Genomic DNA, 57,671 nt, shown 5'->3' with positions numbered 1-57,671 from the left:
AGCATAACGATCACGTAAACGGCCGACCAGATCCCTACTCCGACGGTGGTGTATAAATTGGTCAGATCATAACTTCCGCCGCCGCCGGAAACACCTTTCCGGACGTACGTCACATACCCCATAACGATGGCGGGAATGAGCAGGAGAACAATTTTCAGGATTGCACTGTTTTTCATAAATCTTGCATGTAGCAGGTTGATTTTTACGGTTTATTTCTTTTTGATCTCCCCGTTCGTATATACCAGGTAATCTTCACCGTCTGCCTTCTGCAATGTCACCACGCCATTTACGAAACGGTCTGTAAAAGTGAACACTGCAGGGTGTACCCATTCGCGTTTCCAGTTCATGATCCCCCAGCGCTGCGGTTCCTTCATCACCGCTACCATCCCTTCACCGACCGATCTCACATCGCCATATTCCAGCGGTATTACCACCTTACCCTGCAGGTCGATCATCCCGAATTTCTCCCCGTCCAGCGAAACACGCAACAAACTGTCTTCCACCAGCGTTCCGATATGCCGGTAGATGACAGGCACCACTTCCACCCCGTCTTCATTCACCAATCCATATTTATCGCCCTTTACCACATTGTTCACCCCGTTTGAGAATCCCAGGTCTATGCCATCGTACCGGATGGGCACCACGATCTCCCCTTCCCGGTTGATAAGCCCGATCACGGAGGCGCCGCTGGCGCTGTCGGTCCGGCTGACGGATGCATACTTCCCTTCGAATCCGGACGGCTCATATCGCTTGTCGTCGGCGATCCAGATGTTATTGACGGAATCCAGCCGGCCGGCGAGCTTTTCCCGTTTTGGATTCGCCGGCCCGGTTGATGAAGATTGTTGCTGTTGTTGTGCAGGCTGCTGTTTCGATTGACATCCGATCAGGAAAAACGCCATGAGCGTGCATATGTAAATGATGATTTGCATTGTTGAATTTTGGGGTAAACTTAGGATTTATCTTCCCATTACCACACATCGTTTTATATCCGTTACCGTTTTCCGGAAATCGGGCTGCTGCGGACTTACATCCGTGCGGGCAAAAAAAGCCCGGCTGAGGGGCCGGGCTTCAATGAGGTGAGATGCCAGTTGAATTATTCGCCGAACACCTTGGGCCTGCGTTGCTCCAGCAGCATGAAATCCGCCAGCACCATGGCTGTTACGGCTTCCAGCACCACCGGCACGCGCAGCGCGATGCAGAGATCGTGCCGACCCTTCACCGAGAATGTTTCTACTTCTCCCGTCGTGATGTTGAGCGTTTGCTGCTCTTTCGGGGTGGAAGACGTAGGTTTCACCGCGATGCGGAACACCAGCTGGTTACCGTTGGTGATCCCGCCCACTACGCCGCCGGCGTGGTTTGTAGCTGTTTTGCCTTCCATATCGATGATGGGATCGTTATGTTCGAGGCCTTTCATCTTCGCCGCGGCGAATCCTGCGCCGAATTCGATGCCCTTCACCGCCGGGATGGCGAACACGGCATGCGCCAGGCTGGATTCGATGGAATCGAAAAACGGTTCCCCCAGCCCGATCGGCAACCCGTCTACCCTGCACTCCACGATACCGCCCACCGAATCTTTGGCTTTGATGGCTTCCTCCAAACCCTGTTCAGGATCGGCGATGCCGCCTACTTCGGTGATCTCGGCTTTCACGGAGATGCTGTCTCCCAATATCTTCTTCGCGATCACGCCCGCCGCCACGAGGTTGAGCGTGAGCCGGCCGCTGAAGTGCCCGCCGCCACGGTAATCCTCGAATCCGCCGAATTTCTTCGCCGCTACGAAATCTGCGTGGCCGGGCCGCGGAAACTCGCGCAGCTTGGCGTAGTCCGCGCTCCGGGTATTATTGTTTTCGAAAAGGATCGTGATGGGCGCACCGGTAGTACGGTCGTTGAACACGCCCGATTTCAGGAACGGCAAATCGTCTTCCTTCCGGGGCGTGGTGCCGCGCGCACCGCCTTTGCGGCGCTCCAGGTCGGCCAGAAAATCGTCCTGGCGCAGGGAGATGCCCGCAGGAACGCCGTCGATGTTAACGCCAACGCTTTCCCCGTGCGATTCTCCGAATACATTCACCCTGAATAATCTGCCGAAGCTGTTCATGTTGTCAGTGTTTTACGGTTTCCCCTTCTGTTACTACGGTCACACCCAGCTGTTGCAGGTGATCGTAGAATTCGGGGTAAGATTTATTGATGGCTTCCGCGTTGTCGATCACAACGGGCCCGTCGGCCGTAAGCGCCGCAACGGCGCAGGCCATGGCGATCCGGTGGTCGTTGTGCGAGCTCACCCGCGCTCCCTTGATGCCGGTCCCGCCATGCACGTGCATGAGGTCGCCGTCGAGGTCGATACGGATGCCCATTTTGCCGAACTCCTGCTGCAACGTAAGCCCGCGGTCGCTTTCCTTATGCGCCAGGCGGCTCACGCCTTTGATCACGGTAGTTCCCTGGCAATTGGCGGCCAGGGCCACCAGCGGCGGGAAGAGGTCCGGACAATCGGTCGCATCAATTTCAAAAGGTTTCAATCCGTCTTTGCCGACGATGATGGTGAACATGCCCGGCAGGATGTCTGCGCCCGCTTTCTCGAGGGCTTCCATGATCGCCTTGTCCGACTGGGCAGACTGTGTATTGAGATGATGCACTTCCGCCTTGCCGGCCACGGCCGCGGCCACGAGGAGGAACGCCGCACCGCTCCAGTCGCCTTCCACGGTGTATTCGCCGGCGCGGTAGGTTTGTTTGCTTTCGAAATGGAATTTCTCGAAGTTCTCGTTTCTCACCTTCACCCCGAAATGCGCCATCAGCTGGAGCGTCAGGGCGATGTAGGGCTTGCTTTTCAGGTTATCTACGGTGATGGTGGCTTTTTCGGCCACGCTGCCGAAGGCCATGAGGAGGCCGGTGAGGAACTGCGAGGAAAGGGAACCGTCTATGGTAATGTTTTTCGCTTGCAGCGGCCCGAGGATTTCGAGGGGCAGTTTGCCTTCGTTGCTTTTGATCTGGACGCCCAGTTGCGGGAGCACTTCCTCGAAGAAGTGCATGGGCCGCGTAGTGAGGCTGCCATGGCCGCTGATGGTGATATTGCGGTCGGCGAGGGCTGCGATGGGTGTGAACATCCGGATGCCGAGGCCCGATTCTCCGCAGTTGATCTCGTCGTAGAAGGGTGCCACGCCACGGCTGGTGATGTGGATCTCTTCGTTTACGCGTTTCACCATGGCACCGAGGTTTTCGGCCACTTCCAGGGCGGCGAGGCAATCGTTGCTGAGGCCCGGGTTGCGGATCACCGTTTTCCCGTTGGCCAGGAGCGCCGCCGCCACCGCGCGCTGCATGGCGCTTTTGGACGGGTTGGCAGTTACGTTGCCGCTGATGTTACCGGGTTGTATCGTTGCTATCATGGCTATATTTCTTGTAAGATCTGTTTCAGCTCGTCGAGCAGGATCGGCTTGGTAATAGCCTCGCCGATCCTGTTCAGGAGCACGAAATGAATATGGTCTTTTTCACGCTTCTTGTCCAGCCTGAAAATATTGAACACCGCTTCCTTGTCGGAAGTCATGGTCACCGGCAGCCGGTAATCATTGATCAAACGGATAAGGCGGTTGGTTTGTTCGGGCGGCAGCTGGTTGAATTTTTCGGAGATCTTAGCGGCTGCTACCATCCCGATGGCCACTGCTTTTCCGTGTGCGATGCTCTCGATCTTTTCTACGGCATGGCCAAGCGTATGCCCGAAGTTCAGCCAGCGGCGTACACCGCTCTCGAACTCGTCTTCCAATACGAATTTTGTCTTGATCTCTACAGACCGCTGTACGAGGAATTGCAATACTTCCACGTCCTGCGCCAATGCCTTGTCTTTATTGACTTCCAGGTAGGTAAACAGTTCTTCGTCGTAGATGCATGCATATTTGATGATCTCCGCGAAACCGTTGCACCACTCCCCTTCCGGCATCGTGGATGGCAGCGAATAGTCGAACAGGATGAAAGACGGCTGGCGGATAGTGCCCAGCATGTTTTTATGCATACCGTGGCTCACGCCGTTTTTTCCGCCGATGGATGCGTCTACCTGCGCGAGCAGTGTAGTGGGAACGAAAGCGAACGGAATGCCGCGCATGTAAATGCTCGCCGCAAACCCGGTGACGTCTGTCAACATCCCGCCACCAATGCCGATCAGCATCGTTTTGCGGTCTGCCTCCAGTTCAATCAGCCCGTCAATGATCTGCCCCATCACCTCCATGTTCTTGTGCTCTTCCCCGTCGGGCACCACCAGCTTCTTCCAGCCGGTAAAAAGATGCCCGTAATGTTGGTCCACATTTTCGTCTACCAGCAATACCGACCGCGATTTGTCGGCGTATTCGCCCAGGTTGGCGAGACTTCCGCCGAGGTAATAATCGCAGCTCGATTGCTGGAAACGGTGAGATTGTTTAATCATATTCGTAGAGGAAAATATTGGCTTAGTCGTTCATCACTTTGTTCTGACGGTTGATGGATTCCAGGTGAACTGCATCGAAATACTTCAGGATGAATTCTTTGCTGAGGCCCAGTTTCTCACCTGCACGGATGGCGCGGTCGAGGATTTCGTTCCAGCGGTTGGTCTGAAGGATCGTGATGTTGTTTTCCTTTTTGTATTGACCGATTTTCTCGGCGATTTTCATGCGGTTGCCCAGCAGCAGCAGGATTTCGTCGTCGATGCCGTTGATCTGGTTGCGGAGTTTTTCCAGCGCGGTATTGAATTCCTTGTTTTCGGAACGCTCGTGCTTCCAGGTGATATTGTCGAGCATTTCGCCGAATTTCTCGGGGGTGATCTGCTGTTTCGCATCGCTCCAGGCGTTATCGGGGTCCACGTGCGTTTCGAGCATGAGACCGTCGTAATCCAGGTCGATGGCTTCCTGCGCCACGGCCTGCAGGATGTCGCGGCGGCCGCTGATGTGGCTCGGGTCGCAGATCATCGGCAATTCGGGATGGCGGCGCTTCAGTTCGATCGCCAGGTGCCACATGGGCGCGTTGCGGTATTCGGTATTGCCGTAGCTGGAGAAGCCGCGGTGAATGAGGCCCACTTTCTTGATACCGGCCTTCTGGATACGCTCAACGGCGCCGATCCAGAGCTCCAGGTCGGGGTTGATGGGGTTTTTGATGAGCACGGGAACGTCGACGCCTTTCAGTGCATCGGCAACATCCTGTACGGAGAACGGGTTCACCGTAGTACGGGCGCCGATCCAGAGGATGTCTACCCCGAAATGCAGCGCATCTTCCACCTGCTTGGCGGTCGCTACTTCCACGGTCAAAGGCATGCCGGTCAGTTCACGGGCTTTTTGCAGCCAGGGAAGGCCTTTTGTGCCAATACCTTCGAAAGAACCGGGGCGGGTACGGGGCTTCCAGATGCCGGCGCGCAGCACGTCCACCTTGCCGGTTTTGGCCAGCGCCAGCGCGGTCGCGAGCACCTGTTCTTCCGTTTCGGCCGAGCAGGGGCCGGAGATGATCAGCGGCTTCTTGTCAGACGCCGGATCTGCGAATTTCGTTTTTGCTAAGATCTGTTCCATTTTGTTATCGTGATGTGTTAGTTGATGAAAAGGGTGATTACTTCAGGATTTTTCTGATTTTATTGCTCTTCTGGATGAGCTTGTAGAACGTTTCATAGTCTTCCGACTGCAACAATTCCTTCATCTGCTCCAGCTGGCGGATATGCTCGTCGAGCACGTCCAGCACATTATTGCGGTTATGCTTGAAAATGGGCACCCACATATCGGGCGAGCTTTTGGCCAGGCGCACGGTGGATTCGAAACCACCGCTCGCCAGCTCGAAAATCCGGCCCTGCTCTTTCTCTTTCTTCAACACCGTCAGCGCCAGCGCAAACGAGGTGATGTGGGAGATGTGCGACACATAGGCCGTATGCAGGTCGTGCTCCTCGCCGTTCATATACACGGTGCGCATGTTGAGCTTGTCTACCATCGCTTCCACCATTTCCACGGCGTCTTCGTCGCTGTTCTTTACGTCGCACAGCACCATGGTCTTACCGGTGAAAAGCCCCTTCACGGCGGCTTCCGGCCCGGAATACTCGGTGCCGGCCATCGGGTGGGCGGCAACGAAGCGCCCCCTGTTGGGATGACCGGCAACGAGTTGCAATAATTTATGTTTGGTAGAACCTACGTCCATGATCACCTGTCCGTCCTTCACCTTGTCCAGAATCCCGGTTACTGCGCCCAGCGTGGCATCCACGGGTATCGCCAGCACCACGAGGTTACTGCGGTCCATCGCGTCTTCGAGCGTGGAGCCCTCGTCGATGATCCCCAGTTCCTGCGCCTTGGCCAGGTTGCCCGTGTTATTATCCACCCCGATGATCCAGTTGGCCACGCCCCGCTCCTTCAGGCTCAGGGCCAGCGAACCGCCGATGAGGCCTACACCTACTACAGCTGCTATCATACGAGGGCTTTTTTACGGTCAACGATTTGTTGCTTCACCCGGTCGATCGCTTCGGAGAACACCTGCTCGTCCCGGCAAAGGCTCACACGGACGTAGCCCTTCCCGTTCTCCCCGAAAATCCCGCCGGGCGTGATAAAGACGTGCGCCTGCTGCAGCACTTCGTCACTCACCGCAAAGCCGTCTGCGTATCCTGCCGGGATCTGCGCCCATACGAACATGCCCACCTGGTTGCGGTCGTACGTACAACCGATGAGGTCCAGCAGTTCGAAGACTTTCTTCCGGCGGCCGCTGTAAATGGCGTTCAGTCCGTCGTACCAATCCTTCCCCAGCTCCAAAGCAGCCACTGCGGCCATTTGTACGGGCTGAAACATGCCGGAGTCCATGTTCGACTTGAACCGGAGCACATCGTTGAGGAAAGCCGCCTTGCCCACGAGCATGCCTACGCGCCAGCCGGCCATATTGCCGGATTTGCTGAGGCTGTTCAGTTCCAGGGCTACTTCCCTTGCGCCGGGCGTAGCCAGCAGGCTGGCGGGCGCATCGTTGAGGATGAAGCTGTACGGATTGTCGTGGCACAGCAGGATGTTATGTTTGGTGGCGAAAGCCACGAGTTTTTCGAATGTATCCGCTTTGGCCTGCGAGCCGGTCGGCATATGGGGATAGTTCACCCACATGAGTTTCACCTTGCTGAGGTCGCGCTGCTCCAGTGCCCCGAAGTCGGGCTGCCAGTCGTTATCCGCGCTGAGCGTGTAGGTTACCGGCGTGGCGCCGGACAACTGTACGGCCGAGCGGTATGTAGGGTAGCCGGGATCGGGGATGAGCGCTTCGTCGCCTTCCTGGAGGAACGTCATGCAGATGTGCATAATGCCTTCTTTGGAGCCGATGAGGGGCAGCACTTCCGAATCCGCGTCGAGCGTAACGCCGTAGAAGCGGTTGTACCAACCTGCCATGGCCTGCCGCAGGGCCGGGATGCCTTTGTAGCCCTGGTACGCATGGGTATCGGGTTTGGCCGCGTATGCGTTGAGGGCGGCGGTCACGGAGGGGTGCGGCGGGAGGTCGGGACTGCCGATACCGAGGTTGATCACGCGGGCGCCGGCTTTGTTCATGTCGTCGATCTCCCGGAGTTTCCGTGAAAAGTAGTATTCCTCGGTGTGCTGCAATCTTTTGGCTACGGATGGTTGCATGGGTGTTAGATTATTGTTGGTATCAGGTATGCGTATTGCCTTTTTTGTAAATCCCCAGAACGGTCAGCTGCTCCGTGAGCGGCTCGATTTTGTTGAGCGCCTGCTGGAAGTGCTCCGGAGAATCGAATTCCATGTCTGCGTGGAAGTAATAATGCCATTCCTTCGCAGGGATGGGAAAACTCTGGATCTTGCTCAGGTTGATGCCTTCCTCTGCGATCATGGTGAGCACGCGGGCGAGGCTTCCCCGTTCGTTGGACGTCTGGAAATATACGGAAGATTTATTTGCATCGGCCGGCGTCTTCACCCCGTTCCGGGAAATGGCCAGGAAGCGGGTGTAGTTGTTTTTAGCCGTGTGGATGTTGCGCCCGATCACTTCCAGCCCGAAGATATCGGCTGCGAGCTGGCCTGCGATGGCCCCGGTGGTCTTCAGTTTTTTCTGGCTCACATGTTTGGCGCTGAGGGCGGTATCTTCCGTTTCCACCAGTTTGATGTGGGGATATTGGGCGAGGAAGTCCATGCATTGCAGCAGCGCCATAGGGTGCGAATGTACTTCACGGATATCGTCGATCGTTTGCCCGGGCAGTACCATGAGGTTTTGATTGATCTGGAGGTACAGCTCGCCAATGATATGGAGCCCGGAATTCTTGAGCAGGGAGTAATTGGGCAGGATGCTGCCGGCGATGGAGTTTTCGATGGCCATGATGCCGGCGTCTACGCCGGCCTCCCCTTTCTTCACCTTGCGGACGAGCTCCGAAAACGAAGCGCAGGCCTCAATGGTGGACTGTTTGCCGAAGTAATTCCGGGCGGCTATCTGGTGGAAACATCCTTCAAATCCCTGGATCGCGATGCGCATATATGTTGTTTAAGATACTGTTGAGCAATAAAAAGGGCCCCGCTTTGTGGCGGGACCCTTCCATTCATTCTACCGGTTTTGACCGTTATCACAAGAGAGTCCCGCTTTCTTTTGCATAAAAGAAAAAGTAAAAATAGCAGGCATAAAATCGATTCTGTGACATATCTGGCTTTTACCGGTTTGCATAATTTTAAAAGAAAAGGCCCCCTTTTGCAGGAGGCCCGTTATATTTTTTATCTGTTTGGATCAGCAAAAACGAACCTCCTAATTCTGGTACCAGAAAAAGTAAAAGCCGTAAAAGTATCCAAAAGTATGCTGTTGCATCAGATAGTGTATTTGCGTTGTTTGATAGAACAAAAGTAAGGCACGATTTCATTTTTTCAAACAGCGGAGTAAAAAAATCAATTTCGTCTAACAAACATCAATATCAATTGAAAAACATTCAATAAATCACGAAAAATGCCAATCAGTTGCCTGGTAAAACGGTGGATTGAATGCTATAGCAAATAATTTCGGGGGATGAGGCGAACGGTGGAGGAGGGGCAAAAAAAGCCCCGGCGGTATGCCGGGGCCGGATGAATATCCTTTAATGCTTGCCTATAATTAGTGAGCTTTAGCAGTAGAGTCGATAGCTTTTGCGGTAGAGTCAACAACAGCAGCAGCGGAATCAACAACAGCAGCAGCAGAGTCTACAGTGCTCTGAGCTTCCTGAACCAGGCTGTCAACTTTAGTGGAATCACCTTCAGTGGCGGTACCAGCGTTGTTGCAAGCTACAGCGAACAGACCCAGGGCGAGAGCGAGGAAACCGAATTTTTTCATTTTGATACGTTTTAAGGTTTATTTGAAATGAGATTTAACCTTTATACCCCGTTTCGGAGAAAGGTAACCCGCAATCTGAAAAAAAATTTATTTTGCCTACTTTGGGTTACTAAACCGGCCCAAACCGTATTAATCAGTGAATAATCTTTTGCACATAGAAAAGGATCAGGAATTACTGCACAGATTAGCCGTCAACGATGATAAAGCTCTGGAAATCATTTATTTGGAGCATTACCCAATGGTTGAAAGGATGATTTTGCAGCATTATGGATCGGCGGACGATGCCAAAGACATCTTCCAGGAAGCGATGATCGTATTATATGAAAAGGCAAAAGAAGGGAATTTCGTACTCTCCTCCCGGTTGAAGACATTTATATATGCCGTTTGCCGGAGGATGTGGCTCAAAAAGCTTCAGAGCGGCCCCAACAGCGCTCCCCTCCCGGACGACGTCGAGGAGTCGGCAGACGCGGCCGAGGCCCTGGAGGCCCATCTCGAAAAGGACGCCCAGTTCCGCCAGATGGAAACAGCCATGGGAAAGATCGGGGAGCCCTGCAAAACCATCCTGGAGGAATATTACATCCGCCACCGGAGCATGCAGGAAATCGCGGAACAATTCGGGTATACGAACGCCGAAAATGCCAAGAACCAGAAGTACAAATGCCTCATGCGCCTGAAGAAACTATTTTTTGCGAACTAATATATTAAAAGAGCACGATCACCGTGATGAACGAATTACATAAAATACAGGAAATAGAACGCTACCTGGACGGTGAAATGACCGCCCCGGAAAAAGAAGCGTTCGAATCCCTCCTGCGCCGGAACCCCGACCTCCAACGGGAAGTTTCCGGGCATGAGGCGTTCCTTTCCCAGCTCAGGGGCCATGGCCAGCGCCAGGACTTCCGCGCCCGGATGAACGCCATCCACCCCCGCGCCGCCGCTCCCGCCCATCAGGTCCAGCCTGCACCTGCCACCATCGTATCGATGACCAGCCGCCGCCGCACCTGGTACTCCGTTGCCGCCGCCGCATCGATCGCGCTGGTCACCTCCCTCGCTACCATGGCCATCATGCAGCGGTCCGCCAAAAACTCCTACACCGCCAAATATGAAGACGTCCGCCGTGTGCTGAACAACATCCAGCGCTCGCAAAACGCCCTCATCCGCGATATCAACAATAAAAACACCGGTCCTGCCAACCCCGGCACCTACGGCGGCACCTGCTTCGCCATCAGCCGGAACGGCTATATGGTTACCAATTATCATGTGATCGCCGGGGCGGATTCGATTTACCTGCAGAATAATAAAGGAGAAGCCTTCAAGGCCGTGAGCGTGTTCGAAGACGTGTCTTCCGACCTGGCGGTGCTCCGCGTGGCAGACAGCACTTTCCGCACGGCTCCCCTCCCCTATACGCTCAAAAATGCCCCCTCCCGCCTCGGGCAGGAAGTGTTTTCCATGGGCTATCCCAGAGACGAGATCGTTTTCGGCATGGGTTACCTCAGCGCACAAACCGGTTTTAACGGCGACACCCTGGCCTACCAGGTTTCCATCCCCGTCAACCCCGGCAACAGCGGCGCGCCCCTGCTCGATACGAACGGAGAGCTCATCGGCATCATCACCGGCCGCCAGTCTACCTCCGAAGGCATCGCCTTCGCGGTGAAATCCGGCCACCTCAAACGCCTCCTCGAAGAATTACCGAAAGAAAAATTCAACCGCAAAGACCTCAAACAGAAAAACCAGCTGACCGGCCTGCCCCGAGTGGACCAGGCGCGTAAACTGGAAGAATTCGTTTATATGGTGAAAGTTTACAACTGAGCGATTGAAAAATGAAAAATAGAAGGACCGGCCGCAAGGGAACAACCCGAGCAGCCGGTCCTTCGCTTATTTATTGATTTACGGGTTTTTACGGAGATCCGCGTTTTTTGCCCCGGCTACCTTTGCGCTACTAAATTCAATAGTGCATCATGGAAAGGATTCTTTGTTTCCCCCTCATTTTCTCCGCGATGATATTTTCGCAATGCTCCAAGCCCCAACCCGAAAATCCCGGCGATCCTCCCGGTAACGGCCATGGAAACGGCGGTGGCGGCGGCCGGCAAAACGGTGCCCCCATGCCCAAAGGCACGCCCAACGGCAAGGTATACAGTAAAAAAATCGGAATGGCGGGTGGAACGATCGAATACCCCGGCGCCAGGCTTACGATCAACATCCCGGCGGGCGCTGTGGACCAGGAAACCGAATTTTTCATCCAACCCATCACCAACACTGCTCCCGGCGGCAAAGGCATTGCATATCGCCTTCAACCTGAAGGAGTTACGTTCAGGAAGCCGGCTACTTTAAAGTTCCGGTATACGGCAGACGACCTCCAGGCCACATTTGCCGCCGCGCTCGGCATCGCCACGCAGAAAGCGGACGGTGCCTGGTACGGTTTGGGGGCCATTCAAAACGAAGCCGCCAAAACCCTCGAGGTGAAAACCACTCACTTTTCGGACTGGAGCTTCTTCGAAGCTATTTCGCTGGAGCCCGGCATGTCTGCGGCCGATCCCGGGCAGCAGGTGCCGTTGGTGGTGAAGTGCGTGCTCCCGGGAGACGATGACCTGCTGGTGCCGTTGACCAAAGAAGGCCAGGAAACCGCATTGCTCGATCCCAAAACCCATCTCGACGCGAAGTTCATCGAAAAATGGACACTCCTGGGCACAGGGCAGCTCGCATCCACCGGCAATTCCGCCAAATACACCGCCCCCGCTAAAATCCCGGCTACGAACCCGGTGGTTGTTTCCGTCAACGTCAAATCCAACGGAAGGGCCGTGGGGATACTCATCGCAAGGGTTTTTGTGGCGCCGGAAGGCATTTCCGTATCCATCGCCGGCGGGGATTATACGACCTATGGCAATTCCGGCGGACGGGTTACCACGGGCGAAAGTTTCGCGACGGCGCAGCAGGGCGGCGTAACGGCCAGCGTGAAATGGCAGGGGAAAACGACCGGCCAATTTAGCTGGGATGCCACCAACATCTTATTCCTGCTGAATATCGGCACCACCAAAACATATGCGCAGGTATACAATTCAGGCGGAAAGGCGGTGCCCAGTCCCGGCAAACTGCATGTCGTCGAAACCGGCAATTTCGGATGGATGCTCGGCAGCTTTGAATTGGAAAAATCGGGGTACTACATCTTCAGCACCCCGCCAACCATGGGAACTACGAAAATCAACGGTTACTTCCGGGTCAAACGTTTGAACATCGGTACGGAATAAAATAAAAACGGCTGACCAGGTGACGGTCAGCCGTTTTTCTATTGTAAGGAATGCCTTAGTCGTTTTCCTTGATACGGACCGCCGGGTTTTGGCGCCATTGTTTGGCGCGGACGGAGATCCACATGATCAGGTCTTCCTGGTTGATGGTGCGCAGCATTTCGTAGCTCGGGGTGTAAGCCTGGGTGAACCGCATGAGCGAATCGCCTTTCAAGCCGGTAACGGTGCTCACGAAGCTTTTGGAATAGCGGTAATCCATGAACTGCTGGCGCTCGTTCTCTTCGTAGAGTTTCTTGAATTTACGCAGGTCTTTCTGTTCGCGGGAGCCGCGGGTGAAGGGACTGAACACCAGTCCAAAGCCGCCCTGGCTACGTTTGTCGGTGTTTACAAGCGTTTGTTCCTTGGCTTCGAGGAAGGGCTTGAACTCTTCGTACCGTGCCAGGGAATCGAGCTGATAAGCGTTCCATTTGCCGGATATTTCTACCTGGGGCAGGAACCTTTCCCGTGCATTGAGGCGGATATTGGCCACCTGGGTGCCGGCGAGGTTGATCACCTTCACACTGTCAGGCACATAACCGATAAAAGAAACCACGATCTCATCACCCTGCCGGGCCGAAATCCGGTAATACCCTCCCTGATCGGAAAAAACGCGTGCACCGGTATTTTTGTTCCGGACCGTGGCGGGATATAAGACGAGCTTGCCGTCGAAACTGGTGACCTGCCCGCGGAGGGTAACGGGTGTTTCGGTCTGCGCCATTGCCACCCCGCCCATCAGGGTCAGGAGCAAGGTTACCAGGTACAATCTAATGGGTTTCATATTATTCTAACATTTGCGTCCGGAAAATAGTTAAGACACGAAAGTAGTTAAAAAAGCAATTCCCGGAGGAATCACTTCCCCGGGAATTACCGTTTTACATTCGTCTTATTACAGGGACCGGATCAGCGAGATCACTTCGTCCCTGGATATACCGAGTCTTATTTGTATCTGGCGGATGAGGCGGTCATCTTTCCCCTGCTCATAGGTAAGATCCGTCTCCGTCAAATCGGCGAAAAGTTGTTTCAGCTTCGATCTGATCTCATTCCACCGGTCCTTGATCATCAGGATGTCCATGACATGACAATTTATGGGTGAATAAAGAGGGGTTACCCCATAAATCCAAAGTCTGTGCCAAAACAACCGTCAGAACCCGGTTACCTGCAAGCCCGTCCGGAAAATTGCGCTGTGGCCGGGCTCGACCGTCACCAGTCCGATGCCGTTATTGAAAGCATTGGGGGCGCCGGTCAGGTTTTCGATCGCGATGCTGTTCCGGTGCGGCGGTGTATATACCTGCAACACGGGATAGCTCCTTTCCGGGAAAAAAGCAATTCGGATCCTTTTCCCGGGATCGGTGAGGGTACACACCGGCTGGGCGGCTTCGAAATCCACCAAAAATGAATTATCGAGCGCTACGCCGTTCATGCTCTTGCCGCCATTGAACTCCGTAAAGGGCAATGTTTTACCCGTGGGAATGAGTTTTTCGTCGAACTCCACGATGGCGGCGCTGCTGAACTGCAACTCCAGCCTGTCTACCGGCGTGCCCGTCGAGAAGTACGGATGCCAGCCGTCCATCATGGGGATGCGCGCGTTGTGGAGATTGAAAACCGCGGTGGTGATCTGCAAATGCTGATCGGCCAGCAGGCGGTACTGTACCTCGCAGCGGTAAGGGAACGGGTATCCCGGATCGTCGCCGGCGTAATGATGTTCCAGCGAGATTTCGGCGAAGCTGTCGGCCGCTTCTTCCTTGATGAGGGAGAAAGGCTGATCGTAGAGCAGCCCGTGGATAGGGGATTTCCTGATCGTATAATCCGTCCCGCTCCAGCTGTACGTTGCATCCTTGATCCGGCAGGCGAACGGGCTCAGTTTCACGCTTTTGAAACTGTTCGTTACGCCCGCGTTCAGATCGTCCGAACTGCTGTAACTATCAATCACATTGATGTTTGTGCCTCCCTGCGGAATGATGAATGCGTGCAGGAGGGCGCCATATCCGGGTATGATCTGCACTTCCGCGCCCGCATCGTCTTGCAGCGCGATGATGGAAAAGCCGTTCTCTTCTTTATGCGTGATACTGAATGCCATGCTTTGATTTTGCCCTAAATATACTGATTGATCATGTTTTCCAGCCATTCCTGCCGGCCGCTGGTCTGTTTCGGCTCACCATTGGCCACGGCGAACGCACGGAGATCTTCGAGGGATAGCTTGCCCTGTTCGAATTCCAGGCCTTTGCCGGCGTCGAAAGAAGCGTAACGGTCTTTGCGGAACTGGCGATAGGGCGATTCGCGGAGCATGCGGTCGGCCACGAAAGCCGCGCGGGCGAAAGCGTCCATGCCGCCGATATGGGCGTGGAAAATATCTTCGAGGTCGGTGGAGTTGCGGCGCGCCTTTGCGTCGAAGTTCACACCGCCGCCGGCGAGCCCGCCGGCTTCGAGGATCACGAGCATGGTTTCCACGAGCTCATTGAGGTTCATGGGGAACTGGTCGGTATCCCAACCGTTCTGGTAATCGCCGCGGTTGGCGTCTATGCTGCCCAGCATGCCCGCGTCTGCCGCCACCTGCAGCTCGTGCTGGAAGGTATGGCCGGCCAGGGTGGCGTGGTTCACTTCAATGTTGAGCTTGAAATCCTTGTCGAGGCCATATTGGCGGAGGAACCCGATCACCGTGGCGCTGTCGTAGTCGTATTGGTGCTTGGTAGGCTCGCAAGGTTTGGGCTCGATGAAGAACGTACCCTTGAAACCCTGTTTCCGCGCATAATCGCGGGCCATCGAGAGGAAGCGGCCGAGATGATCAAGCTCGCGTTTCATATCGGTGTTCAACAGCGTCATGTAGCCTTCGCGGCCGCCCCAGAACACATAGTTCTCGCCGCCCAGGGCGATCGTTGCGTCGAGGGAATTTTTCACCTGCGTACCGGCGTAAGCCACCACGGAAAAGTCGGGGTTGGTGGATGCGCCGTTCATGTAGCGCGGGTTGCTGAACACGTTGGCGGTGCCCCAGAGGAGCTTTACGCCGGAGGCTTTCTGTTTTTCCTTCGCGTAGTCCACGATCGCCTGCATCCTTTTTTCGTATTCGGCGATGGAAGCGCCTTCGTCGATCAGGTCGATGTCGTGGAAGCAGTAATACGGCACGCCGAGCTTGGTGATGAACTCGAAAGCGGCGTCCATTTTATCTTTTGCCGACTGGATCGGGTCGGAAGCGGTCAGCCAGGGGAAGTCTTTGGTACCTGGGCCGAAGGGATCTCCGCCGGTTCCGCAGAAGGTGTGCCAGTAGCTCACGGCGAACTTGAAGAGCTCTTTCAGCGTTTTGCCGTTAATGGTCGCGTTTTCGTTGTACCATTTATAAGCGAAAGGATTGTCGGATTGGGGGCCTTCGAATTTAACGGCGCCCACTGTCGGGAAATACGTTTTGTTACCTGTTATGATCTGCATTTGAAATGATTTATCGGTTCGACAATATTTGCTGGAGTTTGATTTTCCAATCGGCGTAGGCGTTTTGGTAAGCGGTTTGATTTTCGCCGGGCGAAATGGTGGCGAGGCAATCCATTCCCCGGAAAGCTTCCCCGAAGGACGCGAACACGCCCGCTCCTACCCCGGCTCCGCGCGCTGCGCCCTGAGCGCCGTCGGTATTATATAATTCTATTTCGGCGCCGGTGGCGTTGGCGAAGGCTTCCCGGAAAAGGGGACTGAGGAACATGTTCGCTTTCCCGGCGCGGACGCGGTTGATGCGCAGGCCCATGTCGCGCATGATGTCCATCCCGTACGCCAATGCGAATACGATGCCTTCCTGGCCGGCGCGGAGGAGGTGCCCCTGGCTGTGGATCCCGAAATCGAGCCCATGCACGCTGGCACCGGGGAGCCTGTTTTCGAGGATCCTTTCCGCACCGTTCCCGAAGGGAAAAATGCGAAGCCCTTCCGCCCCGGGAGGCGCTTTTTCCGCCAGCTCGTTCATCCTGTCATAGGGAATTCCGCCGGAAACCTGCCGTAGCCAGCTGTTGAGGATACCCGTCCCGTTGAGGCACATCAATACCCCGTTGCGGACTTCCTTCTCCGAATTATTGACATGCATGAAGGTATTGACACGGCTTTGCGCGTCGAACGAAGGCTGGTCGTGCACGGCGTACACCACCCCCGAGGTCCCCGCTGTAGTGGCGGCTTCTCCGGGCTGGAGCACATTGAGGGAAAATGCGTTGTTGGGCTGATCGCCGGCGCGGTAGGTCACGGGCGTGCCTTCCTTCAGGCCGAGCAATTCCGCCGCCGCCCCCGACACGCGGCCCTGTTCGCCGAACGTGGGCACCACGGGCGCGAGGAGCGATGCATCGATGCCGTATAGTTCCAGCAGCCGGCCGGAAACTTTCCTTTCCTTGAAATCCCAGAAAATACCTTCCGAAAGTCCGGAGTTGGTAGTGGCGGGAACACCGGTGAGGCGCATGGCGATGAAATCTCCGGGTAACATAATGTGCCGGATCTTCTCGTACAGCGCCGGCTCGTTTTGCTGTACCCAGCGGAGCTTGGAGGCCGTAAAGTTGCCCGGCGAATTGAGGAGATGCGGCAGCGTGTAGTCGTGACCGAGTTGCTGCGCGGCTTCTTCGCCGGTTTGAACGGCGCGGCTATCGCACCAGATTATCGATGGACGTAAAACTTCCAGCTTTTCATCCACACACACCAGCCCGTGCATCTGGTAAGCGATGCCGATCCCTTTGACGGCCGAGGCGTCGAAAGGGAATTGTTGTTGCAGGCGGCGGGTGGCTTTGCGGACTTCCTCCCACCACATTTCCGGGTCCTGCTCCGCGAATCCCGGTTTGGGAACGCGGATGCGCAGCTCTTCGTCGGAGCCGGTGGCGGAAGCAAGGCAGCGCCCGCTCTCAACGTCGAGCAGGGCTGCCTTGATGGAAGAAGATCCGATATCGTAACCTAATAAAAATGACATGATCGTAGACGTGGGAAAAAGATGCTATCAAAAAAAATTACCAGAATATTGTGTAAAGCGCCGTCAGGATACCGCAAATGATGATGGCGCCCACGGCGAAGCCTGGAGCCAGTTTAAACATGCCTGTATCGATCTGGAGCGCTTTCGGATTGTCTTTGCTTTTCGGGTCCATGAGGCTGATGATCACCATCAGCGCCACGATGATCACAAACACCCAGCCCATGCGGTTGATGAACGGCAGGTCGGGGAAGATGAGCATGAGGGCGACCGACAGCGGGATGGCCAGCGCGGCGCCAACCAGTGCGGCGGCCGAGGTGGTGCGTTTCCAGAAGAAGCCCATGATAAAAATGGCGAACACCCCCGGAGAAATGAAGCCGGTGTATTCCTGGATGAACTGGAACGCCTGGTCGAGGTTCCCCAGCGCAGGCGCTACCAGTGCGGCGATGATGCAGGAAACTACGATGGCGATGCGGCCGATGTTCACCTGTTCGGCGTCTGTGGCTTCTTTCTTGAAGTGTTTCTTATAAATATCCAGCGTGAAGATGGTGGCGATGCTGTTGGCCTTTCCGGCGAGGGAGGCCACGATGGCGGCGGTGAGCGCGGCGAACGACAAGCCTTTCAATCCGGCGGGGAGCAGGTTGAGGAGGATGGGATACGCGCGGTCGGGTTTCACCTGTTTCACACCATCTACCACGCCCTGCATTTCTTCGGCGAACATGCCGTTTTTCCACAGTACGTAGGTGGCGATGCCGGGCAGTACAACGATGATGGGCATGAGCAGCTTGAGGAAACCGGCGAAGAGGAGGCCGTTGCGGGCGGTTTTGAGATCGGCGCCCAGTGCGCGTTGCGTGATGTATTGGTTGCAGCCCCAGTAATTGAGGTTCACGATCCACATCCCGCCGATGAGCACGGCCAGGCCGGGCAATTCTTTATAATTGGCGTTGCTTTTGTCGAAGATCATGTGGAAATGTTCGGGGGCCTTTTGCCGGAGGAGCCCCAGTCCGTCCCACATCCCATTCATCGTATTGGCAGCCGCTCCGGTGGAACCGCCGAAATGGTGGGACACGAGGTTCAGCGCCAGGTAAGTAGTGGCCAGGCCGCCGAGGATGAGGAAGAAAACCTGGATCACGTCCGTGAACCCGATCACTTTCATCCCGCCCAGGGTAATGATGATGGCAAATACCGCGAGGCCGATCATACAGGCCGTGAAACTGAATCCCGAGATCGTGGAAACCGCCAGCGCACCCAGGTAGAGGATGGAGGTGAGGTTCACGAAAACGTACAGCAGCAGCCAGAAAACCGCCATGATGGTGGCCACCGTTCCGTTGTAACGCTGACTCAGGAACTGCGGCATGGTGTAAATCTTGTTCTTCAGATAGATGGGCAAAAAGAAGATCGCGACCACGAGCAAGGTGGCGGCCGCCATCCATTCATAGGTGGAAATGGCCAGGCCCATCTTGAAGCCGGAACCGCTCATGCCGATAAACTGCTCCGCAGAGATGTTGGACGCGATGAGCGATGCGCCGATGGCCCACCAGGTGAGGGAACCTTCGGCGAGGAAAAAGTCTTTCGTGTCGGCGCTGGCCTTTCTCTTCCTGTTGTAAATGTAATAACCGTATCCGGCTACGATCACGAAGTAAATCGCGAACACGATGTAGTCAGATGTTACAAGTTGATGGTTCATATAAGTATCAGTATAACGTGAAGTGGATTAGTGTGTCAAGATAGCAACAAATTTTTAATTGTTAAATCTACAGTTAAAAAAATGGGTAAAAAAAAGCCGGGCGTAATTGCGCCCGGCTTAAACAGTTCATTATCAGAAGATTACTTCCTTATTGCAGCCACTTGGGATGTTGCGCGATATGCTCATTGGCGAAAACTTCCGCTTGCGGAATGGGCAGCCAATATTCCCGGTCGTCTTGCGTCAGGTCTACGGCTCCCTGTGCCAGGGCAACATCTTTCGGCCCGCGGTTGATCTGGCGGTTATTTCTCCGCGCGTCCACATAACGGGCCGATTCAAATGCGAGCTCCTTGAAACGCTCCAGGAGCACGGCGTCGAGCAGTGCGGCCGCGGTGGGGAAAGTTTCGTTCGTATAACCGGTGATGCGCGCCGCGCGCAGCGCATTGAGATCTGCCGCCCCGGCCGCAACGTCGGGGGTAGCTTTGCGCGCGTTCGCTTCTGCGCGGATCAGGTACATTTCAGCGGTACGGAACAACTTGGCGTCTGCCAGGTTTACCAGGGCCGCTTGCCCGCCCACGAATTTTATGGCCGTCCAGCGGGGAACGTCTGTTGTTCCCAGGTTTTTGAAATAGTTCGCGAAGCGGATATCGTTTACCGGATCGAACGACTCCATCAATTTAAATGAAGGCGCCCAGATGATGCGGCCGGTATTGTCGCGGTAGTTGACGCCGAGGCGTTCTTCGCCGTTATCACGTTTCAGTTTCCAGATCACTTCGGCGGTGGAAAGGTCTGTCCAGATATTGGGGAACGCAGCTGCGGAAGCCAGGGGTCGGGCTGTGATCACTTCGGTGGCGAAGGTGATGGCCGCATCGAAATTCTTTTGCAGCAGGGAAGCGCGGGCCTGGATAGCCGTTACTACCAGCGGATCGATGCGTTGGCGGTTGGTTACGGTGTAGTTGGCCGGGAAAAGGCCTTTTGCGGCAACCAGGTCTGCGTTGATCTGTTGGTAGACTTTTGATACCACGTCGCGGGGAGGTTTGCTCAGTTTGGACTCGGTCATGACCGGTACGCCGGGCGAAGCCGGTTCATAATCCACGCTATAATAGCTCAGCAATTCCAGGTGGCTGAAGGCACGGATGGCGAGCAGCTCGGCCTTCAGCCGGTTGCGGGTGATCAGGTCTTCGCCTGTGGCGGGCACCTGATCGATGACGGCGAGCACGCGGTTGGCGCGGTCGATCACATCGTAATATGCGCCCCATGCTGCGGCGGGCTCGGCAGAAGTGCCCGGGTCATACTGCCAGCGCCAGGGGATCACGCCGCGGCCGGTATTGTTCTCACGCGGCATGGTAGCCTCATCTGTGAGCAATGTGGTGATGTATTGCGTGGCGCCGTAGTTAATGCCGGCATAAACGCCCAATACGCCGATGTTCAGGGCCGTTACATTGTTGAACGCGCCTTGCTGCGAAATGCGGTCCTGGGGTTTGATCCCGAGATCTCCCAGGCAGCCCGTGCCCAGTATGGCGGCAGCGAGCAAAATATATACGAGTTGAAATGTTCTTTTCATGATGTATGTGCTTGAGATCAGAAATTCAGTCGGAGACCGGCTGTGAACGTACGTGCGGCCGGATATTCAAACAGGCTGATGTTGTTATTGTCTTCCGGGTCGAAGCCTTTCCAGCTGGTGATGGTCAGGATATTCTGTGCCTGAACGTACACCTGTACCTTGCTGAACACCCTGGTGCGCTCCAGCAGGCTGGCGGGCAGATCGTAAGACATGTTCAGGTTACGGAATCGCAGGTAGGAGGCGTCCTGGATATCTTTGGAGTTGAAGCGGCGCGGATCGGACGTGGAGGGAATATCCGTGATATCGCCCGGCTTCCGCCAGCGGCGCAGCCAGTCCGTTCCCTGGTTGGAAGTAGCGAACGAGGGATTGACGTTGAAGAAGTCTTCGTTGTTGAAGCGTTTGAAGCCTTGCGCGAAGGAGAACAGTGCTTCCACGGTGAGCCCTTTCCAACGGGCACCCAGGTGGAAGCCTCCGGTGAACGGCGGGTTGAAGGTGCCGAACTCGGCCACGCTCATCGTGGAAGAATTGTACTGGGCGTTCGGCACGATCTTGCCTTCTCGGTCGTAATACTGGCTGCGGCCGGTCTCCGGATCCACACCAGCCCATTTTACGATGTAGTGCGAGCCCAGCGGCAGGCCAACACGGATGATGGAAGTACCCTGCTCAAATTCATTCACCGCACCCAGGTTGGTCACTTCATTCTTGTTGTAGTTGAAGTTGGCGCCTGCATACAGCGTGAAGTTGCGTGTGCGCAGGATATCGCCGCTCAGGTCTACATCGATACCGCGGTTGCGTACGCTGCCGGCGTTGATGCGGCGAACGGTAAAACCGGTGGTACGCGAAAGCTGTTCGTCCACGAACAGGTTGTCGGTTACCCTGTTGTACCAGTCGAACGAGAGGTTGACCCGTTTTCTGAACGCGCTTACATCAAAGCCGATGTTGAGCTGTTTGGAATATTCCCAGTCGTATTCCGGGTTGCCGATGGTAGCGGGCACTACGCCGGCGGCGCCTGCATAGCGGGTGGGCGAATAGGTGGCCATATAGCCGAAAGCGCCGGTACTGTTGAATGCGAACGGCGTCGCGGAAACGCCGTAGCTGGCGCGCAGGCGGAGCACATCCAGTTTTTCGGTTGCGTCGAACATGAAGTCTTCTTTCAGCACGTTCCAGCCGCCACCTACCGACCAGAAATTATGCCAGCGGTTCTTTTCCGGAACGGTGGAAGAACCGTCGCGGCGGAAGGCCAGGTTCAGCGTATACCTGTCATCATAACTGTAACGCCCCATGAAGATGAAAGATGCGAGGGCCGTTCCGAACTTGCCGCCGCCCAGCACCGGAATGAAACCGTTGGTCGTGTTACCAGGCGTGATACCGGCGGGCGTTTCGGGGAAGAGGCCGTTAATGCCGTAGCCGGTCATGGTGGAGTTGGAAGATTTGGTACGGATGAACTCATAGATCAGCGACGCTTCATAGTCGTGCTTGTCTTTGTTTTCGTGGAAGGTCAGCCCGTAGTTGCCGGTGAACTGCCAGTATTTATCGAAGCCCTGTTGATAGGAGCCCTGGCGGCCGGTTGCCTGGCTACCGGTGTAGGAATTGGGGTTGATGTAGCGAGACAGGTCGTGCTGGCGGTAATCCACCCCCATGGTGGTACGGGCATACAGATTCTTCAGCAGGTCGTACCGCAGGTTCATGTTCAGCGTTCCCTTGAGCTTGTTGGTCTGGTTCGTGGTATTGAGGGTACGCTCCAGGGCGTCTGACCCTTCCCGTAAATCGTATACGCCGCCAAACTGGGACGCATTCCCGGAATGTACCAGCACGCCGTTGATATAGGGCGCTTCGTACGGCAGGCCATAATATGCCGCTGCGAATGTATTTACGACCGACGAGGAGTTTTCATTTTCGATGCCGCTGATTTCGGAATAGCCGACCGCCGCGTTTACGGCGCCGGAGAATCGGTCGCCCTTGAAGTCGACGTTGGAACGGAAGCTGTAGCGCGTCAGTCCGGAACGGAGGGCGATACCTTCCTGGTTGAAGTAGTTGAGGGATGTATAGAACCGGATGTTTTCGTTCCCCCCGGAAAGGTTTACTTCGTGTTCCTGGAATTTCGCATGGTCGCGCAGGAAGATCCTGGACCAATCGGTATTGATATTCCGGAGGCTGTCCAGGATTTGCGCCCGCTTAGTTTTGTCGGGTTCGGACGAAGCGTCGTTTTTCGGAGAGAATTCCCATCCCACCCCGAATTCTTCTTCCTCTTCGAATTGGAGGCGCTGGTCGATATTCATGATATCGAATTTCGGGCGGGTGCGCTGCGACCATCCGTACTGCGTTTTGGCGCCGAGGCGGAGTTTGCCGGCTTTGCCGCGGCGGGTGGTGATAACGATTACGCCGTTTGCCCCGCGGGAACCATAGAGCGCCGTAGCCGTTGCATCTTTGTAAACGTTCACCGTTTCGAAGTCGGCCGCGTTCAGTGTCGCGAACTCTCCGCCTTCCAGGGCAATACCGTCAATAATGTACAATGGCGCGGTTGTGCCGCTGATGGAGCCCGGACCGCGGATCACTACGCGGTTCGCCGTGCCCGGCTGGCCGCTGCCCGAAGTACTGTACAGCCCCGCAACCCGGCCCTGCAGCATCTGATCGAACGTGGCCGCCGGAACATCCTTGAGCTTTTCACCGGAAACGGAGGCGACGGAACCAGTGTACTTACTGCGCTGCGTGGTGCCGTATCCGCTCACCACATACTCGCCCAGCTGTTTTTCATCCGTGCCTAGCGAGATATTGATCGTGGATTGGTTGCCGATAGCAACTTCACGGGTGGAATATCCCACGAACGAAAACACCAGCGTGCCATTAGCCGGCGCTTTCAACTGGTATTCGCCGCTGGAATTCGTGACGGTACCCCGCGATGTACCTTTAATCGTTATGGTAACTCCGGGAAGAGGAGATCCACCAAGCACATCGGTGACTCTTCCGGAAATGGAACGGTCTTGCGCGATGGCCGGAATACATGCCATCATCGCAAGCCATAGGGCAAGGACTTGCTTCATAATCATTCGCATTTAGATTTTGATTTTGTTAGTACATGGGCTCCATGCAGGGTGTACGGGACATACGGGTTACTGACCTTTCCTGAAGCTGAGGGAAGAAAGGTAAAATACTGCCACGGATGAAAAGTGCACACAATTCCTACATGCGCTGAAAATTAAAAGATTGGTAAAAGTTTAAAATTGGATGAAATCAGGGCTTTTCTCACAGGAGACCACATTTGGTTAATCACAATGCTGTGCTACTATTAGTCGTTAGGGTATGGTCTCCCTCCTGTTACTCGATTTAGATTTGATACAAATGTAATGAATGTTTGTTCACAAGAAAAAAATTCCGCGCCATTAGATAAAAAAAGCCAGCGGGCGCTGGCTTTTTATGAAGTAAACTGTGTATCGCCTAACTGGCTTTCGTGATCTTGAACGTCCAGGCGTGTTCGCAGGGCGTTTCTTTCGCAGTGAGCTTCGGGACGGTTACGGAGATGCCTTTTGCGGTTTTCGCCCATTTCAGGTTACCGGGCCGGCCGAGCATCTGCACGGTGGTGCCGCTGGCGGGCGTTACGCCGTTGATCTCCAGTTGCCCTTCGGGCATTACCGGTGCGATGGCGTATACCACGTCTCCCTTACGGGTGAAGAACAGTTCTTTGCGGGCGTATCCCGGTGCGGGGTCAACTGTTTGCTTCAGGAGCACTTCCGCGCTCACGTATCCCTGGTGCTTGGGCTGCTCGCGGCTGCCGGCGGTCCACTGCACCGGGGTTTTCCAGGCGCGGGTATCATAGATCGCTTCGCCGTTCACATCCAGCCACTTCCCGATCTGCAGCAATCTTTCCTGCATGATGGGCGGGATTTTGCCGTGCCCGTCGGGCCCGATGTCGAGCAACAGGTTGCCGCCGCTGCTCACGATGTCGAGCAGCAGGTAAATGAGCGACTGCGCGCTGTTGTAATCTTCGATATCTTCGTTACGGTTATATCCGAAAGAGTACCCCATGCCGCGGCACTCTTCCCAGGGCTTGCTGAACGTTTTCCCCACTTCGTATTCCGTCGTAAAATATCCGCCGTGATGCTGCCGGATGCCTTTGCCCCAGCGGTCGTTCACCACTACACTGCTTTTCACGGGCGATTCGTTGTACAGCCAGGTGAGGAACTCGCGCGATTTCCAGAGCGTATCGGTCTGGTCCCATTCGCCGTCGGGCCACACGATATCCGGCTGGTACCGGTTCACGAGGTCTTTCAGCTGGGGGATCATGTGTGTGCTGACGTATTCGTCGTATTTTTTGTTCGCGTACAGCGGGTTATACCATTCGTACAGCGAATAATAGAAGCCCATTTTCACGGGGGTCTTCTTCACCGCAGCAGTCAGATCGCCAAGCACATCGCGCCTGGAAGCCGCGTCCATGGCGTTCCACGGGCGACCGAAAGCTTTCGTCGCTTCCTTGCTGGGCCACAGCGCAAAACCATCGTGGTGTTTGGACGTGAGCACTACGTATTTGGCGCCCGATTTTTCGAAGAGCTTCGCCCAGGCGTCCGGGTCGAAGTCTTCCGCTTTGAAAAGATCGGCGAACTGGTAATACGAAAAATCCTTTCCGTACACCTTGTTGTGATGATCGAGCACTGCGGTGGTGCCGTTTTGCCCGTTACCGTATGTCTTGCCCGATTGCAGCCAGTGCTGGTACCATTCGGAATACACGCCTTTGGGCGCCCATGCCGGAACGGAATACACGCCCCAGTGAATGAATATCCCGAATTTCGCGTTCTCGAACCAGGCGGGAACGGGCCTGCTATCCAAAGATTCCCAGGTGGGCTTGTACTGCGCCATGGCGGTTGCCGGGAGCAGCGCCCATACCAGGAGCTTCAGCCATTTTCTCATCATATGTGGTTTTATTTTTTGCTAGAGTAACTGTTCTACCGGCACGTTCATCGACTTGCCCCTTTCCATCGACAGCGGCAGCAGGTGTTGCCCGTATTTCAATACCAGGTTGCGGCCGGTGGTAGACCGCAGCGTGATGGCGGTCAGCCGTCCGTCTGCCCAGGCCAGGTCCACTTCAAACCCTCCCCGCAAGCAAAGCCCTGTCACTTTCCCCGTTTTCCATTGCCCGGGCAATGCTGGCAGCAGTTCCACGTAGGAACCGTGGCTCTGCACGAGTGCTTCCGCGATGCCCGCCGTGCCTCCGAAATTCCCGTCTATCTGGAACGGCGGATGGGTATCGAATAAATTGGGCAAGGTGCTTTTCGACAGCAGGGCCTGCATGTGGTTGTAAACACTGTCTGCCTGTTTGAGGCGTGCGTAGAAATTGATGATCCACGCGCGGCTCCAGCCGGTATGCCCGCCGCCTTTGCCGAGCCTGCCGGTAAGGGTGCGCATAGCGCCTTCGAAGAGCGACGGTGTTTGTTCGGTGATCTCGCTGCCGGGGTACAGGCCGAACAGGTGCGAGATATGCCGGTGACCGGGTTCTACTTCTTCATATTCGTTGATCCATTCGAGGATGCGGCCGTCTTTACCGGTGCGGGTAGGCGGTAATTGGGCGATGATGCTTTCCCAACGTACGGCGTCGGCGGAATCGATGCGGAGCGCATGTGCGGCGGCAACGCATTTGGAAAGGAATTCGCGGAGGATCTGGTTGTCCATCGTCGGCCCGTACGTCAGCCCCGTCGGCTTGCCGGTAACGGGGTGTACGAACTGGTTTTCGGGGGAACTGGCGGGTGAAGTCACGAGGTATCCTTCCGGGCTTTTCACGAGATAATCTTCCACGAATTCGGCATGTTCCTTCATGATGGGATATGCTTTTTCGCGGAGGAATTTATAATCGAGCGTGAAGGCGAAATGTTCCCAGAAGTGAAGGCACATCCAGCTGGCGCCCATGGGGAAAGTGCCCCACCCTACGCCGTTCTGGACGCCGGTTTTGCCGAACGCGTCCGTACAGTGATGCAACACCCATCCGCGGGCGTTGTACATTTTCTTGGCGGTGATGCGGCCTTCCGGACGGATGCGGTCCATGAAATCGAACAGGGGCGCGGTGGTCAGGGAAAGGTTGGTGACTTCCGCAGGCCAGTAGTTCATTTGGAGGTTGATGTTGGTATGGAAATCCGCGTTCCAGGGTGCGTCCAAATGCTGGTTCCAGATGCCCTGCAGGTTGGCTGGCAACACACCCGGCCCGCGCGAGCTGCTGAGCAGCAGGTAACGGCCGTACTGGAAATACAATTCGGTAAGGTCTACGTCTTCCCCGCCTTTCCGCACCAGGGCAAGGCGCTCGTCTGTAGCGAGGTTCGCGTTGACGGAGGTGCCCAGGTCCAGGCTCACCCGCTGCATGACAGGACTAAAATCCGCGATATGTTTCGATTTGATGGCGGCATACGGCTTCGCCGAAGCGGCGGTCAACAACCGGCGGCATTTGGCCACGGCTACGGCTGCGCCGGGATCCAGGTCCATTTTTGCGGCGTTGTAGCTCGTTGCGCCCTGGATGTAGAGCGTAACGGCGCCGGCGCCCTTCACCTGAATCGTCCCGTTTTTCGCTACGGCCGTTCCGCCGGAAGGCGTCACCTGCACGATGCCCGCAAAGCGCATGTGCGCGCCTTCCGGACCTTTATTCTCCCTTCCGTTCTTATCGATGATCTGCCCGTCCATCAACAGTTGCCGGCCGATGGCCGTTACCTTCGCGTCTTTCAGCTTTTGCGCCGTATCGCGCGGATCGGGGCGGGTGATGGAAATAACGGCGTTGAGTGCGCCCGGTTTGGAGGCGGAAATATGAACGGCGATGATATTGTCGGGGTTGGACGCGATCACTTCCTGCCGGTATTCCACGCCGTTCACGGAAAAAGTGGTGAGCGCCACGCCGGTTTGCAGATCGAGGCTGCGGCGGTACCCTTCCGTTCCATCGAAACCATAATCGATGTTGACGTTCATGAGCGTCTGGTTGGAACGGAAGCTGCGGGCAGGGCGTGGCGGATTGCCGCCGTCTGTGGCGAGGAAAAACTTGTCTGCCAGGGCAAACGCCTCGGCGTTTTTGTCTTCGAAAATGAGTTTGCGGATGGTGTCGAGGTACTTGCCGGCATTGGCGTTTCCGTCGTTGAATTTGACGCCGGCCCATACGCTTTCTTCGTTGACCTGGAGAATTTCTTTGCCGGTGCGGCCGTACACCATGGCGCCGAGCCGGCCGTTCCCTACGGGCAAGGCTTCTTCCCACCGGGCGGCGGGCCTGGCGTACCAGAGTGTTTGGGGAGACTGTTGCGCCAGGGCCGAATTCCCCAGCACCATCATGAGTACAAGGATCTTTTTCATAACCGTAAACGTTGCTTGAACAATATACTGCGCCACCGCGGCGATTACAAGCCACGGTGAATTAAACATCAATAATGGATATAATCTGTCATGCCGGAACGAGCCCCGCCAGCATGCGGCCCGCTTCGGAACCGATGGCGATGCCCATCCCTCCCATTCTCACGGCAAGGAATATACGATCAGAATGTGCCCTGATGACGGGCTGTTTCGTTCCACCGAAAGCCATAATGCCCGACCAGCGGTGCGCTACAGTTACATCGCGGCCCGGAAGGATGATGGTCCGCAGTTTCTCCTCCAGGTCTGCCTGGATGCGCGCGTTCAGTTCCAGTTCGGTAGTAGTTTCTCCTTCGAAGTCGAGATTGCGGCCGCCGCCGAACAGCACCCGGCCCTGCAATTCCCTGAAATAGTAATATCCTTTGTCGAAATGATATATTCCCTTGAAAGGCAATCCCTTCACGGGCTCCGTCACCAGCACCTGCCCGCGGCCGGGGGAAATGTCCAGCCCGGGGATCAATGCGGTCGTAAAAGCGTTCGTGCAAACGGCCACGTAGTTCGCGGTCAGGGAAAGGCCGCCCTGCAGGTGAACGGTTACGGTACCGGGAGCTTCATCGATCCCCTTCACCTCGCATCCCGTTTTTATTTCTATCCCCCGTTCGATAGCGAGATCGATAAGGGTCCGCATCATTTTGCCGGTGTCCAGTTCTCCCTCGAAATTGTTCTGTACCAGGTGTTTGGCGACGATCCCCATGCCGGGAAGCTGTCCGTCGGCGATGGAAAACGCCGGCCCGGGCAAAATGCCTCCCAGTATTTCGTTCACTTCATCGAGCCGTGCAAGCGCAGGCGCCTCGGCGTCCGAGATCAGTTCGTAACTGCCGTTCTCCCGGTAGTCCATCCGGTCGTCGCCAATACGGGAACGCAGCAGCTGGAGGCCCTTGCGGCGCAGGTTCACGAGCTGCACCACCGCTTCGGCGGGCATGTGTTCCAGGTCGTCGAGGATTTCAGTGAGGCTGCCGATGCAGGCAAACCCGGCGTTACGGGTACTGGCCCCCACGGGCAAAAGCCCCCGTTCCAACACGGCGATCCGCCGGCGGGGGGATTTTTCCTTCAGGCTGATCGCTGCCGAAAGCCCCACGATCCCGCTGCCGATCACGATGCAGTCGTACGACAACAAGCTTTGCTTTTCCCAGTAACTGAGCATATGGCGAATGTAGTAAAAAAAAAGCCCCGGTCCTCTCAGACCAGGGCGCTACACTACTATAGGTTGAACCAATACTAAACGAGGTAGCCGAACAGGTTGTCGTCTTTATTCAGTTCGGTATAATGAATATTGTATCTGGTCAGGTTGGCCAGCAGTTTATCGTAATCCTCCCTGTACTTCAACTCCACGCCAACGAGCGCCGGACCGGTCTCCTTGTTGTGCTTCTGGATGAACTCGAACCGGGTGATATCGTCGTCCGGGCCGAGCACATGGTTCACGAATTCCTTCAGCGCGCCGGGCCGCTGCGCGAAGCGGACGATGAAGTAATGCTTCAGTCCTTCGTACAGCAACGACCGTTCCTTGATCTCCTGCATGCGGTCGATGTCGTTGTTGGAACCGCTGACCACGCACACGACCGTCTTTCCTTTGATATCTTCGGCGTAGTCGTCGAGCGCGGCCATGGACAACGCGCCGGCGGGCTCTACCACGATGGCGTCTTCGTTGTACAGGCGGAGGATGGTGGAGCAGATACGCCCTTCGGGCACGAGGCTCATTTTGTCGAGCACGTCCTGGCAGATGCGGAAGGTGAGATCGCCAACTCTTTTTACGGCGGCGCCGTCTACGAACCGGTCGATGTCCGGGAGGGTGACGGGCGCTCCGTTTTCGAGGGCGCGGAGCATGGAGGGCGCGCCTTCCGGCTCTACGCCGATGATTTTCGTGGTTGGACTGAACGTCCTGAAATACCCGCCCACGCCGGAAGCGAGGCCGCCGCCGCCGATGGGCATGAAGATGTAATCGACTTTCGGCAGGTCTTCAAGGATTTCGAGGCCCACGGTCCCCTGTCCGGCAACGATGCGGGGATCGTCGAACGGCGGGATGAAGGTCATTTTATGTTCGCGGGTGAAGGCTTGCGCTTCGGCGGAGCAATCGTCGAACGTATCGCCCACGAGGCGTATTTCGATGTTTTCTCCGCCGTGCATTTTCACCTGGTTCACTTTCTGTTTGGGAGTGATGATGGGCATGAACACGACGCCTTTCACGTTGAGGCGGCGGCACGACCAGGCGAAGCCCTGCGCATGGTTGCCCGCGCTGGCGCAGGTAACGCCGTTGGCGAGGGTGGCGGGGTCGAGGGTGCTCATCATGTTGTAGGCTCCGCGGAGCTTGTAGGAACGTACTACCTGCATGTCTTCGCGTTTGAGGTAGACGTTGGCCTGGTATCTTCTGCTAAGGTTGGTGTTGTACGTGAGGGGTGTGCGGGTTACCACGCCCCTGAGGCGGGCTGCTGCTGCTAAAACTTGCTGTGTATCGATCGTATGGAGCGTTTGAGACATTGTAATGATTGGTTAAAAAATAAAAAAGAAAAGTACCGGGAAGAAAAGGGGCCTGCTTCAAATCAAGCATACGCCGCCGCAGCCGGCTCCTTTCGATATCCTGGTACTTTTCATATTCTATTTTTTTGTGGCTTTATTATTTGCCGGGGCGGAGCTGACGCACTGCAGCGCCTGCCTGCCACATTTCGCTGTTGCGCAGCTCTTCGAGCTCCTTGTTCAGCTTCTCGCGGTAATCCGCCTGGCTGTTAAGGTCGATGGAGCGCTGCGCTTCTTTACCGGTGGCAACGGAAGCGTACAGCTCGTCGAACACGGGTTGGGTAGCGTCGCGGAATTTCTTCCACCAGTCGAGCGCGCCGCGCTGTGCGGTGGTGGAGCAGTTGGCGTACATCCAGTCCATACCGTTCTCGGCTACGAGGGGCATGAGGGATTGGGTGAGCTCTTCTACGGTTTCGTTGAACGCTTCGGAGGGAGAGTGGCCGTTGTTGCGGAGGGTTTGGTACTGCGCAGCAAAGATACCCTGGATGCAACCCATGAGGGTACCACGCTCACCGGTGAGGTCGGAGAACACTTCTTTTTTGAAGTCGGTTTCGAAGAGGTAGCCGGAACCAACGCCGATACCGAGGGCAATTACGCGATCGCGGGCTTTGCCGGTGGCATCCTGGAAGATGGCGAAGGAAGAGTTCAGGCCCTGGCCTGCGAGGAACAGGCGGCGGAGGGAAGTGCCGGAGCCTTTGGGGGCTACCAGGATCACGTCTACATCTGCCGGGGGAATGATGTTGGTTTGCTCTTTATAGGTGATGCCGAAGCCATGGCTGAAATACAGGGCTTTGCCTTTGGTGAGGAACGGCTTCAGGGTCGGCCACAGTGTGATCTGGCCGGCGTCGCTGAGCAGGTATTGGATGATGGTGCCTTTCTGGGCGGCTTCTTCGATTTCGAAGAGGGTCTCGCCGGGTACCCATCCGTCAGCAACGGCTTTGTCCCAGGTTTTGGAATTCTTGCGCTGACCGATGATCACGTTAAAACCATTGTCTTTCAGGTTGAGCGCCTGGCCGGGGCCCTGTACGCCGTAACCGATGATCGCGATCGTTTCGTTCTTCAGCACTTCTCTTGCCTTTTCCATGGGGAATTCTTCTCTGGTTACTACGTCTTCCAGAACCCCGCCAAAATTGATGGTTGCCATGTTGTGATAGTGTTGTTTAAAAGTTTTTGTGTTTTTGTTACTGATAAGTTAGTCCTTCAGGTTGTCTGCCTCTTGCAGGCTGAGGTCCTTCAGGTGTTCGTGGAATCGGCGGCTCCATTTCACGATGGCCACCCTTCCGCTTTTTGTATACTCGATGAGGCCGTATGGCTCCAGCTTTTGCAGCATGCCGATCAGTTCCTGCGCATGTCCCGTTTTCTCCAGCACGAAATAATCGGGCGTGATGGTGAGGATGCGGGCGTTGTTGTCGCGGATGATCTTTTCGATGTCGCCGTTGTGGAGCGCCTTGGTGGAGATTTTGTAGAGCGCCAGTTCCTGGTATACCACTTCGTCTTCTTCATGTACGAACGCGCGGTGGATTTCGATCAGCCGCTCGATCTGGCCTACCACTTTCTCCAGCAGCTCGCGGTTGCTGAGTACGGTGATCACGAATTTATATACGCCCGGCACCTCCGTTTCGGCGGTGGTAAGGCTGGTGATGTTGATGCCACGGCGGGTGAAGATCACGGTGATGCGGTTGGTGATCCCGATCCGGTCTTCCGTATACACCGTAACGGTATATTCTTTATGCATTGTTGGTCCTGTTAATGGTTATGAACTACTCGAGGCGGATGTTGGAGATCGGTGCGCCTGCGGGCACCATCGGGAATACGTTATCTTCCTGCTCCACCACCACTTCCAGCAGATAGGCGCCGGGTGTGTCGAGCATTTCCTTTACGGCGCCGGCGATCTCGCTGCGCTCGGTCACTTTCCTGCCGGGAACGTAGAACCCTTTCGCGATTTGTACGAAGTCGGGGTTGATCATTTCGGTGGATGAGTAACGCTTGTCGAAGAACAGCTGTTGCCATTGCCGTACCATGCCGAGGAAGTTGTTGTTGAGGATGACGATCTTCACGCCGATCTGCGTCTGGTAGATGGTCCCCAGCTCCTGGAGCGTCATCTGGAAGCAGCCGTCGCCGATCACCGCCACTACCGTTTTATCGGGAGCGCCGACTTTGGCACCCATGGCCGCGGGCAGCGAAAAGCCCATCGTGCCCATACCGCCGCTGGTGATGTTGGTGTTCGGGTCCTTGAAACGGTAATACCTGCTGGCGATCATCTGGTGCTGGCCTACGTCGGTAACGAGGATGGCCTTCCCTTCGGTCTGTTCGGAGATGAGGCGTACCACTTCGGCCATTTTCAGCTGGCCTTCGGTGGGGTACAGCTCGGCGCGCGTTACTTTCTCCTCTTCGGTACGGTCTGCCGCGCGGAAGGTTTCCAGCCATGCTGCATGTTCGGCCTTGTTGATGAGGGGAAGCAGGGCGGTGAGGGCTTCCTTCGCGTCTGCATGCACCGCCACGTCGGCGTTTACGATCTTGTTGATCTCCGCTTTATCGATTTCGATGTGGATGATCTTCGCCTGGCGCGCATAGCTCGCCACCTCGCCGGTCACGCGGTCGTCGAACCGCATACCGATCGCGATGATCACGTCGGCTTCGTTGGTGTTGATGTTCGGCCCGTAGTTGCCGTGCATGCCCAGCATCCCCACATAATTGGGGTGAGCGGTAGACATGGCAGACAGCCCCAGCAGCGTAGATCCCACGGGGATCTGCGCCTTTTCCGACAATTGTACCAGCTCCTGCTCCGCACCGGAGATCAGGATGCCATGGCCTGCCAGGATGTAAGGCTTCTTCGCCCCGTTGATCAGCTCTGCGGCCTTTTGAACGGCCTCGATATCGAGCGTGGGAACGGGTTTATAGCTGCGGATGTAATCGCAGGCTTTGTATTGGAAGTCGAGCTTGCTCACCTGTGCGTTCTTGGTAATGTCTACCAGTACCGGGCCGGGGCGGCCGCTCTTCGCCACATAAAAAGCTTTGGCGATGGCGCCCGGAATGTCTTCCGGACGGGTCACCTGGATATTCCATTTGGTGATGGGCGTGGTGATGCCGATCACGTCGGTTTCCTGGAAAGCGTCGGTGCCGAGGAGCACGGCGGCTACCTGGCCGGTGATGCAGACCATGGGGGTGGAGTCCATGTAAGCGTCTGCCAGGCCGGTCACCAGGTTGGTGGCGCCGGGGCCGGAAGTGGCGAACACTACGCCTGTTTTGCCGCCGGCGCGGGTATACCCCTGTGCGGCATGCGTGGCGCCCTGTTCGTGGCGGACGAGTATGTGGTGCACTTTATCCTGGAAATCATACAGGGCGTCATAGATGGGCATGATAGCGCCCCCGGGGTAACCGAAAATGGTGTCCACGCCTTCGGCAATCAGCGACCGTATCACGGCTTCCGCGCCAGTGATGATCTGGGGCGTAGTGGCCCGATTGTCAGCGTCTTCACGCTTCATCGGTAACACATCCTTCTGTTGCATTTTTAACTTGTTTAGCGTATTTAAATAAGATTCCTTTCGTTGCTTTGAGCGGCGGTTGTTTCCAGGCCGCCTTGCGTTTTGCCAGCTCTTCGTCCGACACGTTCACTTTAATCACATTGTTCACCGCATCGATCTCGATGATGTCATCGTCGTTCACCAGCGCGATGGTGCCGCCGTCATAGGCTTCGGGACAAATGTGCCCAACCACGAAACCGTGGGTACCGCCGGAGAAACGGCCGTCGGTAATGAGCGCAACGCTCTTGCCCAGGCCAGCGCCCATGATCGCACTGGTAGGCTTGAGCATCTCCGGCATGCCGGGTCCGCCTTTGGGGCCTACGTAGCGGATAACGACGACGTCGCCGGGTTTCACGCGACCGTTCTGTATCCCTGCGATCAGTTCGAATTCACCGTCGAATACACGGGCGGGCCCGGTGAAGGCTTCCCCTTCCTTGCCGGTGATCTTGGCCACGGAGCCCAGTTCGGCGAGGTTGCCGTACAGGATCTGGATGTGGCCACTGGCCTTGAGGGGTTTTTCGAGCGGAACGATGATGGGTTGCTGCCCGAATTCGATATCGGGTACCGATTCCAGGTTCTCCGCGATGGTCTTACCGGTTACGGTAAGGCAATTGCCGTGGAGCATTCCTTTTTTCAACAGATACTTCATTACCAGGGGAACACCGCCGATCTCGTGCAGGTCCTGCATCATGTAACGGCCGCTGGGCTTGAGGTCAGCGATGAGCGGCGTTCTGTCGCTCAGTTCCTGGAAGTGGTCCATCGTGAGGTCCACGCCTACCGACCTGGCGATGGCGATGAGGTGAAGCACGGCGTTGGTGGAACCGCCGAGCGCCATGATCACTACGATGGCGTTCTGGAACGCTTCGAAGGTCATGATGTCGGAAGGCTTGATGTCTTTTTCCAGCAGCAGGCGGATGGCCTTGCCGGCGGCGAGGCATTCTTCCTGTTTTTCCTTGCTGGTGGCGGGGTTGGAGGAGCTGTACGGAAGGCTCATACCCATGGCTTCGATGGCGGAGCTCATGGTATTGGCCGTGTACATGCCGCCGCAGGCGCCGGCGCCGGGGCAGCTATGTTGAATGATTTCCTTGAAATCGTCTTCTTCGAGGTTGCCCGCCAGTTTCTGCCCGAGGGCTTCGAAGGCGGAAATGATGTTGAGGTCTTGCCCTCTCCATTTGCCGGGGGCGATGGAGCCGCCGTATACCATGATGGACGGGCGGTTGAGGCGCCCCATGGCCATCAGCGATCCGGGCATGTTCTTATCGCAGCCGGGCACGGTGATGAGGCCGTCGTAATATTGTGCGCCGCAAACGGTTTCAATGGAATCAGCAATCACATCGCGGCTCACGAGGGAGAAACGCATACCGTCGGTACCGTTGCTAATCCCGTCGCTCACGCCGATGGTGTGGAACATCAGGCCTACGAGATCGTTGGCCCATACGCCTTCTTTCACTTTTTTGGCCAGGTCGTTCAGGTGCATGTTACAGGTATTGCCGTCGTATCCCATGCTCACAATGCCCACCTGTGCCTTTTTCAGGTCACCTTCCGTCAGTCCGATCCCGTACAGCATTGCCTGTGCGGCGGGCTGCGTCGGGTCTTGCGTAATCGTTTTGCTGTATTTGTTTAACTCCATGATCAGATTATCGGTTAAATACCGTTGTCGGCTGTCTTAAAATCGAATTATCGTACAAGTTATTTCCGGTGGGCGTGAAATTCAAACCTATAATTTGGCCGCTCCCGGTCTTCAAAAGGTGGCACTGAGAGCCAAAAACCGCTATGGGTGAGGGTTGGAGGAAAAAGCGTTTACGCCATTCAACGGCCGTATATGCTTTTTGAAGAGGGGGAAGGTCCCCCCTGCCTTCGGGGCCCCGAAGGCAGGGGGTATCTCCTTCATTATCAGGCGGGAATAGCCGCTCTGTCGAATTCTTTCTCCAGCACTTTGGCTTTGTAGGCCTGCTGGATGACTTTTCCGAGGGATTGGGCCCAGGGTTTGGCGAATCCTTTGTTGTTGAAGCTGTCCCAGCCCACCACTTCGGCGGCTGTACCGCAGTAGAACACGGCGTCTGCCTGTTCCAGCTCGGCCACGGTGATCTGTTTTTCCACCAGGGGAATGCCCAGCTCATGGCAGATCTCGATCACGGTGGCACGGGTGATGCCCGGCAGGATGTTGCCCGGTGCGGGCGTATAGATAGTACCGTCTTTTTCATAGAACAGGTTGGCGCCGGGGCCTTCCGCCACAAAACCTTCGATGTCCAGCAGCAAGGCTTCGTCGAACCCTTTCGATTTCGCTTCCTGGGAAGCCAGGATGGAGTTCACGTACAAACCGGCGGATTTGGACTCGATCTTGAACGCTTTCGGGTTCGGGCGCTGGTAGGAAGAAAGCATCACGCGGAGGAGCTTCTCGCCCAGGTACGCACCCCACTCCCATGCGCAGATCAGCACGTGGGTCTCTTCCGCCGCTTTCAGCGTCATGTTGGGCGGACAAATGGCCAGCGGGCGGATGTACGCTTCAGTCATGTTGTTCAGTTCCAATACTTTGTAGCATGCTGCGATCAGTTCCTCGTTATTGAATTCATACGGCATGTGGATCAGTTCGCAGGAGCGCTTGAAACGGTCGAAGTGCTCTTTCGCTTTAAAGATCTTCACTTCCCCGCTTTCGGTTTTATAAGCGCGGATGCCTTCGAACACTGCGTAACCATAGTGCAGCGACTGGCCGTACAGATCGATTTTGGCCTCGGTGGCTTTCAGAAACTCACCGTTGTAATAAAGAATCGTGTTTTCGTTGTAATAGCTATACATAATATTGGAATTTGCGTACCCAAAAAAAAAGCCTTCCTGGTGGAGGAAGGCGTTTTATTATTCGTTATGATTATACACGCTTATCTATCCTCCAATTGGCTGGCGGGTAATAATGACAACGACGATCACGACGAGCGTAATGGCCCAGTTGAGCTGAGCTACGATGTGATTGACTGCGTTATTGTCTTTGTTTACCCACATGGAGGTGCTTGTGATTTTTATTATCAACACAAATGTATAAGTGATCATAATAAAAAACAACACAGTGACCAAGATTTTGAGAAATATCAATCCCGGTTCCATTTTTTAACAAAATCGAAAAAACTATCGGTGTTTTTAAACGAATTTCAAAAATACTGCTATATACCAGCATACTGTCTAAACGAAAAAGCCTCCCGGTCAGGGAGGCTTTTCGCAAGATATTATCGTTCCCGTCAGGACGCGAGGCATTTGTCGATGATTTCCTGCAGCTGCGGTTCCTTGGCGATGAGCGCCTGCAACAGCGTCAGCTGGTTCTTCGCACGGTTGTAGTTGTGCTCCGGGTACTTGATCGGGTAGTAAACGTCGCCGTTGAGGTAATCGGTCAGGAAACGGATGCCCTGCATGTAGATCATGAACTTGCCGGCGTAGAAAAGGTGTTGCTTTTCCGTATCGGTGAGGGTACTGCCCACTTCGGAGAGGTACCCTTTCATGAGGGCTTCATAATATTCATCCCGCACCGTGATCTGGCTGAAATCGCGCTCCTCTTCGGATACGGGGCACACATAGGTGCGGACCATATCGCCCAGGTCGGAGATCACCTTGCCGGGCATGAGCGTATCCAGGTCGCACACGCAGATGCCTTCGAAAGTTTCCTTGCGGAGCAGCACGTTGTTGATCTTGGTGTCGTGATGCATGAGGCGGTCGGTAAACTCGGGGTTGGTCTTGAGCGATTCGAACGTTACGGCGATGTCGCTGTATTGCAGGAACTGCTCCACCAGGCTGTCGGCGAACTGCTTCCGGTCTTCCTTAGCCGTGCGGATCGCGTCCTGGAAGGCGGAATAGCGCAGGGTCAGGTTATGGAAGTTGGGGATAGACGCCCTGAAATCGTGCAGGTCGATGCCGTGGAACATCCGGGCCATGAGGCCGAACTGTTTCGCTGCTTCGAAAGCCTGCCGGGTATTGTCTGCCTGGTCTACCGACGTGGAATTGGGGATGAAGGGGATCATCCGCCAGAATTCGTCCCCGTGCTGGTACATCTCGGCGCCCGCCGTGGTGGGAATGGCCTTGATGAAGAGGTATTCCGGGTGGTGCTTGTCGAGATAATCGCCTGCCAGCTTGAGGTTGCGGGCAATTACATCAGGCTCGCGGAATACATAGGTATTGATCCGCTGGAGGATATAACGCTTGTCTTCGGGCCCTGTCAGCAAAAACGTGTTGTTGATGTGACCGCTCCCGAATTTCTGTATGCTGTAGTCGGCGGGCTGGAGCCCGAATGCGCTGAGAATGTCGGTATGTACCATTATGCTTATTTCCAGAGATTGTCGGGATATTCTCCGCCGTTCACGAGTGCGGACAGGGAAGCCTGCACGCCCGGAGCGTCTTCTTTATAGGTAACGCCGAACCATTGCGAGCTGGTGGGGATCACTTTCACGGAACCGGTGCCGGATGCGATGTAGGAATCAATCACGATCGGGATGAAGAATTCGGATTTCGGGTTGGAAAGGTTCTGTTCGAGGAACTGGCTGAAGAGTTTCTCGCTCACTTCGAACACGGAAGGAGCGAAGCCCCAGAAGTTCATGGATACGGGCGTTTGAGGGCCGAGTTCCACTTTTTTGTCGCCGTCTTCGTACACGATCTTGCCGTCTATCACTTCTATCTTGGTACGCTCCACGATGCCGGCCAGGTTACCTGCTGCATTCACTTCGCACACCCCGCGGGACACGGAACCGTAATCGCTCACGGTTTTGCCCAGCTGGTAGCCTACTACGCTGAAGCGGTCGGATTTGCATTCGTTGCGGAGGAATTCCGCCATTTTCTCGAATGCGTCGCGGCCGTAGAAATCATCGGCGTTGATCACGGCGAAAGGCTCGTTGATGGCATCTTTGGCGCAAAGAACGGCGTGAGCGGTGCCCCAGGGCTTGGTGCGGTCTGCCGGTACTTCGAAGCCGTCCGTGAATGCGTTCATATCTTGAAATACATAAGCCGTTTCCACTTTTCCCTTGAGTTTCGGCTCGAAAATTTCCTTGAATTCTTCAGCAAAGTTTTCGCGGATGATGAACACGATTTTCCCGAACCCGGCGCGGATAGCGTCGTAGATGGAGTAATCGATGATCGTTTCACCGCTGGGGCCAAACTGCTGGATCTGTTTCAAACTTCCGTACCGGCTGGCCATTCCGGCTGCCAGGATCAATAAAGTCGGTTGCATTAGCTGATATTAGTTTAAATTTTCAAGTCGAATTAATATCGGGGGCTAAAATTAAACATTAATTTTTCCTAAACCGTGTTAATCCGTTATTTTTTCGACCAGTTATACAAAAAAGGCGCCGTTTTTATTGAATCCGTCTATTTTTGTGAATCTACCCCCCATGGGGCCACCAACAATCGGTTGATACCAACTGCCCGGATGATAAGCAGCGGGGGGAAAACAGTGAACATGAATTCTTGGTTAACAAACAGCTTCAAATGAAAAAACTAGTAGTGGCTTTCGCCGCGGCGATGCATTTTGCGCCTTGCGCCCATGCGCAGCAACAAACGCGGCCCGAAGAGATCAGTGAGAAAATGCAATGGTTCGCCGATGCCAAACTCGGCATCTTCATCCACTGGGGTATTTACTCCGTGAAAGGGATCGACGAGAGCTGGAGCTTTCACAACAAAAAAATCTCCCACGCCGATTATATGGCGCAAATGAAAGGTTTCACAGCCGATAAATATGATCCCCAGGCCTGGGCGGACCTCATCGCCGAATCCGGCGCCAGATACGCCGTGATCACCACCAAGCACCACGACGGCGTGGCCCTGTGGGACACGAAGTTCAATAAACTCAGCACCGCCAAAGGCACGCCCGCCAAACGCGACGTGCTCACGCCCTTCTTCCAGGCCATCCGCCAGCGCGGCATCAAGGCAGGGGCGTATTTCTCGCTGCTCGACTGGACCAGCAACGATTATCCCGGGTTCCTCAAAGACAGCAGCCGATATGCGATCAAAGACGATCCCAAACGCTGGGAACGCTTCAGGAAATTTTACCAGGGCCAGCTGTCTGAAGTCATGAACCAGTTCAACCCCGACCTCTGGTGGTTCGACGGCGATTGGGAACGCAGCGCCGAAGAATGGGAAGCCGTGAAAGTGCGCAAGATGCTCACCGGCCACAATCCCAAAACCATCATCAACGGCCGCCTCATGGGCTACGGCGATTACGACACGCCGGAACAGAACTTCCCCGTGCAGCGCCCCAGCTTCCATTGGTGGGAACTTTGCATGACCATCAACAACAACTGGGGATGGCAGCCGCAAGACACCAACTGGAAAACACCCTACGAAGTGATCACCATCTTCGCCGACGCCATCAGCAACGGCGGCAATATGTTGCTGGACATCGGTCCCAAAGCGGACGGCACCATTCCTCCCGAACAGGTGAACGTACTGCGCGAACTGGGAAAATGGAACAAAAAACACGCAACCGCCATCTTCGGAACGCTCGGCGGCATCCCGCAGGGCCACTTCTACGGACCTACTACTTTAAGTAAGGATTCCACATCACTTTACCTCTTCCTCCCCGGCAAAGTTTCCGGTCAGATCATGATCAAAGGGCTCGATAACCAGATCAAGGACATCACCGTTGTAGGCAACGGAACGAAGCTGCAGCACAAGATCGTTGGCAAGATCAGCTGGAGCCCCGTGCCCGGGCTCGTCTACATCACCGTTCCGGAAAACGTGCAGGACGAATACATGACCGTGATCGAACTGAAGCTGGACAAGCCCGTGAAACTGTATCGCGGCAAGGGAGGATTGCAGGGATAACCCGCAGCCAACAATTCCACCTTTCATAAAAACGCACAGATGAAAAAAACGCTCCTATCCGCTTTAGCCCTGTGCCTGACGCTCGCCTCTCAGGCGCAGAAGACGGTAATACCCCAGGTGAACGTGGTGCCCGCTCCCGCCTCCGTGGAGGAAAGAACAGGCACGCTGACCCTGCAGGGCTCATCCGCCCGGTATTTCGCCAACAGCGAAACCGCCGAACGGATGGCGAAACTCTATGCCGCCTATCTCGACGCCAACTTCGGACTGAAATTGCAGAAAGGGACCATGCAAAACGCACAGGTGATTTTCTCCGACGACGATCAGCTGCCCAAGGAAGGCTACCAGCTCACGATCACCAACCGCAAAGCAGTGGTACAGGGGCATGAAGCAGGCCTGTTCTACGGTCTGCAAACCCTTCAGCAGGTGTCGCGCAACAAGACGAAAACGGGGCTCGTGCTGCCGGCGGTCGCCATCAAAGACCGACCGCGCTTCGGCTACCGCGGCGTTATGCTCGACGTGGGACGGTATTACCTGCCTGTCCCCTACATCAAGCAATACATCGACGTCATCGCTTCCCTGAAGCTCAACCGCTTCCACTGGCACCTTACCGAAGACCAGGGATGGCGCATCGAGATCAAGAAATACCCGCGCCTCACCACCGTGGGATCGCAGCGGAAGGAGACTTCCAAAGGCCATCTGAGCGAAAATAAATTCGACGGTAAACCGCATGGCGGATTCTATACGCAGGAAGAAGTGAAAGACATCGTGGCCTACGCCGCAGCACGCTTCGTGACCGTGGTCCCCGAAATCGAAATGCCGGGCCACGCAACCGCCGCCCTCGCTTCGTACCCCCAGCTCGGATGCACCGGCGGACCATATGAAGTATCCACCAAATGGGGCGTTCACAAAGAAGTGTTCTGCGCCGGCAACGACGAGACCTTCACTTTCCTCGAAGACGTGCTCACCGAAGTGCTGCCCCTCTTCCCCAGCCAGTATATCCATATCGGCGGCGACGAATGCCCGAAAGACCGCTGGAAGCAATGCCCCAAATGCCAGGCCCGCATGAAAGCGCTCGGGCTTAAAGACGAACACGAACTGCAAAGCTATTTCATCCGCCGGATGGAAAAATTCCTCGGCAGTAAAGGCCGCAAGATCATCGGCTGGGACGAAATCCTCGAAGGAGGCCTCGCCCCCGATGCCACGGTGATGAGCTGGCGCGGCGAAGCCGGTGGAAAGGAAGCCGCCCGCCAGCGGCACGACGTCATCATGACGCCCAACACCTACCTCTATCTCGATTACTACCAGGGCGCCCCCGGCAGCGAGCCCCTCGCTATCGGCGGATATCTCCCGCTGGAAAAGGTGTATAGCTACGAACCGCTGCCCAAAGACCTCACGCCCGAAGAACAGAAACACATCATCGGCGTGCAGGGCAACGTGTGGACGGAATATATTCCTTCCGGACCGGTTTCCGACTACTTTACCTTCCCCCGCGCCATTGCGCTGGCCGAGATCACCTGGAGCCCAAAAGCGAAAAAGGACTATACCAGCTTCCGCAAGCGCATGCGCGGCGTGCTGCACGATATGGACAAACGCGGCGTCAACTACCGCATTCCGGAGGCGATCGGCGCTGAAAACGCCGTGATCGTAGACCCCGCGAGCAGCGGCGGCGAAGGTGTAGGCGCATCGGGCATTACCACGGCGGCGCAACGCGCAGTGGTGAAACTGGAGCCGCCCATGGCCGGTGCAGTGATCCGCTACACGACAGACGGTTCCGAACCTACGCCGCAAAGCCCCGTTGCCAGCAAGCCCATCATCATCGCGCCGGAAAAAGACGGGACCATTACGCTCAAATACATCGTTACGGTACCTGAAACCGGCCGCAGCAGCGCGGTGTACAGCAATACATACACCCGCAAATCCTACAAATCCGCGGTAAACGTAAAGCCCGCCGGCAAAGGCCTCAAATTCCAGGCGTTCTACAAAGAATTCAACGCCGCAGCAAAAGTGGGCGGAACGGCGGACACTTCCGGCGTGATGACCGATGCCTCCATCCGCGCGTTCCAGCGCCACCCGGCTTTCGGGGTTGTTTTCGAAGGATTCGTGAAAGTGGAGGAAGACGGCCTGTATGAAATCGCGGCTACATCTGACGACGGCTCTTTGGTGTTCATCGACGGCGACCTCGTAGTGGATAACGACGGCGAGCATGCGCCAGTTACCAAAACCGGCATCATTCCCCTCCGTAAAGGTTATCACCGCATCAAAGTGCAGTACTTCGACGCAGGTGGCGGAGACATGCTGAAGATCAACATCGGCATGAAAGGCAAACAAAGCCTTAACTTGCGGAATGCGCTTTTCAACTAAAGATTTACTGCAACATTTCCATACAACATGGCTGCCCGGCAATATCCAGGCAGCCATGTTGCGTTTGGACCTCGTCCACCCGCTCGTCCAGGGCAACAAGTGGTTCAAGCTGAAGCGCAACCTCGAAGCCGCGGGCCCTTTGCCGGTGGTCACCTTCGGCGGGCCATGGTCTAACCACCTGCACGCGGCCGCCGCGGCCTGCAAACTGATGGGCAAACCCGTCACCGGCATCGTACGGGGCGAAGCGCCTGCTCCGCCTTCGCGCACGCTCACGGAAGCGGCGGCCCTGGGCATGGAGATCGTGCACGTTCCCCGGGCGGTATATGACGCCATTAAAAAAGGGGATCTGTCGGCCGCAGGTGCGGAATTCGCCACTGATTCCCGCGCGGCTGGCGGACCCGCTGATAAACCTTTCTCCCTGCGCACCTTGCTGGAAACAGCTTATATCATCCCGGAAGGGGGCGGCAATGCGGAAGGGGCGGCGGGTTGTGAGGAGATCCTGGATTTGGGGGATTTCCGGCCGTTCACGCACATCCTTTGCGCGACGGGCACCGGCACCACGCTCGCCGGACTGATCAATGGCGCCGCGAAAAGAGGGATCGGGGCGGAGATTTGGGGGATATCGGCGCTGAAGGGGGCTTATTCCGTGGAATCGGAGGTTCGGGCGCTATTGACGGAGGATCGTGGGAACTGGGGGATTTTGCACGATTTCCACGAAGGCGGCTTCGCTAAAATTTCCCACGCGCTCATCACCGGAATGAACGATTTTTTCGACCAGACCGGCATCCCTACAGACCGTGTCTACACCGGAAAACTGGTGCTCGCCTTCCGTGAAATGTCCGCCGAAGGCCGTTTCCCGCCCGGCAGCCATGTTCTCCTCATCCACACTGGCGGATTACAGGGGAACGCTTCCCTTCCACAAGGAAGTTTGCATTTTTAACGGCTGCATAAGGAATCATGGCAAGGTTATGGATGCTTTATGCGGACCGGTAAACTTTTACAGACCGGCAGCGTATATTTGACCTTCAGATCCTAAATTTGCCAACTTAAGAGACTAGACAGATGTACTGTATGAAGCAGATGGTTAGATGCCTGATGGTGTTGATGTTCGTTACGGGAGCCTTTTCCGCCGCCAGGGCGCAGCAAGCCATACCGCCCGTATTGCCTGAGTTTTCGGCCCTTATCAAAACGGGAAAGATCCAGCTGGACTGGATTTCCGGTTTCCCGAATGCCGTACAGATCGGCGTGCAGCGGTCGTTGGACAGTGTGCTGAACTTCACCACCATTGGCTACGCCACCAATCCCTCCACCCAGCGCAATGCGTACCTCGACAACAAACCCCTTCCCGGGAAAAACTATTACCGCCTTTTCATTCTTTTCAAGAACAACACCTACCTCCATTCCAAGGTGGTGCTGGCCACGACGGATTCCACCATTGCGGCGGACACCAAGCTCGGCGCGTCAGACATCCCAACGATGACCACTACGAATGCAGAAGGAGAAAAACAGGTAATTCCCTGGAAGCCATCCAATTACATATACACCACCGCAGATGGAAACGTAAATATCAAGCTGCCGATGGCTTTGCAGAAAAAGTATACGGTGAAATTTTACGAAGCAACGGGGCAGTTCCTGTTTGAAGTGGAACATGTGGCCGAGCCTTTCCTCATCCTGGAAAAGGCGATTTTCATGCACGCCGGCTGGTTTGATTTTGAAGTATTCGAAAACGGCAAACTGCTGGAAAAATGGAACCTCTACATTCCGCTAAGCTACCGTTAATGACCGGTTTCAGCCGTAAATAAGGCGCCTTCCACCATTTCGGCGCCGAAGATATCGGCGAAATGATGCACGATCCGGGCCCGCACTTCCTCCATCGGCAGTGTGCGCCCGGTTTCTTTTTGCATGGATGTGACGGATTTGTCCTGAATCCCGCAGGGAATGATATTATTGAAGTAGGAAAGATCGGTGTTGACGTTGAGGGCGAAGCCATGCATGGTGACCCACCGGCTGCAACGTACGCCCATGGCGCAGATCTTGCGGGCGCGCCCCGGCACGCCGGGCTCCAGCCAAACGCCGGTTTCCCCCGAAGAGCGCTCCCCGATCAGCCCGTAATCGCCAATGGTACGGATGATCACCTCCTCCAGGTTCCGGAGATACCGGCCGATATCGGCGTAAAACCGCTCCAGGTCGATGATGGGGTACCCCACGATCTGGTCTGCCCCGTGAAACGTAATGTCTCCCCCACGGTTGGTCTGCACATACTGGATACCTTTGGCCGCCAGCTCCTCGTCGCTCACCAGGAGGTTTTCCGGATGACCGCTCTTGCCGAGCGTATACACCGGCGGATGTTCGCAAAACAGCAGGTGATGCCGGGTTTGCGGCACCGCGCCCTCCCCCTCCGCCCGGGCGGCCGCCTTGGCGTCGGTATTCTCTTTCAGAAGCTTTTCCTGCAGGTCCCACGCGTCTCGGTAAGGGACCCGCCCCAGGTCATTCACGATTATCTGCTGTTTCATCGCCTGCAAAGATAACTTAAAGTATCTTTGCAAAAATTTTAGCGATGACCGATCAACTGCCGGAACTGGAAGATGAACTGGAAAACGGGGATGGAAGCGAAGAAATATACGAACGTGTGAACCTGGTCGTAGACAAAGGGCAGGAACCCCTGCGTATCGACAAATTCATCCAGGCCCGTATCGAAGGCGCCACCCGCAACAAGGTGCAGCAGTCCATCGAAAAAGGCATGGTCCTCGTCAACGATAAACCCGTAAAGGCCAATTACAAGGTCCGCCCGCTGGACCGGCTTATCGTCTATTCCACCAAAAATCCCGAATCCACCGAGATAAAACCCGAAAACATCCCGCTCGATATCGTGTATGAAGACGACGACGTGATGGTCGTGAATAAACCCGCCGGCATGGTGGTACACCCGGGATGCGGGAATTACACCGGTACCCTGGTCAACGCCCTGGCCTGGTACCTCGGCGACGAGAACGACCGTTCCGCCACCGAGCCCGAAATCCCGCGGTTCGGATTGGTCCACCGGATCGATAAAAACACGAGCGGGCTGCTGGTAGTCGCCAAGTCCGACAAAGCCATGAGCGACCTCGCCAAGCAGTTCTTCGACCACACCGTGGAGCGCCGTTACATCGCCCTCGTCTGGGGCGATTTCGAGGAAGACGCAGGTACCGTGGTAGCCCACGTGGGCCGCCACCAGCGGTTCCGCAAGATCATGGACGCCTATCCCGACGGCGAATACGGCAAGGAAGCCATAACCCATTACGAAGTGCTCGAGCGGTTCAATTATGTATCCATGATCGCCTGCAAACTGGAAACAGGCCGTACCCACCAGATCAGGGTGCACATGCAGCATATCGGCCACTCCCTTTTCAACGACGATACTTATGGTGGCGACCGTATCGTGAAAGGAACGATTTTCGCGAAATACAAACAGTTCGTTGATAATTGTTTCGAGATCATGCCCCGCCACGCGCTGCACGCGCAAACGCTGGGGTTCATCCATCCGCGCACGCGCAAGCACATGCAGTTCGAATCGCCGCTGCCGGCGGATTTCACGGGCGTGCTGGAGAAATGGAGAAGGTACCGGAGGAATGGGGACGATTGATCCCGAATTATATTGAAAAAGGCCGTCTACCTATTGCGAGACGGCCTTTTTTTATGATTGGCGATCAGTTAAAAGATCGCAGCAGATTCGCTGGTGTCTCAAATTGCCCCTCAAATTGGCTTATACGCACATGTTCGTTGCCGGTTGATTTCGGTAAGTTCGGTAAAACTTTCACTATGCTGTTAGCAGGAAAAACCGCGGTGGTGTACGGTGCGGGCGGATCGCTCGGAGGTGCCGTTGCCGCTGCTTTTGCGAAAGAAGGCGCGTTCGTTCATCTCACGGGCCGAAATTTGGATTCGGTGGAACGGACGGCCGACGTTATCCGGAAATCGGGCAGCCGTTGCAGTACCGCTGTGGTAGACGCGCTGGACGCCGGCGCCGTTGCCCGGCACCTCGAAGAAACGGGGCGGGTAGATATTTCCTTTAATGCCGTTGGGTGGGAAGACCGGCAGGATCAGCCGCTGGCGGAGATGGACCCGGAAGACTTCCTGCGGCCGGTGCTCCGCGCGATGGAAACGGAATTCCTAACCTGTACGGCGGCGGCGCGCGCGATGATGCGGCAGCGATCGGGCGTGATATTAACGTTGACGGCTACACCGGGAGGGATCGGGTATCCGCATGTGGGGGGCTTCGGGCCGGCGTGTTGCGCGGTGGAAAGCCTGACCCGCAACCTCGCCTCTGAACTGGGGCCTTATGGTGTGCGGGTGGTAAACATCCGGTCTGGCGGCTCGCCGGATACCCGCGTGTTCCGCGAGGCGCTGGAGCAGGGAGGAGCCGAAGTGGCGGGATTTCTCGATAAATTGGAGGCAGACACCATGTTGAAGAAAATGCCCCTGATGGAAGATATCGCCCAGGCTGCGGTGTTCCTCGCTTCCGACCATGCCAGCAAAATTACCGGCGTTACGCTCGATGTTACCTGTGGCACTACGGCTGCGTTGAACTACGCGACCCCGAAGATCCCGTTCCTCCAGCATGCATAATCCGTCATACCACCAGTCCCCGCGCCTCATAGCCCGGGGGCCAAATATTTTATTAAAAACAATCTACATATCAGAAATTCCGCTAATTTAGCGGTGTCATGGTTCCTATGTTCAACCGGTGCAGGGTACGCCTTTTCGCCCTGATCATCATATTTGTGGCCGTATCTTTTTCCGCCGCCGCGCGGCCACGCCTCACTAACTTCACCTGGAACACCACCTGCCTCAACGATAGCGTCACTTTCATCATTACCGACGATACCGCCGGCATCGATTCCGTGAAATGGTACTTCGTGAGCCCGCCCGTGAACCGGGAAGATTCCAGCAACCGCATCACCGGTGCAAAATACCGCTACACCACGCCTGGCACCTACTCCGTCACCCTCAAAACCTACCGCAATGGCGTGGAAGACGTAACGGTGCAGCAGATCAACATCGTTGCGCCTCAAAACATCGACCTGGGGCCGCAGAACGTCACCATCTGCGAAAACACCAACATCACCCTCACCGCCCCTTCCATCCCCGGCGCTACCTATACCTGGTATTACCTCGAAGATACCGTAGTGGGCACCCATACTTTCACCGCCACCGAAATCGCCACCTATCATGTGGCCATTAACGGTTGCCGCGAAATCGACTCCGTCAATCTCTTCATATCCCCCATTCCCACGTTCGACCTCGGCCCCGACCGCATCCTTTGCACCGGCGAGCTTTTCACGCTCGACGCCACGGCGCAAAACGCCACCTACGTCTGGAATACGGGTGAAACGACGCCCACCATCGTAGCTTCCGGAACGGGCGGCAACTATCGCGTAACGGCCACCATCGACGGTTGCGGCGATTATACCAACGAAGTGAACATCACATTCGCCGGCCCCGCGTTCCCTTTCAGTCTCGGAAACGACACGCTCCTCTGCGCCGGGGAATCCGTAACACTCGACGCCGCGCGCCCCGGCGCCACCGCCTGGGCATGGAACAACGGCTCCACCAGTCCGCGCGTTACCGTCCGCAACAACGGCACCTACGCCGTGTTCGTCAACATCAACAACGTCTGCGCTGTTGTAGATACCATCGAAGTGCGATATAGCCGCCTCCGCGATTTCAGCCTGGGCAACGATACCACGCTGTGCCGCGGCAACTTCCTCGTGTTAACGGCAGATCACGGAACGGGCAATTACCTGTGGCAGGATGGCTCCGACCAGGCCACGTACCACGTAGACTCCACAGGTTATTACAGCGTTCGCGTACAGATCGGGCGGTGCGTGGAAATGGATACCATCCGCGTTACCTTCCAGGATTCGGTGCGGGTATACCTGGGCGAAGATACCGTGATGTGCGCCGGCGAAACCCTGCTGCTCAGGCCCATGAACGCCGGCATGAATTACAAGTGGCAGGATAGCTCCACCATCAATACATTCCCCGTTACCCAACGCGGATGGTATGCCGTGGTGGCGGAAAATGCGTGCAACCGGTCGGTGGATTCCATCCGCGTGAACTTCGCGCCCTGCGATTGCCAGCTGTATTTCCCCACCGGTTTCTCCCCTAACGGCGATGGTTACAACGATTTCTTCCGGCCGCGGTTCCGGTGCAACATCGGTCAATATCGATTGAGCATTTACAACCGCGTCGGCAATTTCATTTTCTTCACATCAGACCCTACCGTGGGTTGGAACGGGATGCAGAACGGCAAAAACGCGTCTGCCGGCACCTATGTCTGGATGGTGGAATATGTAGACCTCGCCGCCGCGAAATTCTACCGGAAAACCGGCACGATCACTTTGGTCCGATAACATTCCCGATAAACGAAAATCCCCTCCCGGCCTGGCCTGGAGGGGATTTTTCATATATGGATTTCGTCAGTTCCTGAATTCCGAGAACCGCGCCGTGAACACGGCGGTCTCCCGTTTTTTGAAGGGAACGTTCCAGGTACCGTCGTACGTGATGACAGCGGGCAGGAGCAGATCGCCGAGCTTGGTCATCTGCACGTTCATTTTCACGTTGAAATCGAAGATGAGGGTTTTGTACGAGAGGGAATACCGGCGCCCCACGATTTCCATGGTTTCCTTGCTGAACCAGGTGATGAGCTCGTCGTACACGATTTCGGCGCGGTCGATGGAATTGAGGTTTTTCTTCATCACTGCGCCGAAAACATAACACTCCGTTCCGGCGAAGTTGCCCGACGTTACGCTGAAATCGTAATAGCGCATAAGGTTGCGGTCGAACACGGCTACTTTGCTGCCGACCACCGGTACGCCGGTGATGGGTTTGCCGGGGTTGAAGATGAGTTGTTTGAGTTGGGAGCGGTGACGGGCGAGGCTCCCTTTCGCCGGGCCGCTTTCATCGCCGCAAACCGTTCCTTTCGTAAAGAAGAGGTTGGCGTACAGTTCTGCGGTGTAATAATTGTAGCCGCCTTTGCGGCCGTAGAAATTGCCGGTCGTTTTTTCACTGATCACCTGCATGCTGCGGCAGCCGTTCTGCATGTGCTGCTGCGTGCGGGAAACGAGCGAGGCGATGGTCTTGCCGCCTTTTTTATCGGTGATGCGGATATCGTTGTCGGCCGTAAACCCCACGATGCGGAGGTTCTTGAAAGCGCGGTAAAACGTTGTGTCTTCCTCTACGCGGCGAATGAAACCGTTTACGTCGAAGCCGATACGTTTGGCTTTCACGACGTGTTCGTCGAGATTGACGGTCATGCCTTTATATCGGGCGGTATCCTGTGCGGAAGCGGATATGACAGGGATGACGAATAGCGTCAGGAGGATTTTTCGCATTGCGCAAATGTAAGAATTTCCGGTAAGGCACCTGCAAGAATCGGGCCTGCGGGGTTATCAGCCCGCCACTTTGCCTGCGAGGTACATGGCGGTGAGGGTGGGTGTGGGCGATCCGCCTTTCTTTTCGAGGGTAACGGCGAACATCTGGGCGCCGGGAACGGCTTTCATTTTCTGGAAGCCGGTGGCGGCGCTGCCCATTTCGAATACGCCGGCGTCTACGGGTTTACCGTTGACGATGCTCCACAGTTGGTACTGCTGACCGGGGGCGGGCTCGGGGAGGTTATGAATGGTGAGGAGAACTTCCTGAGTTTTCTGGTTCCAGTAAACGGTGGCGAGCAGGCCGGGCCTGGTGGGCGTAACCGTGTACATGTTGACCGCTTTCATGCTGCGGATGGTGGTGAGCATGGTCTGGCTTTCCTCCATCCGGGTTTGGAAGATTTTGTTTTCGGCGATCATGGTCTCCTTTTCCTGGAGGATCGCTTCGTACTTCGCTTTCCATTCGTTCTGCCGGCCGGATTGCTGGAAGATGTAATATCCGCAACCGATGAGCCCGGCGATGGCGGCGGCGGCCACTACCCTCCATGCGGGATGCACGAGTTGCAGGGGCTTGCGCTCACGGGGAACTTCGGCCTCATAGGCGTACGCGGGCACAGGGCCTGCGGCCATGACGTCTACCATTTCGGCAGATTGGTCATTATTAATGAGGAGGAACAATTTATCTTTTTCAGTGGGCGGTGGCGGAACGCTTTGCATTTCGACATACCGTTCCATATCGAGCTGAACCGCGTCTACGGCGGATTTCAGCTCCGGCGACTGGGCCATGGCGCTGTGCAGGTCCCGAACCTCAGGGTCGGTGGCCAGCCCGGCGACGTAGCTTTCAATGATACCGGATGATATGTAACGTTGAACGTCCACTTTGCTATTTACTAATTACAACTGTTTTAAAATGTTACGCAACTGGATAATGGCATTGCGCATCCGTGTCTTCACCGTTCCCAATGGAATATCCAGCAACCTGGCGATTTCTTCCTGGGTGCAACCCTTGTAGTAGGCAAGATCAATAATCGTCCGCTGTTCTTTGCTCAGCTTTTCCAGCACCTTGGTGAGGCCAAGGTGATCCACGGATGGATGAACTGCAAGCTGACTTGTTTGTAGATATACGTCATTCGTGAGTTCATGGATTTTTTGATCCAGCTTGTGGGCTTTGGAACGGAGTGTGTCTATGGCGGTATTGCGGGCTATATTGAGCATCCAGGTAAACAGACGCCCCTTCTCTGTGTCATATTTTTCTATCCCCCGCCAGATTTTCAAGAATACTTCCTGCAATACATCACTGGCAGCATTTTCATCATTGAGCACTTTCAGCACCACTCCATACAGCGCAGGCGAATAGTGATCGTACAGGTACCCGAATATCTGCTGGTCTCTCGCGCGGAGGCCTTGCACCAGTTCAATTTCGGTATATGTATTAGAGGTTCCCAAGTGTTGGATTCGGAAATAGTGGCCCTAAAATAATAAAAATTATTACAATATCAATTAATCAGGCATAAATATATTTTTTAATGCCTTTTCCTGGAGGGATTATTTGGGGAAGATCATTTTATAGTCTACGCGGATCTTTCCTTTCGAAATATCATCGAGGCGGCTCTTGATGAGGCGCTTCTTCAGCGGTTTCAGGTAATCGATGAACAGTTTGCCTTCGATGTGGTCGTATTCATGGAAAATCACCCGGGCCGTTACACCGTGGAAGGTTTGCTCGTGCGGCCGGAAGTTTTCATCAACATACCGCAGCGTCACTTTTTCGGGACGGTAAACGTCTTCCCGCACTTTCGGGATGCTGAGGCATCCTTCGTTATACGCCCAATCGTCGCCATCGGTATCAACGATGTGCGCGTTGATGAATACCTGCTTCACACCCTTATCCCCCGGGAAATCGTTCTGCTCGTCTTCCTCCAGGTTATCGATGATCTGCTTGCTGTCGATCACGAACAGGCGGATCGGCTTGTTGATCTGCGGTGCGGCCAGGCCCACCCCGTTGGAGGCGTACATGGTTTCCCACATATTATCGATCAATTGCGGCAGGTTCGGGTAATCGGGCGTGATGTCCGGACAAACTTCCCGGAGCACGGCGGCTCCATAGGCTACGATTGGTAATATCATTGTTAATGCTAATCTGTTGGAAAATGCAAATTTACGAAAATTCCGGTCAACCGTTGAACTGAAGGTATTCCTGCAGCAGGATCGTGGCGCTGATCTCGTCTACCAGCCCTTTCTGCTGGCGGTCTTTCTTCTTCAACCCGCTGTCTAGCATACTCTGGAAAGCCATTTTGGACGTGAAACGCTCATCCATCTGTTTGAGGGGCATTTCCGGGAAATGCTTTTTGAGGATGCGGATGCACTCCTGCACCAGGGCCGTCGCGTCCGTCGCGGAACCGTCCAGGTTGCGGGGCATACCGATAATGATCAGTTCCACCGCTTCCGCAGCGAAATACTTCTTTAAATAAGGTATCAGCTCATGCGAAGGCACCATCCCCAAGCCGGTGGCGATCATCTTCAAAGGGTCGGTCACCGCCAGTCCCGTACGTTTCTTGCCATAATCGATGGCCATTATTCTCGGCATTCGTCAGTTTTTGAAAATAAACATATCGGCGATGGCGAACACGGCGTACACGACGCTCGCAATCCCGTTGGAAGTCATGAAAGCGATGTTCACACGGCTCAGATCATCGGGTTTCACCAGCCTGTGTTGCATGATGAGCATAACGATGAATACGGCCGCCCCGATCCAGTATACCCAGTGAAACCCGCCCATGAGCCCGATAGCAATTGCCAGCGCCGCCGTGACGACGTGCAAAACTTCCGAAAAACGGAGCGCACCGGGCTTGCCCAGCCATGCGGGAATGCTGTGCAATTGCTGCGAACGGTCGAAATCTTCGTCTTGCAGACTATATATAATGTCGAACCCGCTCACCCAGCACAGCACCATCCCGCTCAGGAGCACCGGCAGCAGGCTGAAATAACCCGTAACCGCGAGGAAGGCCCCGATGGGCGCGAGCGACAGTCCCACACCGAGCACCAGGTGGCAAAGCGGCGTGAAGCGTTTGGTATAACTGTATCCCAGCACCACGATGATAGCCACGGGCGAAAGGAAAAAGCAGAGCAGGTTGATGAACCAGGTGGTGACCATGAACAGGACCACGTTGCCGATCACGAAATACAGCGCGTTGCCGGGGCTGATGATGCCCGCGGGGATCTCGCGCCTGGCGGTCCGGGGATTGCGGCGGTCTATTTCCGCGTCGAGCCAGCGGTTGAACGCCATGGCGGCGCTTCTCGCAAACACCATACAAAGGACCACCAGCCCGAAAAGCTTCAAGCTGAAGGGCTCGCCGGCCCAGGTGACCGCCAGGAAAAAGCCGGTCAGCGCGAAAGGCATGGCGAAAATGGTGTGGCTGAATTTAACGAGCGACAGGTAATTCCGGATCGTGTGAGATGCCATGGTCTATTGTGCTTTGGTCAGTTTACAAAAAAGGTCCCAGATGACGATGCCCGTGCTGACGGAGATATTGAGGGAATGTTTCATCCCGAGCTGCGGGATTTCGATACAGCCGTCGGCCAGTTGCATCACAGATGGGTCTACCCCGCTTACTTCGTTACCGAAAACCAGCGCCAGCGGTTTATCTCCGGGTCGAAAAGCGTCGAGCATCACGCTGCTGGCGGCCTGCTCGATGGCGATGATGGCGAAACCCTCGGCCTTGAGGGCCTCCACAGCTTCCACGGTGGTGGCAAAATACTGCCATTCGACCGTATCGGTGGCGCCCAGGGCGGTTTTCTGAATGTCGCGGTGCGGAGGAACGGGCGTGTATCCGCACAGGGCGATGCCCTGGAGGAGGAACGCATCGGCCGTCCGGAACACGGAACCCACATTGTGCATGCTTCGTACGTTATCCAATACCACTACCAGCGGCGTCTTGTCTGCCGCCTTGAATTCCGCGACCGATTTCCGGCCAAGCTCGTCCATTTGTAACTTCCGCATGCCGCAAAGATACTTCAAGGGGGCATATTGCCCTCATTTTTTCCACCGTCCATCGCCCTTCGCCTCCGGCGCCCTATATTTGCCGCATGGCTAAAAGCAAATCGGAAGAAACGCCCCTGATGCAGCAACACAACGCCATCAAAGCCCGGTATCCGGATGCCGTGCTGCTTTTCAGGGTGGGAGATTTTTATGAAACGTTCAACCAGGACGCCGTTATCGCGTCGAAAGTACTCGGCATCGTGCTCACCAAAAGAGCCAACGGCTCCGCTTCGTTTGTGGACCTGGCCGGTTTCCCGCACCATTCGCTGGACTCCTACCTCCACAAACTCGTAAAAGCCGGGCATCGCGTGGCGGTGTGCGACCAGCTGGAAGACCCGAAAACCGTGAAAGGCATCGTGAAGCGCGGGGTTACCGAAATGGTGACGCCCGGTGTGGCCGTTAACGACAAAATCCTCGAAAACAGCCAGAATAACTTCCTCGCCGCCGTTCATTTCGGGGGAGACGTGACCGGCGTGGCTTTCCTCGATATTTCCACCGGGGAGTTCTACATCGCACAGGGCAGTCTCGAATATATCGACAAATTATTGCAATCGTTCCGCCCCGCCGAAGTCATTTTCGCGCGGCAGCAGCAGAAGCATTTCCGGCAAACGTTCGGGTCGCGGTTTTACACCTATAACCTCGACGAGTGGATTTTCACGGGTACTTACGCCCGCGAGATTTTGCTCAGGCATTTCGAGACGCACAACCTGAAAGGGTTCGGTGTGGAGGAACTGGGCGAAGCGATCATCGCCGCAGGCGCCACCATGCACTATCTCAAAGACACCGAGCATCCCAACCTCCAGCATATCACCAGTTTGCAGCGCATCGACCAGGACGATTTCCTGTGGATGGACCGCTTTACCATCCGCAACCTCGAGCTGCTGCAAAGCACCGTGGAACACGGGAAATCGCTTATCGGCACGCTCGACCATACGCTCACGCCCATGGGCGCGCGCCTGCTCAAACGCTGGATCGTATTTCCCCTTCGTGATATTCAGAAGATCAACGAAAGGCTCGATGCGGTGGAAACCCTCATCCGCGAAACCGACCTTACCCATAAACTGCAACAGCACCTCCGCAACGTGGGCGACCTCGAAAGGCTGGTGTCCAAAATCCCGCTCCGCAAGATCAACCCGCGCGAAGTGATGCAGCTTGCCAGGGCGCTCAAGGAAGTGGAAGACGTTTCCGCCCTCCTCGGCGACGTGCAGGACCCCATGCTGCGGCAGTTACAGGAACAGCTCGATCCCTGCAGGCCCATCCTGGACAGGATTTTGCAACAGATTTCCGATAACCCGCCCGTGCTGGCGAACAAAGGTGGCGTGATCCGTGAAGGGGTAGACGCAACGCTCGACGACCTTCGCGCCATCGCCTCCAGCGGCAAGGAATACCTGCTCCGCATCCAGCAGCAGGAATCCGAGGCAACGGGGATCCCTTCCCTCAAAGTGGCGTTCAACAACGTATTCGGGTATTATCTCGAGGTGACCAATACGCACAAGAACAAGGTGCCCGACAACTGGATCCGCAAGCAAACCCTCGCTAACGCCGAGCGTTATATTACGCCGGAGCTGAAGGAATATGAAGAGAAAATCGTGGGCGCGGAAGACAAGATCATGGCGCTGGAAATTCAGCTGTACGATGCGCTGATCCTCGCTTTGCAGGAATTCATCGTGCCCGTGCAACGCAACGCACAGGCGCTCGCGCGGCTCGACTGCCTCCACTGTTTCGCGCATAACGCCGTGCAGTTCAAATACCGCCGGCCGGTGGTGAACGACAGTTTCCAGCTGAACATTACCGAAGGCCGCCACCCCGTGATCGAACAGGGATTGCCGCCGGGGGAAAGTTATGTCAACAACGACCTGCTGCTGGATCACGAGCACCAGCAGGTGATCATCCTCACAGGGCCCAACATGTCGGGTAAATCGGCATTGTTGCGGCAAACGGCGCTCATCACGCTCATGGCGCACATGGGCAGCTTTGTGCCGGCCAGCGCGGCGGAGATCGGGCTGACGGACAAAATATTCACCCGCGTCGGCGCGAGCGACAATCTCAGCGGCGGGGAGTCGACCTTCATGGTGGAGATGAATGAAACGGCGAGCATCATCAACAACATTTCCCCGCGCAGCCTCATCATCCTCGACGAGATCGGCCGGGGAACGAGCACGTACGACGGGATTTCCATCGCCTGGAGCATCGTGGAGTACCTGCACGATATGACGGAGCACCGCCCCAAAACCCTTTTCGCCACGCACTATCACGAACTGAACGAGCTGGAGAACACGCATTCCCGCGTGAAAAATTTCCACATCACCAATAAAGAAGTCGGCAACAAGATCATCTTCCTCCGGAAACTGGCGCCCGGCGGCAGCAGCCAGAGCTTCGGTATCCACGTGGCCAGGATCGCCGGGATGCCGCCGCAGCTCATCAAGCGGGCCAATGAAATCCTCTCCCAGCTGGAAAGCCAGCACATCGAGGCGCCCATGGAGCAGATCGCCGCGCCGGTGCAGAAGTTGCAGCTCAGCATTTTCGACACCCACAGCGATACGTTCAAGGCTATCCGTGAGAAACTCAGCGAGATGGACATCAACCGCCTCACGCCCGTGCAGGCCCTGATGAAACTGAGCGAGATCAAGGACATGCTGCAATAATCCTTTCCGAATGAATACATAAAGGGGCGACTAATAAAATAGTCGCCCCTTTTTTTGAACGGTATCTGCAATAAATACGGTCTTTACTAAAAAAACATGGGCCGGCTAAAATGCCGGCCCATGTATGTGATGGTTATAATTCAAGCCTTATTCGTAATTGTAATTAGGCCAATATGGGTTTACGCCTCTTAATGCGGTCGGCACCCAGAATATCGGTGTGGTGAAGTTATCCTGGCTCTTTACAGTAGCATAGTTGTCAGGATTGGTCTGCTGTTCACCGGTAGGATATCTCAAACGTTCGGGAAGCGGCTTCATCACTTTGGAGTTGAAGGTCATAGGCT

The 57,671-nt window shown here is 55.6% G+C and carries 49 protein-coding genes (2 of these 49 running past the window's edge); 11 read left to right on the top strand and 38 right to left on the bottom strand.

Annotation, left to right across the window (positions count from 1 at the left end; genetic code table 11):
* From EJ361_RS17885 to EJ361_RS17840, 10 genes are all read right to left on the bottom strand, one after another.
* A protein-coding gene (locus EJ361_RS17885; protein ID WP_126247006.1) for a hypothetical protein crosses the window boundary here: on the bottom strand, positions 1–176 show its 5' portion. Its footprint begins 91 nt before the window's first position; the window shows 176 of its 267 coding nt (coding positions 1–176); the start codon lies at positions 174–176; the stop codon falls past the left edge of the window.
* A 33-nt stretch (positions 177–209) separates the two neighbouring features.
* Positions 210–929, bottom strand: a complete 720-nt coding sequence (locus EJ361_RS17880; RefSeq protein ID WP_126247005.1) for a WG repeat-containing protein — start codon at positions 927–929, stop codon at positions 210–212.
* 164 nt (positions 930–1,093) lie between these two features.
* Positions 1,094–2,092: a chorismate synthase gene (locus EJ361_RS17875; RefSeq protein ID WP_126247004.1), complete on the bottom strand. Its 999-nt coding sequence runs from the start codon at positions 2,090–2,092 to the stop codon at positions 1,094–1,096.
* Between the two features lie 4 nt (positions 2,093–2,096).
* Complete coding sequence (aroA, locus tag EJ361_RS17870; protein ID WP_126247003.1) at positions 2,097–3,374, bottom strand: 3-phosphoshikimate 1-carboxyvinyltransferase; 1,278 nt, start codon at positions 3,372–3,374, stop codon at positions 2,097–2,099.
* A gap of 2 nt (positions 3,375–3,376) precedes the next feature.
* Positions 3,377–4,402 (bottom strand): 3-dehydroquinate synthase, encoded by a 1,026-nt coding sequence (aroB, locus tag EJ361_RS17865; protein WP_126247002.1) that lies wholly within the window; start codon positions 4,400–4,402, stop codon positions 3,377–3,379.
* 22 nt (positions 4,403–4,424) lie between these two features.
* Positions 4,425–5,510, bottom strand: coding sequence for a chorismate mutase (locus tag EJ361_RS17860; RefSeq protein ID WP_126247001.1), 1,086 nt, complete (start codon positions 5,508–5,510; stop codon positions 4,425–4,427).
* A 37-nt stretch (positions 5,511–5,547) separates the two neighbouring features.
* A complete protein-coding gene (locus EJ361_RS17855; RefSeq protein ID WP_126246999.1) occupies positions 5,548–6,390 on the bottom strand; it encodes a prephenate dehydrogenase in 843 nt (280 codons plus the stop codon).
* Entirely contained in the window at positions 6,387–7,571 is a 1,185-nt protein-coding gene (locus EJ361_RS17850) for a pyridoxal phosphate-dependent aminotransferase (RefSeq protein WP_126246998.1), read from the bottom strand. Before EJ361_RS17850 ends, EJ361_RS17855 begins: the two co-directional genes overlap by 4 nt.
* A gap of 22 nt (positions 7,572–7,593) precedes the next feature.
* Complete coding sequence (locus EJ361_RS17845; protein ID WP_126246997.1) at positions 7,594–8,424, bottom strand: prephenate dehydratase; 831 nt, start codon at positions 8,422–8,424, stop codon at positions 7,594–7,596.
* A 603-nt stretch (positions 8,425–9,027) separates the two neighbouring features.
* Positions 9,028–9,243, bottom strand: a complete 216-nt coding sequence (locus EJ361_RS17840; protein ID WP_126246996.1) for a hypothetical protein — start codon at positions 9,241–9,243, stop codon at positions 9,028–9,030.
* Positions 9,244–9,379: 136 nt separating this feature from the next.
* Between EJ361_RS17840 and EJ361_RS17835 the strand changes: the two genes are divergently transcribed.
* The 3 genes from EJ361_RS17835 to EJ361_RS17825 all read left to right on the top strand — a co-directional run bounded on the left by EJ361_RS17835 (position 9,380) and on the right by EJ361_RS17825 (position 12,488).
* A complete protein-coding gene (locus EJ361_RS17835) occupies positions 9,380–9,940 on the top strand; it encodes an RNA polymerase sigma factor (protein ID WP_126246995.1) in 561 nt (186 codons plus the stop codon).
* 26 nt (positions 9,941–9,966) lie between these two features.
* Positions 9,967–11,052: a trypsin-like peptidase domain-containing protein gene (locus EJ361_RS17830; protein ID WP_240646668.1), complete on the top strand. Its 1,086-nt coding sequence runs from the start codon at positions 9,967–9,969 to the stop codon at positions 11,050–11,052.
* 149 nt (positions 11,053–11,201) lie between these two features.
* A complete protein-coding gene (locus EJ361_RS17825; RefSeq protein ID WP_126246993.1) occupies positions 11,202–12,488 on the top strand; it encodes a hypothetical protein in 1,287 nt (428 codons plus the stop codon).
* 55 nt (positions 12,489–12,543) lie between these two features.
* Here the strand turns inward: EJ361_RS17825 and EJ361_RS17820 are convergent, their stop codons facing one another.
* From EJ361_RS17820 to EJ361_RS17730, 19 genes are all read right to left on the bottom strand, one after another.
* The gene (locus EJ361_RS17820; RefSeq protein ID WP_126246992.1) at positions 12,544–13,302 is read right to left on the bottom strand and encodes a carboxypeptidase-like regulatory domain-containing protein; all 759 of its coding nucleotides are present in this window, start codon (positions 13,300–13,302) and stop codon (positions 12,544–12,546) included.
* A gap of 108 nt (positions 13,303–13,410) precedes the next feature.
* Complete coding sequence (locus EJ361_RS17815) at positions 13,411–13,596, bottom strand: CsbD family protein (RefSeq protein WP_126246991.1); 186 nt, start codon at positions 13,594–13,596, stop codon at positions 13,411–13,413.
* 69 nt (positions 13,597–13,665) lie between these two features.
* Entirely contained in the window at positions 13,666–14,601 is a 936-nt protein-coding gene (locus EJ361_RS17810) for an aldose 1-epimerase (RefSeq protein WP_164714308.1), read from the bottom strand.
* Positions 14,602–14,615: 14 nt separating this feature from the next.
* Positions 14,616–15,944: a xylose isomerase gene (gene xylA, locus EJ361_RS17805; RefSeq protein ID WP_126246989.1), complete on the bottom strand. Its 1,329-nt coding sequence runs from the start codon at positions 15,942–15,944 to the stop codon at positions 14,616–14,618.
* A gap of 10 nt (positions 15,945–15,954) precedes the next feature.
* A complete protein-coding gene (locus tag EJ361_RS17800) occupies positions 15,955–17,442 on the bottom strand; it encodes a xylulokinase (protein WP_205687035.1) in 1,488 nt (495 codons plus the stop codon).
* A gap of 37 nt (positions 17,443–17,479) precedes the next feature.
* Positions 17,480–19,126: a sodium/sugar symporter gene (locus tag EJ361_RS17795; protein ID WP_126246987.1), complete on the bottom strand. Its 1,647-nt coding sequence runs from the start codon at positions 19,124–19,126 to the stop codon at positions 17,480–17,482.
* 148 nt (positions 19,127–19,274) lie between these two features.
* Positions 19,275–20,687 carry a RagB/SusD family nutrient uptake outer membrane protein gene (locus EJ361_RS17790; protein ID WP_126246986.1) on the bottom strand — a complete coding sequence of 471 codons (1,413 nt, stop codon included), beginning with the start codon at positions 20,685–20,687 and terminating at the stop codon, positions 19,275–19,277.
* Positions 20,688–20,704: 17 nt separating this feature from the next.
* A complete protein-coding gene (locus EJ361_RS17785; RefSeq protein WP_164714307.1) occupies positions 20,705–23,728 on the bottom strand; it encodes a SusC/RagA family TonB-linked outer membrane protein in 3,024 nt (1,007 codons plus the stop codon).
* Positions 23,729–24,122: 394 nt separating this feature from the next.
* Complete coding sequence (locus EJ361_RS17780; RefSeq protein WP_126246984.1) at positions 24,123–25,592, bottom strand: alpha-L-fucosidase; 1,470 nt, start codon at positions 25,590–25,592, stop codon at positions 24,123–24,125.
* Between the two features lie 18 nt (positions 25,593–25,610).
* A complete protein-coding gene (locus EJ361_RS17775; protein WP_164714306.1) occupies positions 25,611–27,998 on the bottom strand; it encodes a glycoside hydrolase family 95 protein in 2,388 nt (795 codons plus the stop codon).
* A gap of 88 nt (positions 27,999–28,086) precedes the next feature.
* The gene (locus EJ361_RS17770) at positions 28,087–29,196 is read right to left on the bottom strand and encodes an NAD(P)/FAD-dependent oxidoreductase (protein ID WP_126246982.1); all 1,110 of its coding nucleotides are present in this window, start codon (positions 29,194–29,196) and stop codon (positions 28,087–28,089) included.
* 74 nt (positions 29,197–29,270) lie between these two features.
* Positions 29,271–30,527, bottom strand: coding sequence for a threonine ammonia-lyase (gene ilvA, locus EJ361_RS17765; protein ID WP_126246981.1), 1,257 nt, complete (start codon positions 30,525–30,527; stop codon positions 29,271–29,273).
* Between the two features lie 136 nt (positions 30,528–30,663).
* Positions 30,664–31,707: a ketol-acid reductoisomerase gene (ilvC, locus tag EJ361_RS17760; RefSeq protein WP_126246980.1), complete on the bottom strand. Its 1,044-nt coding sequence runs from the start codon at positions 31,705–31,707 to the stop codon at positions 30,664–30,666.
* Positions 31,708–31,755: 48 nt separating this feature from the next.
* A complete protein-coding gene (ilvN, locus tag EJ361_RS17755; protein ID WP_126246979.1) occupies positions 31,756–32,298 on the bottom strand; it encodes an acetolactate synthase small subunit in 543 nt (180 codons plus the stop codon).
* Between the two features lie 25 nt (positions 32,299–32,323).
* Positions 32,324–34,072, bottom strand: coding sequence for a biosynthetic-type acetolactate synthase large subunit (gene ilvB, locus EJ361_RS17750; RefSeq protein WP_317126940.1), 1,749 nt, complete (start codon positions 34,070–34,072; stop codon positions 32,324–32,326).
* On the bottom strand, positions 34,038–35,717 hold the full coding sequence (gene ilvD / locus EJ361_RS17745; RefSeq protein WP_126246978.1) for a dihydroxy-acid dehydratase: 1,680 nt from the start codon (positions 35,715–35,717) through the stop codon (positions 34,038–34,040). The genes ilvB and ilvD overlap by 35 nt, the downstream gene beginning before the upstream one ends.
* A 263-nt stretch (positions 35,718–35,980) precedes the next feature.
* Complete coding sequence (locus EJ361_RS17740; RefSeq protein ID WP_126246977.1) at positions 35,981–36,883, bottom strand: branched-chain amino acid transaminase; 903 nt, start codon at positions 36,881–36,883, stop codon at positions 35,981–35,983.
* A 434-nt stretch (positions 36,884–37,317) separates the two neighbouring features.
* Positions 37,318–38,385 carry a phosphotransferase enzyme family protein gene (locus EJ361_RS17735; RefSeq protein ID WP_126246976.1) on the bottom strand — a complete coding sequence of 356 codons (1,068 nt, stop codon included), beginning with the start codon at positions 38,383–38,385 and terminating at the stop codon, positions 37,318–37,320.
* A gap of 5 nt (positions 38,386–38,390) precedes the next feature.
* On the bottom strand, positions 38,391–39,290 hold the full coding sequence (locus EJ361_RS17730) for a sugar phosphate nucleotidyltransferase (protein WP_126246975.1): 900 nt from the start codon (positions 39,288–39,290) through the stop codon (positions 38,391–38,393).
* 257 nt (positions 39,291–39,547) lie between these two features.
* Here EJ361_RS17730 and EJ361_RS17725 point away from each other — a divergent pair, with 257 nt between their 5' ends.
* The 4 genes from EJ361_RS17725 to EJ361_RS17710 all read left to right on the top strand — a co-directional run bounded on the left by EJ361_RS17725 (position 39,548) and on the right by EJ361_RS17710 (position 45,022).
* Positions 39,548–40,882 carry an alpha-L-fucosidase gene (locus EJ361_RS17725; protein WP_126246974.1) on the top strand — a complete coding sequence of 445 codons (1,335 nt, stop codon included), beginning with the start codon at positions 39,548–39,550 and terminating at the stop codon, positions 40,880–40,882.
* A 39-nt stretch (positions 40,883–40,921) separates the two neighbouring features.
* Positions 40,922–43,243 carry a family 20 glycosylhydrolase gene (locus EJ361_RS17720; RefSeq protein WP_126246973.1) on the top strand — a complete coding sequence of 774 codons (2,322 nt, stop codon included), beginning with the start codon at positions 40,922–40,924 and terminating at the stop codon, positions 43,241–43,243.
* A 55-nt stretch (positions 43,244–43,298) separates the two neighbouring features.
* Complete coding sequence (locus EJ361_RS17715) at positions 43,299–44,183, top strand: 1-aminocyclopropane-1-carboxylate deaminase/D-cysteine desulfhydrase (RefSeq protein WP_164714305.1); 885 nt, start codon at positions 43,299–43,301, stop codon at positions 44,181–44,183.
* A gap of 131 nt (positions 44,184–44,314) precedes the next feature.
* Positions 44,315–45,022, top strand: a complete 708-nt coding sequence (locus EJ361_RS17710; RefSeq protein ID WP_126246971.1) for a hypothetical protein — start codon at positions 44,315–44,317, stop codon at positions 45,020–45,022.
* On the opposite strand, the gene lipB is transcribed toward EJ361_RS17710, so the two are convergent.
* Entirely contained in the window at positions 45,019–45,756 is a 738-nt protein-coding gene (lipB, locus tag EJ361_RS17705; protein ID WP_126246970.1) for a lipoyl(octanoyl) transferase LipB, read from the bottom strand. The two genes, EJ361_RS17710 and lipB, sit on opposite strands and share 4 nt — an antisense overlap.
* 44 nt (positions 45,757–45,800) lie before the next feature.
* On the opposite strand from lipB, the gene EJ361_RS17700 reads away from it, so the two are divergent.
* The 3 genes from EJ361_RS17700 to EJ361_RS17690 all read left to right on the top strand — a co-directional run bounded on the left by EJ361_RS17700 (position 45,801) and on the right by EJ361_RS17690 (position 49,632).
* Positions 45,801–46,865 carry an RluA family pseudouridine synthase gene (locus EJ361_RS17700; protein ID WP_126246969.1) on the top strand — a complete coding sequence of 355 codons (1,065 nt, stop codon included), beginning with the start codon at positions 45,801–45,803 and terminating at the stop codon, positions 46,863–46,865.
* 176 nt (positions 46,866–47,041) lie between these two features.
* Entirely contained in the window at positions 47,042–47,845 is an 804-nt protein-coding gene (locus EJ361_RS17695) for an SDR family NAD(P)-dependent oxidoreductase (protein ID WP_126246968.1), read from the top strand.
* Positions 47,846–47,943: 98 nt separating this feature from the next.
* The gene (locus EJ361_RS17690; RefSeq protein ID WP_126246967.1) at positions 47,944–49,632 is read left to right on the top strand and encodes a gliding motility-associated C-terminal domain-containing protein; all 1,689 of its coding nucleotides are present in this window, start codon (positions 47,944–47,946) and stop codon (positions 49,630–49,632) included.
* 66 nt (positions 49,633–49,698) lie between these two features.
* On the opposite strand, the gene EJ361_RS17685 is transcribed toward EJ361_RS17690, so the two are convergent.
* The 7 genes from EJ361_RS17685 to EJ361_RS17655 form a co-directional block, all read right to left on the bottom strand.
* Positions 49,699–50,613 carry a hypothetical protein gene (locus EJ361_RS17685; RefSeq protein WP_126246966.1) on the bottom strand — a complete coding sequence of 305 codons (915 nt, stop codon included), beginning with the start codon at positions 50,611–50,613 and terminating at the stop codon, positions 49,699–49,701.
* Between the two features lie 57 nt (positions 50,614–50,670).
* Positions 50,671–51,528, bottom strand: a complete 858-nt coding sequence (locus EJ361_RS17680) for an anti-sigma factor (protein WP_126246965.1) — start codon at positions 51,526–51,528, stop codon at positions 50,671–50,673.
* Between the two features lie 15 nt (positions 51,529–51,543).
* The gene (locus EJ361_RS17675) at positions 51,544–52,095 is read right to left on the bottom strand and encodes an RNA polymerase sigma factor (RefSeq protein WP_126246964.1); all 552 of its coding nucleotides are present in this window, start codon (positions 52,093–52,095) and stop codon (positions 51,544–51,546) included.
* A gap of 99 nt (positions 52,096–52,194) precedes the next feature.
* Positions 52,195–52,773: a peptide deformylase gene (def, locus tag EJ361_RS17670; RefSeq protein WP_126246963.1), complete on the bottom strand. Its 579-nt coding sequence runs from the start codon at positions 52,771–52,773 to the stop codon at positions 52,195–52,197.
* A 46-nt stretch (positions 52,774–52,819) separates the two neighbouring features.
* Positions 52,820–53,233, bottom strand: a complete 414-nt coding sequence (gene ruvX / locus EJ361_RS17665) for a Holliday junction resolvase RuvX (RefSeq protein WP_126246962.1) — start codon at positions 53,231–53,233, stop codon at positions 52,820–52,822.
* A gap of 3 nt (positions 53,234–53,236) precedes the next feature.
* Complete coding sequence (locus EJ361_RS17660; protein WP_126246961.1) at positions 53,237–54,109, bottom strand: UbiA-like polyprenyltransferase; 873 nt, start codon at positions 54,107–54,109, stop codon at positions 53,237–53,239.
* A gap of 3 nt (positions 54,110–54,112) precedes the next feature.
* Entirely contained in the window at positions 54,113–54,646 is a 534-nt protein-coding gene (locus EJ361_RS17655) for an RNA methyltransferase (RefSeq protein WP_126246960.1), read from the bottom strand.
* Between the two features lie 86 nt (positions 54,647–54,732).
* Here EJ361_RS17655 and mutS point away from each other — a divergent pair, with 86 nt between their 5' ends.
* Entirely contained in the window at positions 54,733–57,330 is a 2,598-nt protein-coding gene (gene mutS / locus EJ361_RS17650; protein WP_126246959.1) for a DNA mismatch repair protein MutS, read from the top strand.
* A gap of 147 nt (positions 57,331–57,477) precedes the next feature.
* Here the strand turns inward: mutS and EJ361_RS17645 are convergent, their stop codons facing one another.
* A protein-coding gene (locus EJ361_RS17645) for a SusD/RagB family nutrient-binding outer membrane lipoprotein (RefSeq protein ID WP_126246958.1) crosses the window boundary here: on the bottom strand, positions 57,478–57,671 show its end. The gene runs 1,567 nt beyond the window's last position; the window shows 194 of its 1,761 coding nt (coding positions 1,568–1,761); the start codon falls outside the window, past its right edge; it ends in the stop codon at positions 57,478–57,480.

Source organism: Chitinophaga rhizosphaerae, from assembly GCF_003958645.1.
In the GTDB taxonomy this organism is placed as follows: Bacteria; Bacteroidota; Bacteroidia; order Chitinophagales; family Chitinophagaceae; genus Chitinophaga; species Chitinophaga rhizosphaerae.
This window is presented reverse-complemented; position numbering and strand designations above follow the sequence as displayed.

Excerpts from the sequence above, each read along its gene's own strand:
- EJ361_RS17880 (WP_126247005.1), bottom strand. The coding sequence starts at position 929 with ATGCAAATCATCATTTACATATGCACGCTCATGGCGTTTTTCCTGATC.
- EJ361_RS17875 (WP_126247004.1), bottom strand. The coding sequence starts at position 2,092 with ATGAACAGCTTCGGCAGATTATTCAGGGTGAATGTATTCGGAGAATCG.
- aroA (WP_126247003.1), bottom strand. The coding sequence starts at position 3,374 with ATGATAGCAACGATACAACCCGGTAACATCAGCGGCAACGTAACTGCC.
- aroB (WP_126247002.1), bottom strand. The coding sequence starts at position 4,402 with ATGATTAAACAATCTCACCGTTTCCAGCAATCGAGCTGCGATTATTAC.
- EJ361_RS17860 (WP_126247001.1), bottom strand. The coding sequence starts at position 5,510 with ATGGAACAGATCTTAGCAAAAACGAAATTCGCAGATCCGGCGTCTGAC.
- EJ361_RS17855 (WP_126246999.1), bottom strand. The coding sequence starts at position 6,390 with ATGATAGCAGCTGTAGTAGGTGTAGGCCTCATCGGCGGTTCGCTGGCC.
- EJ361_RS17850 (WP_126246998.1), bottom strand. The coding sequence starts at position 7,571 with ATGCAACCATCCGTAGCCAAAAGATTGCAGCACACCGAGGAATACTAC.
- EJ361_RS17845 (WP_126246997.1), bottom strand. The coding sequence starts at position 8,424 with ATGCGCATCGCGATCCAGGGATTTGAAGGATGTTTCCACCAGATAGCC.
- EJ361_RS17840 (WP_126246996.1), bottom strand. The coding sequence starts at position 9,243 with ATGAAAAAATTCGGTTTCCTCGCTCTCGCCCTGGGTCTGTTCGCTGTA.
- EJ361_RS17830 (WP_240646668.1), top strand. The coding sequence starts at position 9,967 with ATGAACGAATTACATAAAATACAGGAAATAGAACGCTACCTGGACGGT.
- EJ361_RS17825 (WP_126246993.1), top strand. The coding sequence starts at position 11,202 with ATGGAAAGGATTCTTTGTTTCCCCCTCATTTTCTCCGCGATGATATTT.
- EJ361_RS17820 (WP_126246992.1), bottom strand. The coding sequence starts at position 13,302 with ATGAAACCCATTAGATTGTACCTGGTAACCTTGCTCCTGACCCTGATG.
- EJ361_RS17815 (WP_126246991.1), bottom strand. The coding sequence starts at position 13,596 with ATGGACATCCTGATGATCAAGGACCGGTGGAATGAGATCAGATCGAAG.
- EJ361_RS17810 (WP_164714308.1), bottom strand. The coding sequence starts at position 14,601 with ATGGCATTCAGTATCACGCATAAAGAAGAGAACGGCTTTTCCATCATC.
- xylA (WP_126246989.1), bottom strand. The coding sequence starts at position 15,944 with ATGCAGATCATAACAGGTAACAAAACGTATTTCCCGACAGTGGGCGCC.
- EJ361_RS17800 (WP_205687035.1), bottom strand. The coding sequence starts at position 17,442 with ATGTCATTTTTATTAGGTTACGATATCGGATCTTCTTCCATCAAGGCA.
- EJ361_RS17795 (WP_126246987.1), bottom strand. The coding sequence starts at position 19,126 with ATGAACCATCAACTTGTAACATCTGACTACATCGTGTTCGCGATTTAC.
- EJ361_RS17790 (WP_126246986.1), bottom strand. The coding sequence starts at position 20,687 with ATGAAAAGAACATTTCAACTCGTATATATTTTGCTCGCTGCCGCCATA.
- EJ361_RS17785 (WP_164714307.1), bottom strand. The coding sequence starts at position 23,728 with ATGAAGCAAGTCCTTGCCCTATGGCTTGCGATGATGGCATGTATTCCG.
- EJ361_RS17780 (WP_126246984.1), bottom strand. The coding sequence starts at position 25,592 with ATGATGAGAAAATGGCTGAAGCTCCTGGTATGGGCGCTGCTCCCGGCA.
- EJ361_RS17775 (WP_164714306.1), bottom strand. The coding sequence starts at position 27,998 with ATGAAAAAGATCCTTGTACTCATGATGGTGCTGGGGAATTCGGCCCTG.
- EJ361_RS17770 (WP_126246982.1), bottom strand. The coding sequence starts at position 29,196 with ATGCTCAGTTACTGGGAAAAGCAAAGCTTGTTGTCGTACGACTGCATC.
- ilvA (WP_126246981.1), bottom strand. The coding sequence starts at position 30,527 with ATGTCTCAAACGCTCCATACGATCGATACACAGCAAGTTTTAGCAGCA.
- ilvC (WP_126246980.1), bottom strand. The coding sequence starts at position 31,707 with ATGGCAACCATCAATTTTGGCGGGGTTCTGGAAGACGTAGTAACCAGA.
- ilvN (WP_126246979.1), bottom strand. The coding sequence starts at position 32,298 with ATGCATAAAGAATATACCGTTACGGTGTATACGGAAGACCGGATCGGG.
- ilvB (WP_317126940.1), bottom strand. The coding sequence starts at position 34,072 with ATGCAACAGAAGGATGTGTTACCGATGAAGCGTGAAGACGCTGACAAT.
- ilvD (WP_126246978.1), bottom strand. The coding sequence starts at position 35,717 with ATGGAGTTAAACAAATACAGCAAAACGATTACGCAAGACCCGACGCAG.
- EJ361_RS17740 (WP_126246977.1), bottom strand. The coding sequence starts at position 36,883 with ATGTATAGCTATTACAACGAAAACACGATTCTTTATTACAACGGTGAG.
- EJ361_RS17735 (WP_126246976.1), bottom strand. The coding sequence starts at position 38,385 with ATGGTACATACCGACATTCTCAGCGCATTCGGGCTCCAGCCCGCCGAC.
- EJ361_RS17730 (WP_126246975.1), bottom strand. The coding sequence starts at position 39,290 with ATGCAACCGACTTTATTGATCCTGGCAGCCGGAATGGCCAGCCGGTAC.
- EJ361_RS17725 (WP_126246974.1), top strand. The coding sequence starts at position 39,548 with ATGAAAAAACTAGTAGTGGCTTTCGCCGCGGCGATGCATTTTGCGCCT.
- EJ361_RS17720 (WP_126246973.1), top strand. The coding sequence starts at position 40,922 with ATGAAAAAAACGCTCCTATCCGCTTTAGCCCTGTGCCTGACGCTCGCC.
- EJ361_RS17715 (WP_164714305.1), top strand. The coding sequence starts at position 43,299 with ATGTTGCGTTTGGACCTCGTCCACCCGCTCGTCCAGGGCAACAAGTGG.
- EJ361_RS17710 (WP_126246971.1), top strand. The coding sequence starts at position 44,315 with ATGAAGCAGATGGTTAGATGCCTGATGGTGTTGATGTTCGTTACGGGA.
- lipB (WP_126246970.1), bottom strand. The coding sequence starts at position 45,756 with ATGAAACAGCAGATAATCGTGAATGACCTGGGGCGGGTCCCTTACCGA.
- EJ361_RS17700 (WP_126246969.1), top strand. The coding sequence starts at position 45,801 with ATGACCGATCAACTGCCGGAACTGGAAGATGAACTGGAAAACGGGGAT.
- EJ361_RS17695 (WP_126246968.1), top strand. The coding sequence starts at position 47,042 with ATGCTGTTAGCAGGAAAAACCGCGGTGGTGTACGGTGCGGGCGGATCG.
- EJ361_RS17690 (WP_126246967.1), top strand. The coding sequence starts at position 47,944 with ATGGTTCCTATGTTCAACCGGTGCAGGGTACGCCTTTTCGCCCTGATC.
- EJ361_RS17685 (WP_126246966.1), bottom strand. The coding sequence starts at position 50,613 with ATGCGAAAAATCCTCCTGACGCTATTCGTCATCCCTGTCATATCCGCT.
- def (WP_126246963.1), bottom strand. The coding sequence starts at position 52,773 with ATGATATTACCAATCGTAGCCTATGGAGCCGCCGTGCTCCGGGAAGTT.
- ruvX (WP_126246962.1), bottom strand. The coding sequence starts at position 53,233 with ATGCCGAGAATAATGGCCATCGATTATGGCAAGAAACGTACGGGACTG.
- EJ361_RS17660 (WP_126246961.1), bottom strand. The coding sequence starts at position 54,109 with ATGGCATCTCACACGATCCGGAATTACCTGTCGCTCGTTAAATTCAGC.
- EJ361_RS17655 (WP_126246960.1), bottom strand. The coding sequence starts at position 54,646 with ATGCGGAAGTTACAAATGGACGAGCTTGGCCGGAAATCGGTCGCGGAA.
- mutS (WP_126246959.1), top strand. The coding sequence starts at position 54,733 with ATGGCTAAAAGCAAATCGGAAGAAACGCCCCTGATGCAGCAACACAAC.